At 65.0% G+C, this 56806-nt stretch carries 56 protein-coding genes (2 of these 56 cut by a window edge); 20 read left to right on the top strand and 36 right to left on the bottom strand.

All coding sequences use genetic code 11. The annotated features are described in order from the left end of the window. The 3 genes from J2R78_RS31925 to J2R78_RS31915 all read right to left on the bottom strand — a co-directional run. Nucleotides 1–89, bottom strand: partial view of a hypothetical protein gene (locus tag J2R78_RS31925; RefSeq protein WP_168856723.1) — the beginning only. 313 nt of this gene lie to the left of the window's left edge; 89 of the gene's 402 nt are visible here — the first part of the coding sequence; its start codon is at nt 87–89; its stop codon lies off the left edge, out of view. 87 nt (nt 90–176) lie between these two features. Beyond that, nucleotides 177–2354: a xanthine dehydrogenase family protein molybdopterin-binding subunit gene (locus J2R78_RS31920; RefSeq protein ID WP_253608063.1), complete on the bottom strand. Its 2178-nt coding sequence runs from the start codon at nt 2352–2354 to the stop codon at nt 177–179. A gap of 3 nt (nt 2355–2357) precedes the next feature. Continuing rightward, nucleotides 2358–2819 (bottom strand): (2Fe-2S)-binding protein, encoded by a 462-nt coding sequence (locus J2R78_RS31915; RefSeq protein ID WP_057019645.1) that lies wholly within the window; start codon nt 2817–2819, stop codon nt 2358–2360. A 181-nt stretch (nt 2820–3000) separates the two neighbouring features. On the opposite strand from J2R78_RS31915, the gene J2R78_RS31910 reads away from it, so the two are divergent. Both J2R78_RS31910 and J2R78_RS31905 read left to right on the top strand, forming a co-directional pair. Next, the gene (locus J2R78_RS31910; protein ID WP_253608062.1) at nt 3001–3882 is read left to right on the top strand and encodes a LysR substrate-binding domain-containing protein; all 882 of its coding nucleotides are present in this window, start codon (nt 3001–3003) and stop codon (nt 3880–3882) included. A 371-nt stretch (nt 3883–4253) separates the two neighbouring features. Next, entirely contained in the window at nt 4254–4760 is a 507-nt protein-coding gene (locus J2R78_RS31905; RefSeq protein ID WP_225160228.1) for a hypothetical protein, read from the top strand. A gap of 78 nt (nt 4761–4838) precedes the next feature. On the opposite strand, the gene J2R78_RS31900 is transcribed toward J2R78_RS31905, so the two are convergent. The 8 genes from J2R78_RS31900 to J2R78_RS31865 all read right to left on the bottom strand — a co-directional run bounded on the left by J2R78_RS31900 (nt 4839) and on the right by J2R78_RS31865 (nt 11639). Then, complete coding sequence (locus J2R78_RS31900; protein WP_057019648.1) at nt 4839–5276, bottom strand: DUF5658 family protein; 438 nt, start codon at nt 5274–5276, stop codon at nt 4839–4841. Between the two features lie 150 nt (nt 5277–5426). Next, the gene (locus J2R78_RS31895) at nt 5427–5591 is read right to left on the bottom strand and encodes a hypothetical protein (RefSeq protein WP_168856726.1); all 165 of its coding nucleotides are present in this window, start codon (nt 5589–5591) and stop codon (nt 5427–5429) included. 452 nt (nt 5592–6043) lie between these two features. Further along, nucleotides 6044–6952, bottom strand: a complete 909-nt coding sequence (locus J2R78_RS31890) for a heme o synthase (RefSeq protein ID WP_253608061.1) — start codon at nt 6950–6952, stop codon at nt 6044–6046. A 140-nt stretch (nt 6953–7092) separates the two neighbouring features. Then, nucleotides 7093–7500, bottom strand: coding sequence for a cytochrome C oxidase subunit IV family protein (locus J2R78_RS31885; protein WP_050384760.1), 408 nt, complete (start codon nt 7498–7500; stop codon nt 7093–7095). An 8-nt stretch (nt 7501–7508) separates the two neighbouring features. After that, nucleotides 7509–8231 carry a heme-copper oxidase subunit III family protein gene (locus J2R78_RS31880; RefSeq protein WP_057019651.1) on the bottom strand — a complete coding sequence of 241 codons (723 nt, stop codon included), beginning with the start codon at nt 8229–8231 and terminating at the stop codon, nt 7509–7511. Nucleotides 8232–8245: 14 nt separating this feature from the next. Then, entirely contained in the window at nt 8246–8950 is a 705-nt protein-coding gene (locus tag J2R78_RS31875) for a cytochrome c oxidase subunit 3 (RefSeq protein ID WP_225160231.1), read from the bottom strand. Then, complete coding sequence (gene ctaD, locus J2R78_RS31870) at nt 8947–10722, bottom strand: cytochrome c oxidase subunit I (RefSeq protein WP_229159874.1); 1776 nt, start codon at nt 10720–10722, stop codon at nt 8947–8949. Before ctaD ends, J2R78_RS31875 begins: the two co-directional genes overlap by 4 nt. 83 nt (nt 10723–10805) lie before the next feature. Next, nucleotides 10806–11639, bottom strand: coding sequence for a cytochrome c oxidase subunit II (locus J2R78_RS31865; protein ID WP_076831602.1), 834 nt, complete (start codon nt 11637–11639; stop codon nt 10806–10808). A gap of 546 nt (nt 11640–12185) precedes the next feature. On the opposite strand from J2R78_RS31865, the gene J2R78_RS31860 reads away from it, so the two are divergent. After that, nucleotides 12186–13082 (top strand): DUF2189 domain-containing protein, encoded by an 897-nt coding sequence (locus J2R78_RS31860; RefSeq protein WP_026192934.1) that lies wholly within the window; start codon nt 12186–12188, stop codon nt 13080–13082. Nucleotides 13083–13101: 19 nt separating this feature from the next. Here the strand turns inward: J2R78_RS31860 and J2R78_RS31855 are convergent, their stop codons facing one another. Together J2R78_RS31855 and J2R78_RS31850 are read right to left on the bottom strand one after the other, a co-directional pair. Next, the gene (locus tag J2R78_RS31855; protein WP_253608060.1) at nt 13102–13488 is read right to left on the bottom strand and encodes a hypothetical protein; all 387 of its coding nucleotides are present in this window, start codon (nt 13486–13488) and stop codon (nt 13102–13104) included. Between the two features lie 12 nt (nt 13489–13500). Then, the gene (locus J2R78_RS31850; protein WP_253608059.1) at nt 13501–15102 is read right to left on the bottom strand and encodes a S10 family peptidase; all 1602 of its coding nucleotides are present in this window, start codon (nt 15100–15102) and stop codon (nt 13501–13503) included. 163 nt (nt 15103–15265) lie between these two features. On the opposite strand from J2R78_RS31850, the gene J2R78_RS31845 reads away from it, so the two are divergent. The 3 genes from J2R78_RS31845 to J2R78_RS31835 all read left to right on the top strand — a co-directional run bounded on the left by J2R78_RS31845 (nt 15266) and on the right by J2R78_RS31835 (nt 17284). Further along, nucleotides 15266–16045 carry an NAD kinase gene (locus J2R78_RS31845; RefSeq protein ID WP_253608058.1) on the top strand — a complete coding sequence of 260 codons (780 nt, stop codon included), beginning with the start codon at nt 15266–15268 and terminating at the stop codon, nt 16043–16045. Nucleotides 16046–16150: 105 nt separating this feature from the next. Then, nucleotides 16151–16696 (top strand): response regulator, encoded by a 546-nt coding sequence (locus tag J2R78_RS31840; protein ID WP_028336173.1) that lies wholly within the window; start codon nt 16151–16153, stop codon nt 16694–16696. 9 nt (nt 16697–16705) lie between these two features. Continuing rightward, nucleotides 16706–17284 (top strand): Hpt domain-containing protein, encoded by a 579-nt coding sequence (locus J2R78_RS31835; protein ID WP_253608057.1) that lies wholly within the window; start codon nt 16706–16708, stop codon nt 17282–17284. Between the two features lie 69 nt (nt 17285–17353). On the opposite strand, the gene J2R78_RS31830 is transcribed toward J2R78_RS31835, so the two are convergent. From J2R78_RS31830 to folE, 10 genes are all read right to left on the bottom strand, one after another. Beyond that, the gene (locus J2R78_RS31830) at nt 17354–18535 is read right to left on the bottom strand and encodes a DUF2336 domain-containing protein (RefSeq protein ID WP_253608056.1); all 1182 of its coding nucleotides are present in this window, start codon (nt 18533–18535) and stop codon (nt 17354–17356) included. Between the two features lie 163 nt (nt 18536–18698). Beyond that, on the bottom strand, nt 18699–19703 hold the full coding sequence (locus tag J2R78_RS31825; RefSeq protein ID WP_253608055.1) for a transglycosylase SLT domain-containing protein: 1005 nt from the start codon (nt 19701–19703) through the stop codon (nt 18699–18701). Nucleotides 19704–19795: 92 nt separating this feature from the next. Next, nucleotides 19796–20587, bottom strand: coding sequence for a c-type cytochrome (locus J2R78_RS31820; RefSeq protein ID WP_253608054.1), 792 nt, complete (start codon nt 20585–20587; stop codon nt 19796–19798). Then, on the bottom strand, nt 20584–22209 hold the full coding sequence (locus J2R78_RS31815; RefSeq protein ID WP_253608053.1) for a b(o/a)3-type cytochrome-c oxidase subunit 1: 1626 nt from the start codon (nt 22207–22209) through the stop codon (nt 20584–20586). The genes J2R78_RS31820 and J2R78_RS31815 overlap by 4 nt, the downstream gene beginning before the upstream one ends. After that, entirely contained in the window at nt 22199–22762 is a 564-nt protein-coding gene (locus tag J2R78_RS31810; protein ID WP_057019660.1) for a cytochrome c oxidase subunit II, read from the bottom strand. Before J2R78_RS31810 ends, J2R78_RS31815 begins: the two co-directional genes overlap by 11 nt. After that, nucleotides 22762–22941: a hypothetical protein gene (locus J2R78_RS31805; protein ID WP_016843914.1), complete on the bottom strand. Its 180-nt coding sequence runs from the start codon at nt 22939–22941 to the stop codon at nt 22762–22764. The genes J2R78_RS31810 and J2R78_RS31805 overlap by 1 nt, the downstream gene beginning before the upstream one ends. A gap of 115 nt (nt 22942–23056) precedes the next feature. After that, nucleotides 23057–24307: a c-type cytochrome gene (locus J2R78_RS31800; RefSeq protein ID WP_375167078.1), complete on the bottom strand. Its 1251-nt coding sequence runs from the start codon at nt 24305–24307 to the stop codon at nt 23057–23059. Between the two features lie 13 nt (nt 24308–24320). Further along, nucleotides 24321–24932, bottom strand: coding sequence for a c-type cytochrome (locus J2R78_RS31795; protein WP_253608052.1), 612 nt, complete (start codon nt 24930–24932; stop codon nt 24321–24323). A 202-nt stretch (nt 24933–25134) separates the two neighbouring features. Then, nucleotides 25135–25563, bottom strand: a complete 429-nt coding sequence (gene hisI / locus J2R78_RS31790; protein WP_057019662.1) for a phosphoribosyl-AMP cyclohydrolase — start codon at nt 25561–25563, stop codon at nt 25135–25137. A 28-nt stretch (nt 25564–25591) separates the two neighbouring features. Further along, entirely contained in the window at nt 25592–26272 is a 681-nt protein-coding gene (gene folE / locus J2R78_RS31785) for a GTP cyclohydrolase I FolE (RefSeq protein ID WP_016843918.1), read from the bottom strand. 240 nt (nt 26273–26512) lie between these two features. Here folE and J2R78_RS31780 point away from each other — a divergent pair, with 240 nt between their 5' ends. Continuing rightward, on the top strand, nt 26513–26959 hold the full coding sequence (locus tag J2R78_RS31780) for an iron-sulfur cluster assembly scaffold protein (protein ID WP_057019663.1): 447 nt from the start codon (nt 26513–26515) through the stop codon (nt 26957–26959). Nucleotides 26960–27085: 126 nt separating this feature from the next. On the opposite strand, the gene J2R78_RS31775 is transcribed toward J2R78_RS31780, so the two are convergent. Beyond that, nucleotides 27086–28009, bottom strand: coding sequence for a hypothetical protein (locus tag J2R78_RS31775; protein WP_253608051.1), 924 nt, complete (start codon nt 28007–28009; stop codon nt 27086–27088). A 282-nt stretch (nt 28010–28291) separates the two neighbouring features. Here J2R78_RS31775 and yidD point away from each other — a divergent pair, with 282 nt between their 5' ends. Continuing rightward, nucleotides 28292–28603, top strand: coding sequence for a membrane protein insertion efficiency factor YidD (gene yidD / locus J2R78_RS31770; protein WP_076831624.1), 312 nt, complete (start codon nt 28292–28294; stop codon nt 28601–28603). 146 nt (nt 28604–28749) lie between these two features. Continuing rightward, on the top strand, nt 28750–28917 hold the full coding sequence (locus tag J2R78_RS31765; protein WP_016843922.1) for a hypothetical protein: 168 nt from the start codon (nt 28750–28752) through the stop codon (nt 28915–28917). Between the two features lie 81 nt (nt 28918–28998). On the opposite strand, the gene J2R78_RS31760 is transcribed toward J2R78_RS31765, so the two are convergent. Next, the gene (locus J2R78_RS31760; RefSeq protein WP_253609985.1) at nt 28999–30135 is read right to left on the bottom strand and encodes an MFS transporter; all 1137 of its coding nucleotides are present in this window, start codon (nt 30133–30135) and stop codon (nt 28999–29001) included. A gap of 106 nt (nt 30136–30241) precedes the next feature. Then, complete coding sequence (locus J2R78_RS31755) at nt 30242–31528, bottom strand: ATP-dependent Clp protease proteolytic subunit (RefSeq protein ID WP_253608050.1); 1287 nt, start codon at nt 31526–31528, stop codon at nt 30242–30244. 227 nt (nt 31529–31755) lie between these two features. On the opposite strand from J2R78_RS31755, the gene thrS reads away from it, so the two are divergent. Further along, nucleotides 31756–33804, top strand: a complete 2049-nt coding sequence (gene thrS / locus J2R78_RS31750) for a threonine--tRNA ligase (RefSeq protein ID WP_253608048.1) — start codon at nt 31756–31758, stop codon at nt 33802–33804. An 84-nt stretch (nt 33805–33888) separates the two neighbouring features. Next, nucleotides 33889–34452, top strand: a complete 564-nt coding sequence (locus J2R78_RS31745; RefSeq protein ID WP_076831733.1) for a nitroreductase — start codon at nt 33889–33891, stop codon at nt 34450–34452. Between the two features lie 109 nt (nt 34453–34561). Here the strand turns inward: J2R78_RS31745 and J2R78_RS31740 are convergent, their stop codons facing one another. Beyond that, a complete protein-coding gene (locus J2R78_RS31740) occupies nt 34562–37045 on the bottom strand; it encodes a bifunctional diguanylate cyclase/phosphodiesterase (protein WP_253608047.1) in 2484 nt (827 codons plus the stop codon). Between the two features lie 178 nt (nt 37046–37223). Beyond that, nucleotides 37224–38300 carry a hypothetical protein gene (locus J2R78_RS31735; RefSeq protein WP_253608046.1) on the bottom strand — a complete coding sequence of 359 codons (1077 nt, stop codon included), beginning with the start codon at nt 38298–38300 and terminating at the stop codon, nt 37224–37226. Between the two features lie 268 nt (nt 38301–38568). Here J2R78_RS31735 and J2R78_RS31730 point away from each other — a divergent pair, with 268 nt between their 5' ends. Next, nucleotides 38569–39615, top strand: a complete 1047-nt coding sequence (locus tag J2R78_RS31730) for a patatin-like phospholipase family protein (RefSeq protein WP_057019669.1) — start codon at nt 38569–38571, stop codon at nt 39613–39615. Nucleotides 39616–39618: 3 nt separating this feature from the next. On the opposite strand, the gene J2R78_RS31725 is transcribed toward J2R78_RS31730, so the two are convergent. Then, nucleotides 39619–40047: a CBS domain-containing protein gene (locus J2R78_RS31725; protein ID WP_057019670.1), complete on the bottom strand. Its 429-nt coding sequence runs from the start codon at nt 40045–40047 to the stop codon at nt 39619–39621. A 191-nt stretch (nt 40048–40238) separates the two neighbouring features. Continuing rightward, nucleotides 40239–41036 (bottom strand): rhomboid family intramembrane serine protease, encoded by a 798-nt coding sequence (locus tag J2R78_RS31720; RefSeq protein ID WP_057019671.1) that lies wholly within the window; start codon nt 41034–41036, stop codon nt 40239–40241. A gap of 486 nt (nt 41037–41522) precedes the next feature. Between J2R78_RS31720 and J2R78_RS31715 the strand changes: the two genes are divergently transcribed. Further along, on the top strand, nt 41523–42077 hold the full coding sequence (locus tag J2R78_RS31715) for a PAS domain-containing protein (RefSeq protein WP_057019672.1): 555 nt from the start codon (nt 41523–41525) through the stop codon (nt 42075–42077). Nucleotides 42078–42206: 129 nt separating this feature from the next. Next, nucleotides 42207–43940, top strand: a complete 1734-nt coding sequence (locus J2R78_RS31710; RefSeq protein ID WP_253608045.1) for an adenylate/guanylate cyclase domain-containing protein — start codon at nt 42207–42209, stop codon at nt 43938–43940. Between the two features lie 28 nt (nt 43941–43968). Here the strand turns inward: J2R78_RS31710 and J2R78_RS31705 are convergent, their stop codons facing one another. Further along, entirely contained in the window at nt 43969–44355 is a 387-nt protein-coding gene (locus J2R78_RS31705; protein WP_253608044.1) for an ester cyclase, read from the bottom strand. A 257-nt stretch (nt 44356–44612) separates the two neighbouring features. Between J2R78_RS31705 and J2R78_RS31700 the strand changes: the two genes are divergently transcribed. The 4 genes from J2R78_RS31700 to J2R78_RS31685 all read left to right on the top strand — a co-directional run bounded on the left by J2R78_RS31700 (nt 44613) and on the right by J2R78_RS31685 (nt 49605). Continuing rightward, nucleotides 44613–45209, top strand: coding sequence for a tetratricopeptide repeat protein (locus J2R78_RS31700; RefSeq protein ID WP_375166734.1), 597 nt, complete (start codon nt 44613–44615; stop codon nt 45207–45209). A gap of 201 nt (nt 45210–45410) precedes the next feature. Continuing rightward, nucleotides 45411–46562 carry a DJ-1/PfpI family protein gene (locus J2R78_RS31695; protein WP_253608043.1) on the top strand — a complete coding sequence of 384 codons (1152 nt, stop codon included), beginning with the start codon at nt 45411–45413 and terminating at the stop codon, nt 46560–46562. Between the two features lie 106 nt (nt 46563–46668). Beyond that, entirely contained in the window at nt 46669–49026 is a 2358-nt protein-coding gene (locus J2R78_RS31690; RefSeq protein ID WP_253608042.1) for an Orn/Lys/Arg decarboxylase N-terminal domain-containing protein, read from the top strand. Nucleotides 49027–49044: 18 nt separating this feature from the next. Further along, on the top strand, nt 49045–49605 hold the full coding sequence (locus J2R78_RS31685; protein WP_141341544.1) for a GNAT family N-acetyltransferase: 561 nt from the start codon (nt 49045–49047) through the stop codon (nt 49603–49605). A 323-nt stretch (nt 49606–49928) separates the two neighbouring features. Here J2R78_RS31685 and J2R78_RS31680 read toward each other — a convergent pair whose 3' ends face one another. Beyond that, on the bottom strand, nt 49929–50150 hold the full coding sequence (locus J2R78_RS31680; RefSeq protein ID WP_026192947.1) for a dodecin: 222 nt from the start codon (nt 50148–50150) through the stop codon (nt 49929–49931). A gap of 245 nt (nt 50151–50395) precedes the next feature. On the opposite strand from J2R78_RS31680, the gene J2R78_RS31675 reads away from it, so the two are divergent. After that, a complete protein-coding gene (locus J2R78_RS31675) occupies nt 50396–50977 on the top strand; it encodes an HdeD family acid-resistance protein (protein WP_057017581.1) in 582 nt (193 codons plus the stop codon). Nucleotides 50978–51144: 167 nt separating this feature from the next. Here the strand turns inward: J2R78_RS31675 and J2R78_RS31670 are convergent, their stop codons facing one another. Together J2R78_RS31670 and J2R78_RS31665 are read right to left on the bottom strand one after the other, a co-directional pair. Continuing rightward, a complete protein-coding gene (locus J2R78_RS31670) occupies nt 51145–51531 on the bottom strand; it encodes a hypothetical protein (RefSeq protein WP_253608041.1) in 387 nt (128 codons plus the stop codon). Between the two features lie 259 nt (nt 51532–51790). After that, nucleotides 51791–52531, bottom strand: coding sequence for a hypothetical protein (locus tag J2R78_RS31665; RefSeq protein WP_253608040.1), 741 nt, complete (start codon nt 52529–52531; stop codon nt 51791–51793). A gap of 158 nt (nt 52532–52689) precedes the next feature. Here J2R78_RS31665 and J2R78_RS31660 point away from each other — a divergent pair, with 158 nt between their 5' ends. Beyond that, on the top strand, nt 52690–53634 hold the full coding sequence (locus J2R78_RS31660) for an ornithine cyclodeaminase family protein (RefSeq protein ID WP_253608039.1): 945 nt from the start codon (nt 52690–52692) through the stop codon (nt 53632–53634). 77 nt (nt 53635–53711) lie between these two features. Here J2R78_RS31660 and coaA read toward each other — a convergent pair whose 3' ends face one another. Next, nucleotides 53712–54644, bottom strand: a complete 933-nt coding sequence (coaA, locus tag J2R78_RS31655; RefSeq protein ID WP_253608038.1) for a type I pantothenate kinase — start codon at nt 54642–54644, stop codon at nt 53712–53714. 159 nt (nt 54645–54803) lie between these two features. Beyond that, nucleotides 54804–56806, bottom strand: the 3' portion of a protein-coding gene (locus J2R78_RS31650) for a xanthine dehydrogenase family protein molybdopterin-binding subunit (protein ID WP_253608037.1). The gene runs 256 nt beyond the window's last position; only the last 2003 of its 2259 coding nucleotides appear in the window; its start codon lies off the right edge, out of view — the gene reads right to left on this strand; its stop codon occupies nt 54804–54806.

The following is a 56806-nucleotide window of genomic DNA, read 5'->3' as shown; positions in this document are numbered from 1 at the left end:
CGGGCAAATGCCGGCGCCACGGGCGCGAGCAACAGCCCGGCTGCGACGAGCAGCAGAATCCAGAGATTGGCGAGCCGCCTCAGATGCATGCCCGCTTCTCGCACGGATCAGTGCACGGCGCAAATCCGTCCGGCTTCACGATCGCGCCAGCACCCGGGGGAGGCTCTCACTCGCCCCTAGGTCTGCTTCAATACCGCCGGATCGACCGGCATCTTGCGCAGCCGCTTGCCGGTCGCCGCGAAGATCGCGTTGCTGATCGCCGGCACGATGCCCGAGGTTCCGGTCTCGCCCATGCCGCCCGGCGGCTCAGTGCTCGGCACGATATGGACCTCGATCGCCGGCGCCTGATCGATGCGCAGCATCTGGTAGCTGTCGAAATTGCTCTGCTCGACGCGGCCGTCCTTGAGCGTGATCTCGCCGTAGAGCGCCGCCGTGACGCCGAAATTGATGCCACTCTGGAGCTGCGCCTGCACCGTGTCGGGATTGACCACGGTGCCGCAATCCATCGCACAGACGACGCGGTGGACACGGACCGAGCCGTCCTTGGCGACCTCGACCTCGGCGACCTGCGCGAGGTAGCTGCCGAACACGAATTGCAGCGACACGCCGCGTCCGCGCCCGGCCGGCAGCTTGCCGCCCCAGCCTGCCTTGGCCGCCGCGAGCTCGAGCGCCGCCTTGGCGCGCGGCGATTTGCCGAGCAGCGCGCGGCGATAATCGACCGGATCCTGCTTCGCCGCCGCCGCCAGCTCGTCGATCACGCTTTCGGTGACGAACACGTTGTGCGAGGGCCCGACGCTGCGCCAGAACGCGGTCGGAATGCCCGGCGGTTCGACCCGGACATATTCGACATGGAAGTTCGGAATGTCGTAGACGAGATCGATCGCGCCCTCGGTCGTGTCGGGATCGAGCCCGTTGCGGAACGCCGGCGGCGCCCATCGCGCCAGCACCGACGAGCCGGCGAAGCGGTTGTTCCAGGCAACCGGCTTGCCAGATGCATCGAGGCCGACCGCAATCCGGTCGCACCAGTAGGGCCGGTACATGTCGTGCTGGATGTCCTCCTCGCGGGTCCACACCACCTTGACCGGCGTATCGACCTGCTTGGCGATCTGCACCGCGCGAATGACACCATCGACCTCGAGCCTGCGGCCGAAGCCGCCGCCGAGCAGATGATTGTGCACCACCACCTTCTCCGGCGGCATGTTCAGCACCTTTGCGGCTACCGCCTGGGCACGAGAGAGCGCCTGGCTGCCGACCCAGATCTCGCAACCGTCGGAACGCACATGCACGGTGCAGTTCATCGGCTCCATCGTCGCATGGGCGAGGAATGGCAGTTGATAGGTCGCCTCGACTTTCGTCGCTGCGCCCGCCATCGCCTTGTCGGCGTCGCCGATATTTTGCGCGACCGTGCCCGGCTTGGTGGTGGCGGCTTCGAGCTCGCGCGCGATATCCGATGTGGCGAGCTTGGCGTGAGGGCCCTCGTCCCACTCGATCGTGAGCGCCGCCAGACCTTTCTTCGCCGCCCCCATGTGGTCGGCCACCACCGCGACTGCGTCGTCGAGCGTCACGATCTGACGCACGCCCTTGACGGCTTTTGCCGCCGCATCGTCGACGCGCTTCACCCGCCCGCCGAACACCGGCGACTGCGCCAGCGTCGCGACCTTCACCCCGGGCGGCCTTGCGTCGATGCCGTAGACCGCCGTGCCGTTGATCTTGGAGGGCGTATCGAGCCGCTTGGCCGGCGTGCCGATCAGCTTGAACTCGGCCGGGCTCTTCAGCGTGACATTCTCCGGCACCGGCATCTGCGCCGCGTCAGTCGCGAGTTCACCGTAACCCAGCTTGCGTCCAGAGGCCGCGTGATGCACCTCGCCGTTCTCGGCGCGGCATGTCCCAGGCTCGACGTTCCAGCGCTTCGCCGCGGCCGCGACCAGCATCGCTTTCGCGGTGGCGCCGGCTTTGCGCATCGGCTGCCAGGCGCCGCGCATTGCGTTCGAATTGCCGGTGGCCTGCACGCCGAGCAGCGGGTTGGCGTAGAGCTTGTCGCTCGGCGGCGCGTGTTCGAGCCGGACCTGCGTCAGGCCGATCTCGAGCTCCTCGGCGATCAGCATCGGGATCGAGGTGTAGGTGCCCTGCCCCATCTCGACATAGGGCATGGTCAGCACGACCTTGCCGTCGCCGCCAATCCGGACGAAGGCGTTCGGCGCGAAGCCGTCGGAAGCCGCCGCCTCGCTCTCGCGGCCCGCGAACGGCAGGCTCACGCTGAGCAGCAGACCGCCGCCCGCGATCGCGCCGGCGCGGAGGAAATTGCGCCGCGACAGGTCGGCAGCGCGCTCAGACAGATTGTCGATCAGCGTCATGGCTCAACCTCCCGACTGCGCGGCTTGCTTGATGGCTTCGCGAATGCGCACATAGGTGCCGCAGCGGCAGATATTGCCCGACATCGCTTCATCGATATCGGCATCGGTCGGCTTCGGCTTGCCCGCGAGCAGCGCGGAGGCCGACATGATCTGCCCCGACTGGCAGTAACCGCATTGCGGCACCTCATGCGCGAGCCAGGCGTCCTGGATCTTCTTGCCCGCCGGCGTCATGCCGACCGCCTCGATGGTCGTGATCCTGGAGTCGCCGATGCTGTCGATGGTCGTGATGCAGGAGCGCACCGCCGTGTCGTCGAGATGCACCGTGCAGGCGCCGCACAGCGCCATGCCGCAGCCGAACTTGGTGCCGGTCATGCCGAGCACGTCGCGCAGCACCCAGAGCAGCGGCGTGTCGCCATCGGCATCGACCGAATGACTGGTCCCATTGATCGTGATCTGGAAGGGCATCGTGACACTCCTGTCTGGTTCAGGCTCCGGCGAGATTGCGTCCCTCCGGGCGAAATCGGCAGCATTTCGAAGCAATCGGACGCATCATCGCGCCGATTGCTCACTTATGGTAATAAATATAGTTCCAGCACCCCATAAGTAGCGCCTTGATGCGCAGTGAAATAACCATTGGTTTATAATCATGGATCGACTGACCAGCATGTCCGTGTTTGCCCGCGTCGCCGATCTCGGCTCCTTCACCGCGGCGGCCAAGGAGTTGCGGATGTCGCCGACCATGATCGGCAAGCATATCCGCTTTCTCGAGGACCGGCTCGGCTCGCAATTGATCAACCGGTCGACCCGGCGGCAGGGCCTCACCGAGCTCGGCCGCAGCTATCTCGATCACTGCAAGCAATTGCTTGAACAGGCCGAGGCCGGCGATGCGCTGGTCGAGGAGGCCCTGAGCGCGCCGCGCGGCAAGCTCCGCATCGCGACCTCGGTCGCCTTCGGGTCGTACAGCCTGGCGCCTGCACTGGTCCGCTTCATGAAGAAATATCCGGAAGTCTCGGTCGACCTCATCCTCAGCGACAGGATGGTCGATCTGCTCGAGGAAGGGCTGGATGCGGCGATCCGGGTCGGCACGCTGACCGACTCCACCATGATGTCGCGCTCGCTGTCGCCCTATACCGGCGTGGTTTGCGCAGCGCCGAGCTATCTCGCCGAACGCGGCACGCCGACCCATCCGGCAGATCTCGCCCGCCATGAATGCCTACGCTACCCCGGCTGGTCGGACGGGCAACGATGGACCTTCTCCGGGCCGGAGGGCGAAGTGCATGTCGATGTCGCGAGCCGCCTCTTCATCAACAGCGCGTTCGGCATCCGTTACGCGGCGCTGGCGGGCGCCGGCATCGTGCTGATGCGCGACGAGCTGCTGGCCGAGGATATCGCCGCGGGACGGCTGCAGGTCCTGCTGCCGGACTACGCGACGCAGAGCCGCGCGCGCCAGATCTTGTGGCCGAAGCATCGCAAGATGACGCCGAAGCTGCGCGCGCTGATCGACTTCATCGTGGAGACATACGGCTGAGACAGATCGCCGCGGCCAAACCGCTCAACGCGACTGGCCAAGGTTGTAACGTCGCGACGGAGCGCGTAGGATGAGAACGTGCAATGAGGCCGTCGCGCCGATGCCGGGCGGCTTCCGTTCAAGTGAGGCGCGACATGCTGCCTGCCGAGGTTTGGACGCGCCTTCCCATCTCGAGAATTGAAGATCTGAGCGACGCCGTTCGCGGCGCGGGCCTTGACGCGACCCAGATGTCCAGCGGTCATCTCTCGGGCAGTCTCGTCTTTTCGAGCTCGGACGGCATCGAGTGCAGCAGCGGATTGATCGACGGAGGACAGTGCCGCGCCCACCGGATCGATCGGTGGACGTAACCGAATTCAACAGGAGATACATCGATGCTTGACTTGATGCGTACAACGAGGCTTGCAGCGTCCATCCTCACCGCCTCGATCATTGCGGCGATGCCGGTTGAATCGGCGTCTGCAACGCTGCTCGGCGCGATGCCGATCGGTAATCACGCCGCGCAATCATCCGACGTCGTTGCAGTCCGCGCGGCCGGTCGCCGTGGCGGCGCAGCGGTCGGTCCGCGCGGAGGTGCCGTCGTTCACCGTGGCGGCGCAGCCGTTGGGCCGCGCGGTGGCGCCTATCGCGGCCGCACCGCAGTCGTCGGGCCGCGCGGCAACGTCGCGGTTCGCGGCCGGACGGTGGTGGGAGGCGGCGGATGGGCGCGTCCGGGCCGGTATTACTGGCCAAGGGGCGGCGCAATCGCGGCCGGCGCAGCCATCGGGGTCGTGACGGCGGCAACGGCCGCGGCGTGGGCCGGTGCTGCGCCGGCGCCCGGCATGTGCTGGTACTATACCGATCCGTCTCGCACGCAAGGATTCTGGGACTACTGCCAGTAATCGCCGCAGCGGGCGAGCCGATGCGAAGCCAGTGATGTCTCGCGCCTGCCCTGGCGGAGGCACCACTGGTGTTCCTCGCTACTTCGTGCTTGCTATGATCAGAAGATTGTTGAGTACGGGCGTGGAGCAAAACGCCGCCACGATCGCGATATTGTAGGGGTTGTTGCTGCGCCAGAGCAGCCACATCATGAAATAGGTCAAACCGAGCTTCGGGATAAGCCACCAGGGGCCGAGCCATGTCTGAGCGACATGCATGAACGGGTTCAACTCGCCGAGGCCGAGATTCAGGATCGTGTTGGTGGTGTAGAGATCGGCGATGCCAAGAAGCAGGACGGACAGCACGAGGAGCGTCTTGGCGAGGTAACGTGGCCCCAGAATAATCTCGTAAGCAAATGCGGCGCCCCCCGGGACGTTTCGCTTGAACCACGACTGCGCGGCGTCATTGGTCGCGAAAATCTTCAGATGCTCCGGCTCGCCAACGGGCTTGCTTGTGTCGGTATAGACCCAGACTTTCATTCGATTGCTCAAATATCTCTTTTCAAATCACAAAAAAGTATCATCTGCCGAGATGGTCATCTCGGGAGACCAAGGTAGCTCTGCCGTCGCCGTGAGGATAATTCCGGAGAGTGGCGTTGCGTTGGCCTCGAGGTGCCGCTTCAGGGCGGTTCAATCGTTGCGGCGCTTCAGGTCCAAGCGTCCGATGCGTTCATCAATCAGTCGATTTAGTTTCTCGTCCCGCCGTGAATTCTTCCTAAACAGCCCGCCATGCAGCCGATAGGCAAGAAGGAGCAGGACAATGGCAGTGCCCCCGAGATAGTAGGACCAGTCCATTCTTGAACCGCGCCTGGTTGCTGCAATGGCCGAAGCTTAGGGCGAGCCTGTCCTACTTGTCCAACGCTATCCCGTGCGCCGCACCTGTCCGTGTCCGAATGGATTGGCCTGATTTATGCTTGGAAATGGCCGCATACGGAGGACGCGCGATGAGGCGGGACCTTTTGGTTATTTGCGGCGGAATGCTGGCCACGGGCGCCATCGCCTGGATCCTGTTGGGCAACCCGGCGAGCGGGCCACATATGCACGGGCTCCAGACGATGTCGGCAGATCAAGACTTGAGGCTCGTCTCCCAGCGAAGTCCATATATGCGGGACGAGCGCTAGGGCCGTCCCTGGCGGGTGCCTGCGAACTTCAATCACCGAGCTGCCCGGCGGCGCAAGCCCGCTCGGCAACAATATTCGATTTTTCCGAATACCGCCCAGCGCGGCTGTCGATTCGAATGCGTCCAGTCAGTGGGACTGAGCGTAGGGTGCAGCATTCATCAGCAGCCCCCCAAAAAGCAGGACCAGATAGAGCATCGAAAACACGAACAAGCGACGAGCAGGCCGCCTCTTCTTGTCGTCGCTCCGGCGCAACTGCCATGCGAGAAAAATCATGATCGCTCCCAGCGTCGCCGCGGCCGCGCCGTAGACGGCTCCCGCGAACCCCAGCGCACAAGGCAGCAGTGAGATCGGAACCAAAAGCACGCAATAGAGAAGGATCTGGCGCTTTGTTTCTGTCTTGCCAGCCACGACCGGCAACATCGGCACACCGGCACGGGCGTATTCTCCAGCAAGATTGAGCGACAGTGCCCAGAAGTGGGGTGGCGTCCAGAGGAAGATGATCAGAAACAGGATGAGCGGCTCGAGCCCAACATGTCCCGTGACCGCAGCCCAGCCAATCACCGGAGGGAGCGCGCCGGCGGCACCGCCAATAACGATATTCTGCGGCGTTCGGCGTTTGAGCCACATCGTGTAGACGACGACGTAGAAGAAGATTGTGAAAGCAAGCAGCGCAGCAGCGGCCATGTTCAGCAAGGTGCCGAGGGCGAGGACCGCGCACGTGCCGAGCATCAATCCGAAGACCAATGCTTCCGGGCGCGATATGCGGCCGCTGGGAATTGGACGGATGGCGGTGCGCGCCATCACCGCATCGATGTCGGCGTCGTACCACATATTGAGCGCAGCTGCGGCGCCAGCTCCCGCGGCTATGCAAAGAAGAGCGGCGAACCCGGTGAAGGGATCGATGCCGCCTGGTGCGACCATGAGACCGACCAGTGCGGTAAAGACGACCAGCGACATCACGCGCGGTTTCGTCAGTGCGACGTAGTCTCCGATGTTGGCATAGCTCCGGCGAAGAATTGAACGATTGATTTGCACGAGACTAATTCCTCGTCGGTTCGAAAAAACCATCGGCCAAAGGCCTGCATCGCAGGGTTCCGGACGATCTGGCGAGTCCTCCGCCTTCAGGACGCCTTGCCTTGTCCAGCATGACCCACGCGGTCATGGCCGTCCCATTCTTAGCTTGCTGACGCGAAGAACATCACCCGAAGCAGATGCGTATAGTCGGATTCGAACATCATGATCCCGACAAAAACCAGCACCAGCACCGGCGGCAACAGGATGGCGTAGGCCAACGCCAACCGCTCCCAGGCCATGTGCATGAATACAGCGACGATCAGGCCGGCCTTCAGCACCATGAACAGCAGGATCAGCGACCATCGCAGGTGGCCGTGGATACCAAAATAGTCGACGAGATAGGAGCAAGTGCTGAGCACGAACAACCATCCCCAGACCACGAGATAGAGCTTGATCGGGTGCTGCTGGCCCTCTGCATGCGCGGCGCCCGATGCCACCGCACCATGCACATAGCTGTGTAGCGCATGCTGTGCTGCCTGCCCTTCCACATGTACCGCTGCTTCTGTCATGCGCGACCTCACCAGAGATAAAAGAAGGCAAAGATGAACACCCAGACCAGATCGACGAAATGCCAGTACAGGCCCATGATTTCGACGATCTCGTAGTAGCCCTTGCGGCTCGTGAAAAAGCCGCGCCGCTCGACGTCGAAGTCTCCCCGCCAAACCTTTCGCGCGATGGCGATCAGGAAGATCACACCGATGGTCACGTGGGTGCCGTGGAAGCCGGTGATCATGAAGAAGGAAGCGCCAAATTGCGGTGCGCCCCACGGGTTGCCCCAGGGCCGCACGCCCTCCATGATCAGCTTGGTCCATTCGAAGGCCTGCATTCCGACGAACGTCGCGCCGAATGCCGCGGTGGCCAGCATCAAGGCGGCCGTTTTGACGCGATCCCGGCGGTAACCGAAGTTGACGGCCATCGCCATCGTCCCGCTGCTGCTGATCAGGATGAAGGTCATGATCGCGATCAGGATGAGCGGGATGTGCTGGCCGCCGATATTGAGCGCGAATACTTCGCTGGGGTTGGGCCACGGCACGGTCGTCGACATTCGCGCCGTCATGTACGACAGCAGGAAGCAGCTGAAGATGAAGGTGTCGCTCAGAAGGAAGATCCACATCATGGCCTTCCCCCAGGACACGTTCTTGAACGCGCGCTGGTCCGAGGCCCAGTCGGCGGCGATGCCGCGCAATCCGGGTATCGTTCCGGGCAGCGCCTTGGGGGTTGCGAGTGTGGTTTCTGTCATCGCTTCCTGCCTCGCTAGGTGAGCAACTGGCGACAGATGTCGACGAAATTGTCGGTCCAGCCCGTCAGCAGACCGAGCAGGACCAGCCACACTAGCAACAGGAAATGCCAGTAGATGGTACAAAGCTCGACGCTCAGGCGCATCTGCGTCATCGGCGCGCCGCGCCACAGTTTTACGGTCGCCCTGCCGAGCGCCACCAGGCCGCCGGTCACGTGCAGCCCGTGGAGCGCGGTGATCAGATAGAAGAAGGAATTGGCCGGATTCGACGCCATGACATAGCCGGCGATGTTGAGCTGCTGCCACACCACGAGCTGCCCGATCAGGAACATCACGGCCGATGCACCGCCGGCCAACAGACCCGCGATCAGGCCCTCACGGTCGTCGCGGCGCGCGGCCATCAGCGCCCATTGCAGCGCCACGCTGCTGATGACGAGGACGCCGGTGTTGAACCACACCAGCCTCGGCAGCGGCAGCTCGCGCCAGTCCACCATGGTGGTGCGCATCGAGTAGGCGCTGATCAGGAGCGCGAACAGCGAGCCGACCACCGCGAGAAAGACACCGAGGCCGATTTTCGCCGCCGGCACCGAAGAGCCGAGATCGCCGCGAAGATCCACGGCAATGCCCTGCTCCAGCCACGGCTTGGCGGCCAGCCGTTGCTGCGAGAGCCACCATCCCGCGATCGCTGCAATCGTAGCAATGAACAGGACGATGGCACTCACGGATGGGCCCCCTGGGCCAGCACCTTGGCCGGCGGTTCATTCTGCGGGATGAAGTCTCTCGCGGAACCGGGCACGCTGTAATCATAGGCCCAGCGATAGACGACGGGGAGCTCCTTGCCCCAGTTGCCGTGCCCCGGCGGGGTCTCCGGCGTCTGCCATTCCAGCGAGGTGGCACCCCAGGGATTGCCGCCCGCCTCTCTCCCCTTGAACAGGCTCCAGACCAGATTGAACAGGAAGACGAGCTGGGCGAAGCCGACAATCAGCGCCGCCACGCTCATGAACGCATTGAGGTCATGGGCGGAGGCCGGGACGAACGAGGTCTCGCCGATGTCGTGATAGCGGCGCGGCATCCCGAGCAGGCCGAGATAGTGCATCGGGAAGAACACCGCATAGGCCCCGATGAACGTCACCCAGAAGTGGAAGCGTCCGAGCGCGTCATTGAGCATCCGCCCGGTGACCTTTGGATACCAATGATAGATCCCGCCGAACACGGCCATGATCGGCGCAATCCCCATCACCATGTGGAAGTGCGCGACGACGAACATCGTATCCGACAGTGGAACGTCGACGACAACGTTGCCGAGGAACAGCCCCGTCAGGCCGCCATTGACGAAGGTGACGATGAAGCCGAGCGCAAACAGCATCGGCACCGTGAGATGGATGTCGCCGCGCCAAAGCGTCAGCACCCAGTTGTAGACCTTGATCGCGGTCGGGATCGCGATGATGAGCGTCGTGGTGGCGAAGAAGAACCCGAAATACGGGTGCATGCCGCTGACATACATGTGGTGCGCCCACACGACGAAGCTCAGCGCCCCGATCGCCACGATCGCCCAGACCATCATGCGATAGCCGAAGATGTTCTTGCGCGCGTGCGTACTGATCAGATCCGAGATGATGCCGAACGCCGGCAGCGCGACGATGTAGACCTCGGGATGGCCGAAGAACCAGAACAAATGCTGGAACAGGATCGGGCTGCCGCCGCCATACTTGGTCAGCTGGCCCATCTCGACCAGTGTCGGCATGAAGAAGCTGGTTCCAAGGAGGCGGTCCAGCAGCAGCATCACCGAGGCCACGAACAGCGCCGGGAACGCCAGCAGCGCCATCACGGTCGCGGTGAAGATGCCCCACACCGTCAAGGGCATGCGCATCAAGGTCATGCCGCGTGTGCGGGCCTGCAATACTGTTACCACGTAATTGAGCCCGCCCATCGTGAAGCCGATGATGAACAGGATCAGCGAGGCCAGCATGAGAACGATGCCCCAGTCCTGCCCGGGGGTACCGGAGAGAATCGCCTGGGGTGGATAAAGCGTCCAACCGGCGCCGGTCGGCCCGCCCGGCACGAAGAACGTCGCGGCCAGCACCAGCACCGCGAGCAGGTAGACCCAATAGCTCAGCATGTTCACGTAGGGGAAGACCATGTCCCGCGCGCCGACCATCAGCGGGATGAGGTAGTTGCCGAAGCCGCCGAGGAACAACGCCGTGAGCAGGTAGATCACCATGATCATGCCGTGCATGGTGATGAACTGAAGGTACTGGTTGGCATCGATGAAGGAGAATGTGCCGGGAAATCCCAGTTGCAGCCGCATCATCCACGACAGCACCAGCGCAACCATTCCGATCGACATCGCCGTGATCGAGTACTGGACGGCGATCACCTTGGCGTCTTGCGAAAAGACGTACCTCGTCCACCAGCTGTGCGGATGATAGAGCTCGACCTCACCTACTTCGGCGGGCGGGATGCCTGCGACCTCATCAAACGGGATATCGACCATCGGAATACCCTCCTTGGTCTTCCGCTCAGCGACGAGTTCACTTCATATCCGGCCGAACATCCGGCCGATCCTCGTCGGCATGTTCATTCGCTGCCAGTCTTGTACGCGGCCTTCGCGACGTTGCGCTGGCCGGACAAGGCGGCGAACGTGTGCTGCTTGTCCAGCCACGCGTGATATTCCTTCTCTTCTTCCACGACGACCTTGCTGCGCATCTGTGCGTGCGCGGCACCGCAAAGCTCCGCGCAGAGGACGTCGAAGGTTCCGGTCCGGGTCGGCGTGAGCCAGTAGTAGGTCACCGAGCCAGGGATCATATCCATCTTCGCCCGGAATTCGGGCACGTAGAAATCATGCAGGACGTCGATCGAGCGGAGCAGCACCTTCACCGGCTTCCCGACCGGCAGATGCAGATCCTCGTTTTGCACGACGATGTCGTCCTGCCCGTTCGGATCATTGGGATTCAACCCGAGTGGATTGTCGGAGCTGATCAGGCGCGCATCTGACGTGCCGAGCCGGCCGTCCTTTCCCGGAAGCCGATAACTCCACATCCACTGTTGTCCAACGACCTCAACGTCGGTCGCGTCGGCGGGAACGGTGACGAACTGGTGCCAGACGATGAGGCCCGGCGCCAGCATGGCGACGACGCCGATCGCGGTGCCGATGCTGAGCCACCATTCGAGCTTCTTGTTCTCGGGATTGTAGTGGGCGCGCCGTCCCTCGGTGTGGTGAAAGCGCAGGACGCAATAGGCCATGAACACGATCACCGCGCAGAACACCGCTCCGGTGATCCAGAATGTCAGGTTGATCGTGTGGTCGATATAGCTCCAGTTCGAGGCAATCGGGGTCCACCACCAGGGGCTGTAGAGGTGGAACAGCACCGAGGCGACGGCAACCAGGAGCAGTAAAATCGCTACAGCCATCCCTCATTCCTCCTTGCCATTGAAGGCTGCGGAGACGAACGAAAGGGCGGAGCTCACGTCAGAGGGATGGTCTCACGTTCACCATCACCGTGGCTTTTGCCTCGCCCATTCTGCCGGTCGCGATGCTGGGACATGACAAAAACTCAACGTCACGGCCGCAACCTCATCGGAGCTGGGGGCGTCAAGCATCAACATGGTACCCATCGAGCCAGACGTCAATAGAGGAGTAATGCCCACCGCTGTCCGGCGCGTGTTGGCGGGAATGCATTGGATGCCGCGAACACTGATCGGCCCTCCCCAATCGCATGGTGCATCGCAAGACCTCGTTTGTGCATCTGCACAATTCTCCCGACCGCATTCGCCACCTTGCTTCTGCCGCGCATCGGACTAGTTTTACTTGACCGGTTGCGACAGGCGTCGTCCGGCAAGCTCCTTCTGGTTGAATCTGATTTGCCGGACTCAGTCGCGATTTTCGCGCATGAGGCGGATGTGCGTGTGTTGATGGCGCTCCGTTCCCCTGCGGCCACAAGCAAGGAGACCGGAACCATGACCACGGTGTTCGCACGACCCAAGCTGCAATTGTTTGGCGTCTCTACCGCCTTCGTCGTTCGCAAGATCAGCCTTTCCGACCTGGGCGACGCGTTGCGCCTCGGCTGGGAAGACTTCAAGGCCATCCCGACCCACGCAATCGTCCTGTGCGTGATGTATCCCGTGCTCGGACTTGTCCTGTTCAGACTTGTGCTTGGCTATTCGGTGCTGCCGCTGCTGTTTCCGCTCGCCGCCGGCTTCGCCCTGATCGGTCCTTTCGCCGGCCTCGGCCTCTACGAACTGAGCCGACGGCGCGAACGCGGAGAGGAGCCAGGAGCCTGGGATGCGATGCAGGTGCTGCGCGCGCCGTCGTTCGGCGCCATGTTCGAACTTGGCGTTCTTCTGTTCGTTCTGTTCGGGGTCTGGATCGCCACCGCGGACGCGATCTACATCATGACGTTCGGTTATGCGCCGGCTGCGAGCATCCCTGATTTCGCAAAGCGTGTGTTGACGACGCCCGAAGGCTGGTCGCTCATCATCGTCGGATGCGGCGTCGGCTTCCTTTTCGCCTTGGTTGCCCTATGCGTCAGCGTCGTCTCCTTTCCACTGATGCTCGACCGTCATGCGACCGCGATCGATGCGATCCGCACCTCGATACGGGCCGTGATGATGAATCCAATTGAGATGGCCGCGTGGGGATTGATCGTTGCGGTATTGCTGGCCGTGGGCTCACTGCCATTCTTCGTCGGTCTCTGCGTCGTTCTGCCGGTGCTTGGTCATGCGACCTGGCATCTTTACAGGAAGGTGGTCGAGCCTGACCGGAATCCTCCGCAAGAAGAGCCCCGCCCGCCGATCGGTCACCGCTACGCGGCCGATTTCCCGGCCTCCCTCTTCCCGTGGAGCCGTGAGCGCTAAGCGTTTTCGCGCGAAGCGGCTACCGGTTCGCGTGAAGAAAACGCGTCAAAACAAGAACCGGCGCGAGCTTGATCGCTCCCGCGGCAAGCGGACGTAATTTATTGTCGCGCCGCGCCGCGGCCTGGCCGGCGACGAACCCCGACATTCCGCGAACCATTGCGCGATGATGGAACGACGAGGTCCGCTCCCAACTTCCGCTGCGGACTTTCGCCGGGACGACGAAGGTGGATGTCGGCCGTGTCACACTATCGATGTCGTCCTGGCGAAAGCCAGGACCCATTACCCCAAGCGGAATTTGTTGCGCGACGCCGGGGCCGCGATCCCGTTCACAATCGAATTTGGTGGTTATAGGTCCTGGCTTTCGCCAGGACGACGACCGTATTTGCAGCGACGGCGCAATCCACACCGCCACATCCCCTTACCTCATCAGCGCCTCGACCTCCTTGCGGAACGCCTGGCGCGAGCCGTCGCGGGAGTAGAACATGTGGCCGCCGGGATAGACCGCGAGCCTGGTGCGGCTCGGGCCCGCGAAGGCCGGCAACTGATCGAGGATGATCTTCGAGGCGAAGTACGGCGTGGCGAGATCGAACAGGCCGTGGCCGACCAGGAGTTTCAGGTTGGGGTCGAGCGCCAGCGCCTGGCGAAGCTGCGTCACCGACTCCGCCGGACTGATGCCGTGACCGAACTCCCAGGCCTTGTTCACGCTTTCGCTGAGCAGATGATAGGAGCCGTCCGGCCGCCAGTTCAGCTTGCGCGTGGTGAGGTCGACGGCGGCGCTGGTCAAAGGCGCCATCAGCGGATCGCCGGACGGATCGTTGAAGCGGAAATAGCTGGAATCCGGATAGGGATCGAAGCCCTCGATGGAGGCGTCGTAGCGGCCGGTCACCTTGCCGCTCTTGCGATCGAACTCGCGGCGGAATTCACCGATGTCGAAGCGGCCGGCCAGCCTGCGGCTCACCACCTGATCGATCCCGGTCAGGCTTGCGACCTTGTCGGCGAGCCGCGTGGTGGCCTCGGTGTCGGCCTGCCCCTTGACGAGGTCGAGCAGGAAATCGCCGCGCGCGTAGCTCTCGACGTCGGCGAGATCCTCGCGCGTCACCGGGCCCTTTGCCTGTCGCGCCACCGCCGCCATGGTCGGCAGGCTTGCGACATATTGCAGGAGGCTGGAGCCGGTATATTCGCGGAAATCGAGCACCGGCGAGATCAGCACCAGGCCGCGGACGCCGACGCCCTGCTGCATCTGCAAATTGCGCACCACCTTGGGCCCGCGAATGCCGCCATAGCTTTCGCCGACGAGATATTTCGGCGAGGTCAGCCGGTCGTACTTCTCCAGCCAGCGGCGGATCACCAGCGCGACCGAATTGGCGTCGCCGTCAACGGTGAAGAAGCGCTTGCGCGCCTCCTCCGAGGTGGTGACGAAGCGGCTGTAGCCGGTGCCGACCGGGTCGATGAAGACGAGATCGGTGAAATCGAGCCAGGTGTCGGCATTGGCCTGCAGCTCGGGCGCGGCCGAGGACACCGCGCCGTCGAACGGCAGCCGCCATGGCCCGACATTGCCCAATTGCAGCCAAGCCGACGCGGAGCCCGGACCGCCGTTGAACAGGAAGGTCACCGGCCGGTTCGCCTTCTCGGCGCCGTCGAGTTGGTAGGATGTATAAGCGATGTCGGCGAGCGGCTCGCCCTTGTCGTCGAACACGCGGATCGAGCCCGCGGTCGCGCTGAAGTTCAGCGTGCGGGTAGGCAGCGCGACCGATTGCTTGGTCGTGGAGTCCGGCGGCAGGCGGTGCTGCTCGGCGGTCGAGCCGCTGGCCGCAGCGTTGGCGCCGGAGCCGGCCTCGCTGCCGCGCCCTGCCCGCCCCTTCTGGCCGCTCGGGTTCTGACCACCTGGGTTCTGGCCGCTTGGGGCCTGCGCGCTCGGCGACGGCGATGGCTGCGGGACGTCATCGTCGGCTCGCGCCGCGGTCGCAAGGCAGGCCACCAGCAACGCCGCGGCGAGCCGTGTCGCAAGACTGTTAGCCATATCGTTCACTCCCTGCGCCCCGATTTACGCAATCGAGCAGCAAACTGCGCTAGTTTGGCGGCGCCGGCGTGGCATGCGGTCCGTTCCCGGACCATCTCGACAAGGCCGCCCGGGATGTATAGACGAGCGCGGCGTGTTCCGTGCCAAACGAGTTCGTGAGCGAATGGCCAGCTCCAAGCGGTATGACAAGATCGCCTTCGTCGCCAGCGCGAGCGTGGAAGCGCAGTCGGCGCTCGAGCAGCTGACGGAAATGTACGGCAACCATCTACCCGCGGATGCCGACGTCGTGGTCGCGCTCGGCGGCGACGGTTTGATGCTGCAGACGCTGCACGCCAACATGCGCAGCGGCAAGCCGATCTACGGCATGCACCGCGGCACGGTCGGCTTCCTGATGAACGAATATTCGACGCATGATCTGCGCGCCCGGCTTGCCGCCGCGCGGGAGTCGCTGATCAATCCGCTGTTGATGCGCGCGACCGACATCCACGGCGCCGTGCATCTGCATCACGCCATCAACGAGGTCGCGCTGTTCCGGCAGACCTACCAGGTCGCCAAGCTGCGCATCCTGATCGACGAGCACGAGCGGATGCCCGAGCTGATGGCCGACGGCATCCTGGTGGCGACGCCGGCCGGATCGACCGCCTACAACCTCTCCGCCCAGGGGCCGATCCTGCCGATCAACGCGGCGCTGTTGGCGCTGACCCCGATCAGCGCGTTCCGGCCGCGGCGCTGGCGCGGCGCGCTGCTGCCGAATTCCGCCTTCGTGGTGATCGAGGTGATCGAGGGCGAGAAGCGCCCGGTCGCCGCGGTCGCCGATCATGACGAGGTCCGCGACGTCCGCCGGGTCGAGGTGTTGTCCGACAAGACGATCGCGATGCGGATGCTGTTCGACCCCGGCCACTCGCTGGAAGAACGCATCCTGCGCGAGCAGTTCGGCTACTGACGGCGTCTGCCTCCTTGCCCGGCAACCAATCATTAACCCCGGGCGGGATATGGTTAACGTCGGGTAATACCGCATTGGCCCGGTATGCCCTATCAGGGCCGGACCATGTATCGCATCGATTTCAACAAGCTGCGATTTTTGATTTGCGACGACAATCCGCACATGCGCCGCATCCTGCGGACGCTGCTGCATTCGTTCGGCGCGCGCGAGGTGTATGAGGCCGAGGACGGCGCCACCGCGCTCGAGATGTATACGCACTACGTGCCCGACATCGTCATCACCGACTGGTCGATGCCGATCTTCGACGGGCTCGAGCTTGCGCAGATGATCCGGCAGCCGGAATCCAAGGGCAACCCCTACGCGCCGATCATCATGCTGACCGGGCATTCCGAGAAGCGCCGTGTCACCGTGGCGCGCGATGCCGGCGTCACCGAATTCTTGGCCAAGCCGATCTCGGCCAAGGGCCTCTACCAGCGCATCATGAACGTGGTCGCCAACCCGCGCCCGTTCATCAAGACCAAGACCTATTTCGGTCCTGACCGCCGCCGGAACACCACCAACACCTATATCGGCCCCGAACGCCGCGGCAGCGGCGAGGTCGAGGTGCTGCAACAACCGTCGCTGCTCGAAAAGGCGCGCTCGGCCATCTAGGACATCGCCATGGCGAAAGACAAACCCGGGACGATCGAGGTCAAGAGTTTCAGCACGCACCACGTCATCACGCAGCCCAATCCGCTGCGCAAGATGCTGCTGCGCGTCCCCGAGAGCGATCTCGACGATCCTGTCGGCCGCGCCGAAAAGGCGCTCGCCGGGCTGTCGGGCGAGTTCAAGGAGTGGATGACGATCGAGGCCGACCGCCTCTCCGCCGCACACGCCACCGTGCTGCGCGAGGGCTTCAGCGACAAGACGCGCGAGGAGCTGTTCCGCGCCGCGCATGACATCAAGGGTGATGCCGCGACATTCGGCTATCCGTCGGCGGCCGCAGCCGCGGAGAGCCTGTGCCGCATCATCGAGCACGCGCCGGATCTCGGCGCCGTGCCGCCGCAGCTGATTGCGCACCACATCAACGCCGTGCAGGCGATCGTGCGCAACCGCACCAAGCTCGACACCGCGGTCGTCGCCGGCGTGCTGAGCAAGCAGCTCCGCGGCATCGCCGACGAATTCCTGACCCACGCCAACCGCGACCGTCCCGAGCACCTCGAGGCGATCCTCGCGCCGAGCATCGTGCCCGGCGAATAGCCGCGCGGCCGGCTGCTCGCGTTGCGACAGCCCACTCAAGCATCCATCGATGGGAAGGAAACGCGGCCCTCAGGCCGCGATGAGATCGTCGTCGTAGGGCAGCACCGCGATCGCGTCTTCCGCGGCGAGCTCCTCGCAGAACATCCGTGCGTCCTCGCGGGCCGATTCCGTCGCGAAGCGGCGCAGCAGGACCAGGAGCGGCTCGGCCGCCGAATGATCGGTCTCGCAATGCGTCAGCACCCGCTCCACCATGCTGCGATGCAGCCGCGCCGCGCCGTCACCGCTGTCGACATAGCCGACCTCGTGGCTGGCCTCGAGCGCGACGCGGAACGCGGCGTAGGTGGATTCCGGCAGGCCGGCGCGGCGCAGCAGCGCCTGCAGGCCGTTGCCGCCGCGGTCGTTCAACAGCGCGGTGACGCGGCCATAGGGCAGTCCGGACAGTTCGGCGAGCGCCGCCCCGAACAGATCGAGATTGCCCGACAGCAGCGCGCGCAGGATCAGCCCGGCGGTCAATTGCCCGCTGGCGCGCAGATGCGTGATCAGGTTCTGCATGTCGTCGCCGAAGGCGCGCGCGGCGATGTTCACCGTGGAGCGTTCCCTGGCCTCGCCGGCGATCCGGTCGGCCCGATCGGCGCCGAGCCAGTTTCGCGCGACGACGAACTGCGCCAGCGTGTCGGAGAGCTTTGCGACCAGCGCCAGCCGCGTCGCCGACGGCAGGTCTTCCAACTGCAGCATCGATTCCCTGATGGCGGCGAGATGGCCGTGGCGCTCGACGATGCGATCCCAGGAGAACGGCGCGAGGCCGGCGCAAGGATTTTCGATCAGCTCGAGCGCGGCCGCCGCCGAGCCGACCTCGGCAATCGCGGCGGCGACGGAGGCCGGCAGATTGGTGCGGCGCGCGATCGCGCACTGCATCTCGTCGGAGCCGGTGGCGACGATGTCGACGAGGTCGGCATCGATCAAGAGCGGTGAATGCTCCAGCACCGGCAGCGCGATCGCCGGCTGGTCGGCCGACAGCGCCTGCACGATTGCGGCAGGCGCGTCCACGCTGCGCGCGAACACCTCGGCCATCGCCTGCCGTACCAGCGGCGACGGGTCGTCGAGCAGCATCAGCAGCGCGCCTTCGGCTGCGATGCGGTCGTCCTCGGTGAGATCCGAGATGAGCCAGGCCCGGGCCAACGCCCGTGTTGCCTCTGCTCGCTCACCTGCTGGAGCGGTCCTAATCCAACTAATAAACTGCCGAACGATCATGGTCCTTCCGGCTTACGCAACGAAACGGCATCGACATACGACGCCACTGCAAGGAAAAATAAACCATGACGCTTAACAAAGGGTTCACCATAAACGTTTGGGATTATTGACGTTTCGTTAAAGCCGCAACGGCGCGCGGCTTCGCGCGCGCAGCAAGACAGCGCTAGCCGTTGCTGTAGGTGCCGCTCGGATCGCTGAACAGGTCGAGCCGTCCGGGCGCGCGGACCTTCGGCGTCGCCGATGACGTCAGCGAGGCGGAATTGCCCCACAGCTCCTGCACCGCCGGCGAGATCGGCTCCGAGCGGTCGCCGGCCTGGTAGAGCGAGCGGAAGGTCGGCGCCGGCTGTGCCGATGCCACAGCCGAGGTCGCAGCGACGGGCGCGGCCGACCGGGAGTCCGGGAAGGTCGAGAGATAGGATGCGGTATCCATGGTCAGCGCTGTCGTCGGCGCGGCGCTTGCGATCGCGTAAGGCGACATGGTGTCGCCACCCGCCGCCGCGAAGGCGGTGCGCGTGTCCTTGGAGTTCGCGGCCGCCGCGTAGCGCGTGGTCAGCACCGAATAGACCTGGCTGACGCTGCGTGCGCTGCCCGACTTGTCGTAGAAGATCGACTGGTTGGCGGCCGCCGCCTTCGGGAACATCGTGGCCGCATTGGCGCTCGGGCTGTCCTCGGCGCTCGAGATCAGCTTGCCGGCGCCGCCGACGCCCATGAAGTGGGCCATGTAGAGTTCGGCATCGGCCGGACGGCGGCCGAGCTTGCCGGTAAGCTTGAAGCTGTTGGACTGCGTCAGCACCGCCGCCATCGAGGACGCCGCGTCCGGATCGTCGCGCAGCTTCATGACCGCGGCGCGCGCCGAGGGATCGCTGACCGAATAGCTGCCGTCGGAATTCCTGCTGATGGCGTCGGCATACTGGCCATAACCGAGCTGGCTTCCAGCCTCCTTGACGGTGCCGAGCCAGGTCTGGTCGATGAATTGATAAAGTCCATGCGCCGACGAGGTCGTGGCGCCGGCCCGCGGGTTGAAATTGGATTCCATCTTCGCGGTCGTGAGCAGATATTCGAAGCTCGTGCCGGTGGTCGCGGCCGCCTGCTTGATCGAGCTTGCGACCTTCAGGCGCGAGGAATCGACACCTGCCGAAGCCGTCGCATTGAAGAGGTCGACCGCCATCTGTCCGGGTGCCTTGCCGGGCGCCGGCAATCGGCACCCATGTCCCGTCAAGGTGCCGTAATTATAGTTAATGGCGCGTTAATAGCGCCGGTTCAGGGCTGGGCCTCGTAGTAATGCGCGACCTGGTCGATCTCCTCGGCCGTCATCTGGCGCGCGATGTTGCGCATCTGCTGACTGATATCGTTGCGGCGGGCCCCGGATGCAAAGGCCTCGAGCTGCGCCTTGATGTAGACCGCCGACTGGCCGCCGAGCCAGGGGCTTCCCGCCTTGTTGTCGACATCGCCGTGGCAGGAGCCGCAAGGCGCGATGTTGCGCATCGGGGCGCCCGTCACCACGATCGCCGGCGCGGGACGCCCGGTATCCAGATTGTTCGAAGGCACCCGCGGCAGATAGGCGTAATAGGCCGCGACATCCTTCATGTCCTGATCGCTCATCGCCGCCGCGAACGGGCTCATCACCACGCTGACCCGCGCGCCGGTCTTGAAGTCGTTCAGCTCCTTGTAGGTCACCGCAGCAAATTGCCCGGCGAGGTTCGGTGAATGGGCGTCGCTGACGCCCTGCGGTCCGTGGCAGATCGCGCAGCGCTGCGCCAGCGTTGCGCCCCGCCCGATCGAGACCTGATCTGCCTTGGTCAGCATCTCCGATGTCATGACGACTTTGGACGTCTTGAAATCCGGCTTGATGCCGACCTCCTGCACGGCGGCACGCGGAACGCCGGCAGCGCTGCAGATCGCATCCCAGACGCCGGCAAGCTTCAAATTGGGTTGCGCGAGCGGCAACCAGATCAGGCCTGCGACGGCCGACAACACAGCGATGGCAACCGTGATGCCGACGCTGGCGCCGAACCACGGATTGCGAAGCGAGAACAGCGGCTGGTCGCTCATCGGCCGGCTCCGACATAGACCGCGGGCACGCTGGTCTCGTTCAGCGCCATCAGCTGCGCGATCGGGAAACCATAATTCACCACGGTGAGACCGACCATCAACGCGAGCCACAGGCCGAATGAGTTGAGCGCGACCGGAATCCGCGCGGGCATGTGCAGCGGCACCGCGAAGCGGTACGCACCCGCCTCGCCTCGCGCGCCGAACTGCCCGCGGATCAGCACCAGCAGGAACAGCAGGCCCGATATCAGAAGAATGAACCCGCCGATTGCCGACATCGTAACCGACAAGGCCTGCGGCGAGATCGCCGGGTTGGCATAGTCGTAATACGCCATGCGGCGCGGCATGCCGAGAATACCGACATAGTGCCACGGGAAGGTGGTCACGATCATGCCGATGAACCACAGCCAGAGCTGCGTGCGCATCAGGCCAAAACTGTCCAGCGCACGGTCGGTCAGATGCGGCCACAGATCATAGGCGATGGCAAAATACATAATCACGATGGCGCCACCGAAGATCAGGTGGAAATGGCCGGTGATCCACTGCGTGTTGTGCACGGTGGCGTCGAGCTGATAGCTCATGTTGATCAGACCGCCGGCGCCGCCGAAGCCGAGCATGACCAGCGACAGCGCCGTCGCCAGCATGATCGGATTGGACCATGGCAGCGCGCCGATCCAGCCGAAGGCGCCGCGGCCACCGCGCAGGCGGCTGGCAATCTCCGCCGAGGCGCAGATCGTGAACACCGTGAGCAGCGTCGGCAGCGCGACGAGGCCGGTGAACACGGAGTGCATGAACTTGAATCCGGCGCCGACCTGCGGATCGGCAAACAGGTGATGCACGCCGATCGGCATCGCCACCACGACGAACAGGATGAACGAGATCCGCGCCATCGGGTCGCTGAAGAGCCGGCCGCCGATCGCCCGCGGGAAGATCGTATAATAGGCGATGTAGGTCGGGATCAGCCAGAAATAAACGATGGCGTGCAGCGTCCAGGAGAAGAAGACGCGGGCCAGCCCCGCATCGATCGTCGACTTCAGCCCAAGCGCCACGGGCAGGATCTGGAACAGGATCTCGAGCGCCGCGCCGACCGCGGTCCAGCCCCAGAGCAGTGAGCCCGCAACATTGGCATACATCGCAAGCGGCACCGGCTTGCCCGGGTTCTCGCGCTTCCAGATCACGAAATTGGTCACCATCAGCGCGACCCAGATCCATGAGCCGACCACGACCATGACGACGCCGATGTAATAGAAGGGATTGCCTACCATCGGCGGATAGAAGGTGTAGAGCACCGAGGCGAGCCCGAGCGACACCGGGATCATCGCGACAACGGTGCCGACGGCGACCAGGAAGAAGCCCACCCAGGCCCAGCGCCGTCCAACCAGCTCTTTCTCGAGCGAGGCTTCGGTGATCGCGTAACCGAATCCCATCGCGATCAGTGTCGGGAATACGTATCCCATCGCCGAGCCATGGGCGGTGACCGAGCGATAATAGAATTCCGGATTGAAATGCCAGGCGTTCAACGGGCTGCGCACGAACATCTGCCAGGCGCCGAGCACCAGCGCGACGCCGAACACGATGAAGGCAAGCCAGAAATGCGCCGCGATCAGTCGCTTGTTAATCAACACAGGTCAGCCTCCGCTTCGCTGCCGCCATGTCACGGAACGCAGCCTTGTCGACCACCTTGACCTTGCCCCACATGCCCTGGTGGCCGATGCCGCAGAATTCCTGGCACGGCATCACGTGATCGCCCGGCGCCTTGAAGCGCACCGGCAGGTCGGTGACGTAGCCCGGCACCAGCATCGTGTTGATGTTGGTGCCCTCGATCAGGAAACCGTGGACGACATCGGCGCTGGTGGCGCGGAAGGTGATCGGCGTCTCCGCGGGCACCACGATGCATTGCGGTGTGAAGGAATATTGCTGGCCAATCGCGCGCACGGTGACCGATCCGTCGGCCAGCATTTCGCTGCCGAGATTGCTCTCGACGAATTCGCCCGACAGATGCAGCGTCTTGGGATCGGCGGTTTCGACCCGGCCCTGCGGCATCGTCGCCTGATGGATGCCGATATAGGTCGCCATGCCGACCAGGACGCCGACAATGACGATCGACAGCGTCGCCCAGCGCCGCTCGATCCGTGCGGCAACGGCCTCGCCGAGGCTGTGGTCAGTCTCGCTCGCCATCAGGGAACGCTCCGCGGCAGGAAGACCAGCAGATAGAACGCAAACCACAACCCGACCACGACGGCCGTCGCAATGCCCGCGACCGCGACCGCGCCACCTGGACCGGCGCGTACGATGGTCTCGACATCATCGTCTTCCGAGCCCGATGCCGGCGGTTGCGGCGAAGACGAGTTGATCATGATCGCGCTCCCCTTAACGCGCGACGAGACGAGGTTGACTAGTCATCGCGCTTTAGCTCCTTTGTTTGAGCATGATCGTTTCGGAAAACCGCTTCGCACTTTTCCGGATCATGCTTTAGTTCAGCGTTGCTGCCCGCAGTTCGTTGGCCTGCCGCGCCGACACCGGCTCGCCGCGATTGCCCCAGGCCGTTCGAATGTAGGTCACGACAGCCGCGACCTCGTCATCCGACAGTTTCTGCGCGAACGGCGGCATGCCGTGGGGCATCGGATTGCCCGACGTGCCCGGCGGATACCCGCCATTGAGCACCATCCGGATCGGGTTCACTGCGGAGACCATCTGGATCGACTGATTGCCGGCAAGCGGCGGATAATCCGGCGGCATGCCCTGCCCGATCGCGCCATGACAGCTTGCGCAGTCGCGGTCATAGATCGACTTGCCGAAGGACAGCAGCAGACTGCTCTCGGCCGACGGCAGCGAAGTCGACGCCTTCTCCGGAGGACCGCCCTGCGCAAGGCCCTTCAGGTAGACCGCCATCGCGCGCGCATCATCATCATTGAGATATTGCAGGCTGTTGTAGACGACCTCGGCCATCGGTCCGTACACGGCGCCCTTGGCGGACACGCCCTTGCGCAGATAGTCGACGATCTCCTCGATCGTCCAGTCGCCGAGCCCCGTCTCCTTGTTGGAGGTCAGCGACGGCGCGTACCAGTTCTGCATCGGGATCAGGCCGCCCTCGAAGGCCTGCGACTGCTTGCTGCCGCCGAGCGCATTGATCGGGGTGTGACACATCCCGCAATGACCCAGCCCCTCGACCAGATAGTTACCTCTATTCCACTCCGCCGACTTCGTCGGATCAGGCTTGAACTCGCCTTCCCTGAAGAACAGCGTGCGCCAGCCGAGGATCAGCGAGCGGTTGTTGAACGGGAATGTCAGGTCGTGCGGCTTGTTGAGCTGCCTGACCGGCGGCACCGTGCGCAAATAGGCGTAGATCGCGTCGCTGTCCTCGCGCGTCACCTTGGTATAGGAGGCGAACGGCATCGCCGGATAGACCAGGCCGCCATCGGGAAAGCGGCCATTGTGCATCATCTGGTAGAACTGATCGGAGGTCCACGTGCCGATCCCGGTCTGCGGGTCGGGCGTGATGTTCGACGTGTAGAGCGTGCCGAATGGCGTCTTCATCGGGAGGCCGCCGGCGAAGGTCTTGCCTTCGCGCGCGGTGTGGCAGGCGATGCAATCGCCGGCGCGTGCGAGATACTCGCCCTTGGCGAGGACGGCCGGATCGGCCGCCTTCTGCTGCGCCGATGCTCCAATCGGCGACAGTGCCAGCATCAGTCCGACAAGCAGTCCTGTTAAGGTTCGCGACATCGGCACGATCCCTTCAATGCGGTTCGCTGCCGCATTCGAGCGGCATCGGAAGGCTGCCTCGCGGCGCGAAGGATGGATCCGCCGGCGCCGGACGCGAGGACAGATAGGCGGCCACCGCCTTCACGTCGTCCTCCGTCAGCAGGCTCGCGACGATCTGCATGCAATCGGGAGCGAACGCGGTCCGCGTGCCGTAGCGCCAGCCGCCGAGCTGGCCGCTGATATAGGCGGCGCGCAGGCCAAGCAGGCCGGGAATGCCGGGCTCCATGCCGCCCAATGTGGGACCATGGCAGGCTGAACAGGGCGGAATGCCGTGCTGCGGATCGCCGTTCTTCACGATCGTCTCGCCGCGCGCCAGGATCTCCTTGCTGTCGACCGGCGGGACCAGCGGCGGAAATGCCGGCCTGAGCGAGGCGAAATATTCGGCGATCTTCTTCAGGTAATCGTCGGTCTGAAACTCCAGCAGGTAGTTCATCGGCGGATATTTCCGCCGTCCATCCCGGAATGCGATGAGCTGGTTGTAGAGATAGCCCGCCGGCTTGCCGGCCAGCCGCGGGAAATAGGCGTCGCTGGTGCCCTCGCCTTCGGCGCCGTGACAAGGCGCACAGGCAAGGACGCGCGCGGCCATGGTATCGGGCGCACGCTCGGTCGTTTGCGATTGCGCCTCGCCGATCGGCCACACAGCCCAGGCAAAAAACCCAACAAGCGGTATCAGGCGATGCGCCACAGTTCACCCCCAGTGACGACCATGCGCAACGGCTTGCGCATGGCGTAACAGGGGCCACGAAGTACACGACTTCGCCGCGCTGTACTTGATTCAGATCAATGATCTATTTGCGATAGACCTGCGCCGGATCGAACAGCTTCTCGGCGTCGACAAAGGACAGGCTGACATGCCCGCCCTCGTCCTTCACCGCGCGATAGAAGCAGGAGCGCCGTCCGGTGTGGCAGGCGGCGCCGATCTGCTCGACCTTGATCCACACCGCGTCCTGATCGCAATCCATCCGGATCTCGACCACGCGCTGGGTCTGGCCCGAGCTCTCGCCCTTGCGCCACAGCGCATTGCGCGAGCGGCTGAAGTACCAGCCTTCGCCGGTCGCGATCGTCTTGCGCAGGGCCTCGTCATTCATGTGCGCGACCATCAGCACATCGCCGGTCGCGGCATCGGTCGCGACGCAGGTCACAAGGCCTGCCGCGTCGAATTTGGGCTGGAAGGCCAGCCCCTCCTCGCGGTCGTGATCGTGGGTCGCTGCGGACACGGAAAACCTCGCTCAGGAAAATGCGAGGTTACCGGTTCGGTCCTCGCACCAGGGACAGGAAACGCTGCTGCTCCGCCGGATTGTCGCGGAACATGCCGGTGAAGCGGCTGGTGAAGGTCGATGCACCATGCTTGGCAACGCCGCGCACCGACATGCAGGTATGCTCCGCCTCGATCAGCACTGCAACGCCGCGGGGCTTCAGCACCTCGTCGATCGCAGCCGCGACCTGCGCGGTGAGATGCTCCTGGGTCTGCAGACGGCGGGCGAAGATATCGGTCAGCCGCGCCAGCTTGGAGAGGCCGACGACGCGCTCCACCGGCGTATAGGCAATATGCGCCTTGCCGTAGAACGGCATCATGTGATGCTCGCACTGCGAGGTGAACTCTATGTCGCGGACGAGGACGAAATCGTCGTAGCCGGCGGTCTCGCCGAAGGTGCGGTTCAGCACCTCGGCCGGGCACTGGTGGTAGCCCTGATAGAGCTCGTCATAGGCCTCGACGACCCGGCGCGGCGTGTCGAGCAGGCCCTCGCGGCCGGTGTTCTCGCCGATATAGGCGAGCAGCGTCTTCACGGCGTCCTCCGCCTCCGCCCGCGACGGGCGCGGCTGGTCGGCACGGACGGCCGCCGTCATGAATTCTGAGGGGTCGAGCTCGCCGGGCTTCGCGTCGGCCGGCTTGTTGGGGCGAATCGATTTGATCAAGGCGTCCATGTCTTCTCCGTTCGACCGGCCCTCGGATTTGACCTTGGTCCGGATGTGTCACCGGGCAGACGGGGCGGATGGTTCGACCGCCGGGCGCCTGAGTCCCATAATTGTAGCACCGCCGCGGCGGAGGTGGGCCGCGGTGGCCGCATGGCCGGGCTATGTTTCCGGCGTTGCCGTCCATATATAGGACGGTGCAACCCAGCCGCCAAGAGCGCCCGGCACCGCCGGAACCAGGCATCTGTCCCCATGCTGAACGACATTTACAACAAGCGGATCATCGAGTTGGCCGGCAATATTCCGCGCCTCGGACGGCTGGCCGACCCGGACGCCAGCGCCACCGCCCACTCCAAATTGTGCGGTTCGACCGTCAAGGTCGACCTCAAGATGGACGGTCCCGTGGTGACGGATTTCGCCCATGACGTGAAGGCCTGTGCGCTCGGCCAGGCCTCCTCCTCGATCATGGCGAGCCGGGTGGTGGGCTCGACCGCGGACGAGCTGCGCGAATTGCGCGAGACGGTCCGCAAGATGCTGAAGGAAAACGGCCAGCCCCCGCAGGGCGGCAAATGGGCCGATATCGCGCTGCTCGAGCCGGTGCGCGACTACAAGGCCCGCCATGCCTCGACCCTGCTGACCTTCGATGCCGTGGTCGATGCGATCGGTCAGATCGAGGCCAAGGCGAAGCAGCCGGCGTAAAATTGCATGTCAGGTCATTCCGGGGCGATGCGCAGCATCGAACCCGGAATCTCGAGGTTCCCCGATGCGCAATTGCGCATCTGTGGTCCGCTTACGCGTCCCGGAACGACGCGACAATGTGCGTTCTTACTGCGCGGGCTGGACCGGCGCCGGCGCCGCGCTGCCGCCGGTCGGCACCACGACCTCGGCGGTCTTGGTCGCTCTCGCCTGCGACGCCTCGCCCTCCATCGCGCTGCTCAAGAAGCGATCGTTGTTCTTCGGCTTCGCCTCGGCGACGGGAATTGCGTTGTCCTTGCTGTTGTCCTGCCGCGGCAGCACGTCGGCAACCGCATCGGTGGTGATGAGATTGGTCAGCCGCAATTCGGCCGCCGACAATTCGTGCAGGTCTTCCCACGGCGGCACGCTGAGCGAGAGCGCCAGCAGATCACCTGCGCCGCCCATGTCGAAGGTGTACTTGGCAAGACGGCCGATATCCCGCTCGACGATCATCAGGTCCTGCGCGGTGTAGCTCGCGGCCTTGGCGTCGTCGGCGCGATCGCCCATCCAGATCTGATGCACGCGGACATGGGCGGCCGGCGGAACGTAGCGCGTCTTGCCCGACAACAGCAGGAACACGCACATCGACTCGCAATAGGCATCCGGCAGAACGCTCGCGCGGCCACCCTGCGCGGCCTGATTGACGACGCTGGTACCGACCGTGGTCAGCACGCCGAGACCGCGGAAGCGGCGGCCGAGCGCGATCGCGTCGTTGACCGAGCCGCCGCTGGAATCGAGCACGATGGTGGCGCCGTTGAGCTGGCGGCCGCGCGCGAACTCGTCGAATTCCCTCGGACTATCGGCCGTGATGATGCCGACCGCGGACACCCAGCCGCGGCAATTCGGCTGGCAGGCGATCCAGCTGAACTTCATCGGCAGCTTGCGCTCTTCGAGGGTCGAATTGGCCTGCGCAGAACCGCCCGCCATGGCGGCGGTGCCGGAAGCTGCGAAGCAAAGAGCAACGGCGCCGGTAAGCGCCCAACTGCGCAACGAGAGCGACTTGACGAGCCTCAATTTGGTTCCTTCCCCCAAGCCCTTGGTGATGCGAGCGGTGGCAATGGCCCCATGGCAGTGCGCCACGATTCTGTCAGCGGCGCGTTATGGGAACGGTAGCGTTGCTGACCCGGACCGTCCATAGAGCCCTTGCTGCAGCGCCATCGGTGCTGTGCAATAATAACGAACTGTGGCGTAAATATCTGCAACAAAACAGTTCCTTGGCTTGGAACCCCCGCAAGACTACGTACATACTTGCGTATGCCGCCGACAAACCATTCAACGACACACCATCCACGATGCATGGACTGTGCCAGCACCATGCGCCGCTTGCCGCGCAACCTCGGCCGCGCCCTGATCTGGATCTACCGGCACACGCTGTCGCCGCTGGTCGGCTACAACTGCCGGCATCTGCCGACCTGCTCGGTCTATGGCGACGAGGCGATCGAACGCTTCGGCCTGTGGGGCGGCGGCTGGATGACGCTGGCGCGGCTGCTGCGCTGCCAGCCCTGGGGAACATCCGGGATCGATAATGTCCCGCTGACGAAGCCGCCCGGGGCACGCTGGTACCTGCCCTGGCGCTATGGCCGCTGGCGCGGCGTCAACGAAGGCTGACGCGGCGCCAACAACGGTTGACGCGGCGTCAACGACAATTGATCGGTTGCTGCGGCACGTCCAAGCGCAGCGCGCATTGCTGCCCGGCGGAACTGTGGCGATAGTTGGCGCATTGTTTCATTGCCCCCTTTGGGGAGGAAACAACAATGCGCTGGAAAATCAGCCACAACGGTCATGATCCCCGGCAGATCGACTTGCTGGCCGTGCTTGCCTTGCTCGTCGTGATCGTCGCCGCCTACGGCTACTTCACCCACAATCCGAACAAGCCGAGCACGACGGCGTTCATCGTGCCCAGCCAAAGCGTGAGGTGGTGACGCGCAGTCGAGCTCCCTGATGTTCCGCACGCGGATCGTTGTTGGGATGCTCTCGCGAACACAAACGTGAAAGCCAACCGTTCACTCGGCTGCGGCGGTGGCGGCCGTCCGTCGCGGCCGCGTGACGACCACGACCGCGAGCGCCGCCGCGACGAAGGCTGTAGCCACGTAGCCTGCGCTGTGCAGCCATTCGCGGGCGAACAGCAAGCCGCCGATCGCGGAGCCGATGGCCTGGCCGATATACAGCACCGAGGTATTGAGCGAGACCGACGCCGAAGCGAGCGCCGGCGCCGCACCGACCAGGCGTACCTGCTGCATCGAATTGGTCGATGCAAAGCCGAGGCCCCACACCGCGACGGAGGCGGCCATCAGGGCGTAGGCGCCGGCGCTCAGCGCCCAGCCGGCGACGCCTGCGAGCAGCAGCACGGTGAACAGGACCGAGGTTTTCCAGGCGCCCCACGAGTCCACCACGCGCGTTGCGATCACGATGCCGACGAACCCGAAGATGCCGTAGAGCGCGAACACGATCCCGACGGCGTCCGCATTGGCGCCGGTCAGTTTGGCGAGCAGCGGTCCCATGAAGGTGAACACCACGAACTGGCCGGACATCTGCAGCGTCGTGATCGACAGCAGCAGAATGACCATCGGATTGCGGCCGAGATCGACCCAGGTTCTGAGGTCAACCGGCGCGCTGTGCAGTCCGCCTGGCAGCCGCCACCACAGCAGCAGGGAGCTGACGAGCCCGGTCAGCGCGATCGCGCCATAGGTCGCGCGAAAGCCGTAGCGGCTTGCGATGAAGGTGATCAGCGGCAGCCCGATCGCGGCAGCAAGCGACCAGCCGAGGAAGATGTAGGCAATCGTGCTGCCGCGCTTCTCCACCGGCACGATCAGTGCCGCGGTGCCCGCCGCCTGCGGCGTGTAGAGCACGCCGACCGCGAGCATCACCAGCCGAATGATCAGGAGGCTGTCGTAGTTCGGCACAAAGGCGGATGCCGCATTGGTCAGCGTCAGCACCAGCAGCGTCGCCGTCAGCAAGGCCCGCCGCTCGATCCGGCTGGTCAGCCACGCCGTCGCCGGCGAGCCCACGCACAGCACGATCGCGCCGAAGGTGATCAGGAGACCCGCGGTGTGGATCGTGACGCCGAGTCCGTCGGACAACTCCGCCAGCATGCCGGCCGGCGCCAGCACCGAGCAGCCGGTGACGATGTTGCCGAGCATCAATGCGGTGGGAGCGAAGCGTTTCACGCCGCGTTGTTAGCAGACGCCGAGATCGATGCAACTGCATCTAAATGCATGGCACCTGATCGAACGGCGCCTCTTGCGCTCATGGCGACGGCGATGCCGCCGGCACGGCGCTGACGCTCGGCGACGCGGCGGCCGGCAACGGGCTCGCAGGCTTCGGGCCGGCGGTCGCCGCCGGGCATGATGCCAGAAGCTGCGTCCACCCCTGCTCCAGCCCGGTGGTGCCGATATCGAATGTCGCAAGGCCGGACTTGACGTCAGACTTGGCGTCGAGCTTGGCGTCGGTTGCCGGCGCGCTTTCGCCGATCTGCAGATGCGGGGCCGCGAGCATCGCCTTGACGATGTCCGAGGTCACCGCCTCGCTCCAGACCTCGTATTTGCCGAACCGCGCCGACCGGCCGAATGCAACGGTCCTGGTCGCGCCGGCCATCATCAGCACCGTGCTCTTGCCGGCTGCCCCCTCCTCGAACTCGCGCACGAACATCAGCCGCCCGCGATCCTTGCTCTCGCAGAACAGCCGCCACTCCATCATGCGGAACGCACTGCCGTCGGCCCTTTTCTGCTGCACGATCTTGCGAACATAGGGCCGTGTTTCCTTCTCCACCGCCCACAGGGTTTCCGGCAGCGGCCGCGTATCGATGCCGAATCGATAAAGCTCCGGCCGCGTCAGCACGTGCAGGTCCTCGAACTTCACGGACTTGATGAGGTCGCTGAGCTCATGGCTGATGCCCATCGCCGCGAGGAATACATTGCGGTCGCGATCGGCGCTCACCATCTCGCGCCGCCTGAAGTCCGCGACGACCTGCGCAGGCGGATGTCCGTGCACGACGAACATCAGCTTGGAGTTATGCACCGCGAGCACCGAATCGGGCGCCACTTCGCGGCTGGTCGCGCCCAGGAACAGATAGGCGCAGGCCGACACGCACATCGCGTTGCGCGTGGTGAGCTCGGCCTCGACCTCCCCCTTGGCAGCCTTGATCTTCAGGCAGGCGGCGTCGATCTGCGTGCCGGTGGAACAGGCCGGCACGATGGTACGGCCGACCCGGGCGATTGCCTTGTGCGCGCGCAGGAACCGCGCGATCCCATAGGACTGCTCGACGTTTCCGCCCGGCGAATGAAGGTAGATCGGAAGCTGCCTGTCCTTGTTGGCAAACAGGAAGGTGCGAATCCGCTGCGCGGCTTCCCGATCGATCTCGCCTTCGATCGCGATCCAGCGATCGCAGCCGGCGCCGCAGGCGTTCGCCGGCCCATGGGCGAGATAGATGGTCAGCTTCTTCGCAAATCCGGCCTTCTGGACCGGTGTCTCTTCCGCCCGCAACACGCCCGGGATCAGAAGCAACGCCACGAAAAACAGGAGACGGGAAAACATGAACCTTGCGGATCGCGCGATGGCGGAAAATGGAGGCCGGACGTTAGACGATGATCGGCAGCGTCGCAACGATCCGTGGCGTCGCCTGCAGCCGAGCCTTGTTCAAATCCGCGCGGCCGGAGGCCCATTTTCTTGATATTGCCGGATTGCAGGCGTCAAATCCCCTGCTATACCGCTGCTTTCCGCTTACCTGCGCTCGTTCGCAGGAGTGAGCTACAGGAGACACCATGGCCGATACGCCACCCAAATCCGAATCCGGATTCCAGTACAGCCTCTCTAACCTCAAACCCGCAGAACCCGTGAACAAGATCGTCCTCACCTTCCCTGACGGAGCGAGGCGCGATTTCCCGAAAGGGACCACCGGTCTCGACATCGCCAAAGGCATTTCGCCCTCGCTCGCCAAGCGCACCGTCGCGATGGCGCTCGACGGCACGCTTGCCGACCTCAATGATCCGATCGAGGCCGACGCCAAAATCGAGCTGATCGGCCGCGAAGATCCGCGCGCGCTGGAACTGATCCGGCACGATGCCGCGCATGTGCTGGCGGAGGCCGTGCAGTCGCTGTGGCCGGGCACCCAGGTCACGATCGGCCCGGTGATCGAGAACGGCTTCTACTACGACTTCTTCCGCAACGAGCCGTTCACCCCGGAAGATTTTGCCGCGATCGAGAAGCGGATGCGCGAGATCGTCGCGCGCGACAAGCCGTTCACCAAGGAAGTCTGGGATCGCGAGAAGACCAAGCAGGTGTTCCGCGACAAGGGCGAGGCCTTCAAGGTCGAGCTGGTCGACGCCATTCCCGGCAACGAGCCGATCAAGATCTACTTCCAGGGCGACTGGTTCGATCTCTGCCGCGGCCCGCACATGACCTCGACCGGCAAGATCGGCAACGCGTTCAAGCTGATGAAGGTGGCGGGCGCGTATTGGCGCGGCGATTCCAACAATCCGATGTTGACCCGCATCTACGGCACGGCATTCGCCAGGCAGGAAGACCTCGACGCCTATCTCAAGCAGATCGAGGAAGCCGAGAAGCGCGACCACCGCAAGCTCGGCCGCGAGCTCGACCTGTTCCACTTCCAGGAGGAAGGCCCGGGCGTGGTGTTCTGGCACCCCAAGGGCTGGACCATCTTCCAGCAGTTGATCGCCTATATGCGGCGCCGGCTGCTCGGCGACTACGACGAGGTCAACGCTCCGCAGATCCTCGACAAGGCGCTGTGGGAAACCTCGGGCCATTGGGACTGGTACCGCGAGAACATGTTCGCGGCGCAGTCCGCCGGCGACGAGGCCGAGGACAAGCGTTGGTTCGCGCTGAAGCCGATGAACTGTCCGGGCCATGTGCAGATCTTCAAGCACGGGCTGAAGAGCTACCGCGACCTGCCGTTGCGGCTCGCCGAGTTCGGCGTCGTGCATCGCTACGAGCCGTCGGGCGCGATGCACGGCCTGATGCGGGTGCGCGGCTTCACCCAGGACGACGCCCATGTGTTCTGCACCGAGCAGCAGCTCGCCGACGAGTGCCTCAAGATCAACGACCTGATCCTGTCGACCTACGCCGATTTCGGCTTCGACGGCGAGCTCACCGTCAAGCTCTCGACGCGGCCGGAGAAGCGCGTCGGCACCGACGAGATGTGGGATCACGCCGAGCGCGTGATGGCGACGGTCCTGTCGGAGATCAAGGCCAAGGGCAGCAACCGCATCCGGACCGAGATCAATCCGGGCGAAGGCGCGTTCTACGGACCGAAGTTCGAGTATGTGCTGCGCGACGCCATCGGCCGCGACTGGCAGTGCGGCACGACCCAGGTCGACTTCAACCTGCCGGAGCGGTTCGGCGCGTTCTACATCGATCATGACGGCTCGAAGAAGGCACCTGTCATGGTGCACCGCGCGATCTGCGGTTCGATGGAGCGCTTCATCGGCATCCTGATCGAGCACTATGCCGGCAACTTCCCGCTCTGGCTGGCGCCGACCCAGCTCGTGGTCACGACCATCACCTCCGAAGGCGACGAGTACGCCAAGGTGGTGGCGGCGACCGCGCGCCGCGCCGGGCTGCGGGTCGAGATCGACCTGCGCAACGAGAAGATCAACTACAAGGTCCGCGAGCACTCGCTGGCCAAGATCCCGGCCCTGCTCGTCGTCGGCAAGAAGGAAGCCGAGACCCACTCGGTCTCGGTCCGCCGTCTCGGCAGCGAGCGGCAGACGGTGATGCCGACCGATGAGGCGATCGCCGCGCTGGTCGATGAGGCGACGCCGCCCGACGTGAAGCGGGCGCGATCCGTCGCCTGATCTTCACAATCGGTCTAAACTGGCTTTCATTGGCTCGGTCGTGCCCCCATCTTGGGGGCACGACTCCCCTTGAAGGACATCTCCGTGCCCGATGCCATTGAACTCCTGAAGACGCGCCGCTCGATGAAACCGCGCGAGATGACCGGCCCGGGCCCGTCCGCGGCCGAGCTCGAGACCATTTTGACGATCGGCGCACGCGTACCCGACCACGGCAAGCTCGCGCCCTGGCGCTTCATCGTGTTCGAGGGCGATGCCCGCGCGCGGGCCGGCGACGTGATCGCAAAGGTCTTCGCCCGGAAGAATCCCGGGGCGCCGGCCTCCGACATCGAGGTCGAGAAGAAACGCCTGACCGACGCGCCGCTGGTGATCGGCGTGGTCTCCTTCACCAAGCCGCACCCGAAGGTGCCGCCGTGGGAGCAGGAATTGTCGGCGGGCGCCAGCGCGATGAACATCGTTACCGCGGCGACCGCGCTCGGCTACGGCGCCTGCTGGCTGACCGGCTGGTTTGTCTTCGACCGCGACGTGCTCGACGGCCTCGGCCTGAAGCCGGACGAGAAGCTCGCCGGGCTCATTCACATCGGCACCCCGACCAGGCCGAGCGAGGACCGCCCGCGCCCGGCCCTGTCGGATATCGTGACGCGGTTCTAGGGTATAGCCTTGTAGCCCGCATGAGCGGAGCGATATGCGGGACACTCGTCCCGGGTGTCGCTTCGCTCACCCGGGCTACAAAAGCCCTCGCCATTGTCGGGCATGACGACTACGCCGCCTTCGACGCACGCTCCGCAAAGCCGCTCAGCAAGGCCGCGATCTCGCCGGCCGGTCTCGCCGCGCTGAACAGAAATCCCTGCACCTCGTTGCAACCTTCGGCGCGCAACCAGTCGAGCTGGTCTGTCGTCTCGACCCCTTCCGCGGTCGTGGTGATCCTGAGGCTGCGGCCAAGGCCCGAGATCGCGCGCACGATCGCGAGGCAATCGGAGCGCCGCGCCAGATCCTTCACGAAGGAGCGGTCGATCTTGATCTTGTCGAACGGGAAGCTGCGCAGATAGCTCAGGCTGGAATAGCCGGTGCCGAAATCGTCCATCGAGATGCTGACGCCCAGCTCGCGCAGCTGATGCAGGATCGCGAGGTTGGCCTCGGTCTCCGCCAGAAACACCGACTCGGTGATCTCGAGCTCGAGCCGCCGCGCCGACAGGCCGGAATGCGCCAGCGCCGAGATCACGGCCTGGACCAGATTGCGGCTGCGGAACTGCACCGGCGACAGATTGACGGCGACCTTGACGTCGGCGGGCCACTTGATCGCCTCCGAGCAGGCTTCGCGCAGCACCCATTCGCCGAGCGCGACGATCAGGCCGATGTCTTCGGCAACCGGGATGAACTCCGCAGGCGAGACCATGCCCTTCTGCGGGTGCCGCCAGCGCAGCAGCGACTCGAAGCCAGAGATGCGGTCGGCCGCGATGTCGACCAGCGGCTGGTAGTGCAGCTCGAACTCGCCGTTGCTGAAGGCCGCGCGCAGATCGCGCTCCATGTCGCGGCGCTTCTGCGCCTGCTGATCCATCTCCGGTTCGAAGAAATGATGCACGCCGCCCCCCTCGGACTTGGCGCGGTACAGCGCCATGTCGGCATTGCGCATCAATTCTTCCGACGTCGTGCCGTCGCCCGGTGACAGCGCGATGCCGACGCTGGCGCCGACCACGACCTCGAGCCCGTCGATGTTGTAGGGCGCGCTCAGCGCTTCGATCAGCCGTTCGGCGAAAGCGCTCGCCTCGTTCGGCGAAACGTCGGCCGCAAGCACGATCGCGAATTCGTCGCCGCCGAGGCGGGCCGCCACATTGTCGTCGCGGACCACCTCGCGCAGCCGCTCCGCCACCAGCTTGAGCAGCCGGTCGCCCATCGGATGCCCGAAGGAGTCGTTGACGTTCTTGAACAGGTCGAGGTCGATGCACATCACCGCGACGCGCTTGTTGCCGCTGCGGCCGCGCTCCAGCGCCTCGCGCAGGCGCTCCTGGTAGAAATCGCGGTTCGGCAGATTGGTGAGCCCGTCATGGTGCGCCATATGTGCGATCCGCGCTTCGGCGGCGCGGCGCTCGGTGATGTCGACCACCGCGACCAGATAGCCGTCGCGGCCCTCGAACGCCACCTTGCGTCCGAAGGTCAGCACATGGATCTCGCTGCCATCGGCCCTGATGTGCCGCCAGTCGCGGCTCGATTGATAGACGTCGCCGATCTCGCGCAAGGCGGCGCTGTGCACGCTCCACTCATCCACCGGCCAGATCTGGCGCAGCGTCATGCCGAGAAACTTTTCCCGGCTGTATCCATAGTGCTGAACGGCGGCGTCGTTGACGCTGAGGAATTCCATCGTGCCGGCGTCGAACACCCACATCGGCATCGGGTTGTTCTCGAACAGCAGGCGGAACGACAGCTCGCGCTGCTTCAGCGCGGTGACGTCGGAGACGGTCAGCGACAGCATGTCGCCGAACGCCGTGACGCCGAGCCGCAGGCAGCGATCACCGCTGTCGATCTCGAACTGCCCGCCCGGGCCGCCGCCGACAAATCCACGCAGACGGCTCATCACCGATGACGCCGCAAGCGGGTTGCCGCCGGCGCTGAGCCGGCGCCACAGCAATTCGGTCGCAGGCTGCATCAGCAGCCTTGCGGCGCCCTGGTTGAGATGCACGATCTGGAAGTCGGCCGGCTCGCCGCGCGCATCGCGGATCGCGGCGAGCGACAGCACGCCCTCGTCGGTGGCCGAGAAAATCGTATCGAGCAGATTGTACTGCGCATTGCGCTCGTTGACGTAGACGCCGACCAGGATACCGCCCCAGCGCGACCGCGTCGGCAGCGCCAGCACGTCGAAGGTCCGCACCAGCCCGTCGCGGACGCAATGCGCCGACGCCAGATAGGGCCGGCAGTTCTCGCGCGCGTTTGCGGCGGCTTCGGTCAACGCGGTGGCGCAATCCGGCGGCAGGGCGCTGAGCGGAATGTCCCAGCGCTCGTCGTTCAGCCATGTCTGGACATAGCGGCCGGCGTGCGAGACGCTGAGCATGCCATCTACGCTCCGCAGCAGCACGATATGATCCGCGAGCCGGCCGAGACTGCCGAGCATCACGTCTTCATAGTGCGGCAGCTTTTCGCCGGGACGGACCGCGGCCTGCCACTTGCGTTGCAGAACCGGTACGTCGGCGAACATCTCGGAATTGAATTTGGCCGATGCTTTAGCTGATTTCTTGTTGGCCATGACCATGGCGCGCCCCACGCAAACACTAGTCCCCGCGGCATCCAAGTCATGCCGCGGCTTAACGTCATGTAAAAATAGGCAGGCCCGGCATCGCCGCGAGCGATTATGACGGCTCAAATTCGCGCGATGGTTAGTTCACATTAGAGACTATGACAGCTGCATGAAATGCAGGGCCGGCCGGACGTCAGCGCGCCACCACCTCGACTTCGCCATCGACACCGTTGACGACATTGAAGGGACGCTCGAACACCTTGCCTTCGTTCTTGGCGATCGCGCGATACTCGCCCTCGGAGAGCACGACGCGCGGGAACGCGCCGATCGATTCCTTGATCACGTCGCCGCCCGGCGTGATCACCGACCAGGCGGTGTTGGCGAGCGCCTCGCCGCCCCGCTCGCTGACCAGCTTGAGCGTGATGACGGCGGCGCGATGGGTGACGGTGACGTCGGTCAGCTTGCCCGCCGCGACGCGAATGTCGGAGCGCACCACCGAGTTGGCGTCGCCATAGTTGGAGACGATGTAGTAGGTGCCCTCGGGCAGCAGCGCGACGTCGCCGGCTGCAACGTTCGGCACCATTGGTCCACGGTCCGAACCGTCGAACTGGCTGCCCTTGTAGATCGCGAACGAGATCTGGTTGGCGGGGATCTTGCTGCTGCCGACCCGACCCTCGATCCGCAGGCCCCCGGCCGGGAGCACGAAGGACTCGCGGTCGGTCTCCGACTTCAGACTGACGGCGCGCACCGCGCTGACGAGGCCGAGCGCGACATGGACGACATAGTTGCCGGGCGGCAGCACCACGTTGGGCGTCGCCCCGCGCTCTTCGCGGACCAGCTTGTAGGTGCCGTTGTCGTCAGGCTTGTCGGCGAACACCCGCCACACCAGCCCGGCATTGATGACCGGCAGGTCCTTGCCGTACCGCGCCGTCAGCGACAGCACCGCCTGCCCCGCGGCCGGCGAGCCGGCCGGCGGCACAGCTACCACCGGCGGCACGGTCGCAATCGAGGGCTGGACGATGGTCGGCTGGTTCAGCGGACCGGGCAGAACGGGCCCTGAACCGCCGCCCGATGGCGGCGCCAGGTTGAGTGCCGGACCGGACGGCACCTCCGGGACAGAGGCGGGCGGAATCGGCGGCGGCCGGTCGCTGAAGAACTGTGCAGATACGGAACCGGGGATCAGAGCCAGCAAAAATGCCGCAAGCGTCAGCAGCGGAAGGAGCCGCATGCCCCGCCCGCATCCGCCGATGCCGTTGCCCCTCGAAGTCATCTCCATGCTTTTCAACGAAAACGCGGCAAATTCAAGCCTTCGTCCAAGGGGCGTCCAAGGCTTTGTCACAGTCCGGGCGGGCGGCGTCCGCCATTTGGAACCGCGCGATCAAGCCGATGTTAGCTCTACCGTCGCGGTCCAGTCACATTCCCTGCCTACCGCGGACTACCCGGGGCATGAATCATGCCTGTGGGAATAACCATGAAGACGGACGACGCTGGCGCAGCCATGCTGCGCAGCCTAGTCTCGCGCTGGCAGGAGATTTGTCGTGTTGGATAGCTGGATGGGCCGAGGCCACAAGAGCTCCGACGGCCCCGACAAGGTAGGCCTGGGAACGGTTCGCCGGCCGGTCATCGGGCTTGCGCTCGGCGGCGGCGCCGCGCGTGGCTTTGCCCATATCGGCATCATCAAGACCCTGCTGGCCCACGGCATCGTCCCCAATGTGGTGGTCGGCACCTCGATCGGCTCCGTGGTCGGTGGCGCCTATGCGGCCGGCCATATCGAGACGCTGGAGCAATGGGCGCGCGGCCTGCAGCCGCGCAGCGTGCTCGGCTACCTCGATATCCGCCTCAACGGCTCCGGCCTGATCCGCGGAGCCAAGCTGGCCGCCGAGATCGAGGCGGCGCTTGGCCAGGTCATGATCGAGGACCTCACGGTCAAGTTCGCCAGCGTCGCCACCGAAGTGCGCACCGGGCACGAGATCTGGCTGACCCAGGGCCGCGTGGTCGACGCCATGCGCGCCTCCTACGCCCTGCCCGGCATCTTCGCGCCGGTCCTGATCGGCGACCGCTGGCTGGTCGACGGCGCGCTGGTCAATCCGGTGCCGGTCTCGGCCGCGCGCGCGCTCGGCGCCGAAATCGTCATTGCGGCGAACCTCTCCAGCGACGTGTTCGCGCACTCGACCACGATCTACAATCACGGCCCGTCCGCCGCGCCCGAAGTGACGGTTGCGGTGACCGCCGAGGCCGAGCTCGAGCCGGAGCCGCCGAAGCGCCGGTTTGGCCGCTTCTTCTCCGCCGAACGTACCGTGAAGCGGGAGTTTTTCGGCAGCGCCAGCCGGCCCGGCATCTCGAGCGTCATGGTCGACGCCTTCAACATCATGCAGGACCGCATCACCCGCGCACGCCTTGCCGGCGATCCGCCTGACATGCTGATCTCGCCGCGGGTCGGTCAGATCGGCTGGTTCGACTTCCACCGCGCCGACGACCTGATCGCGCACGGGATACGCGCCGCCGAACGCTCCATCAGCGCAATCGAGGAGGCAATCGACATCCTGGCGCCGCCGTCGAGCGGCGCGGGCAGCACCGGGAAGTAGCGCTCAGGCGGTCTTGATGTAGTCGCGCAGCGCCTCCTGCTCGCGCTCATATTCCTCGACGCGCCGCTTGACGATGTCGCCGATCGAGATCAGCCCGACCACCTTGCCGTCCTCGACGACAGGAAGATGGCGGAATTTTCCCGTGGTCATCATCTCCATGATGCCGCTGACCGTATCGGACTCGCGGCAGCTCACGACCTTCTTGGTCATGACCGCGCTGACCGGTTCGTCCAGCGCGCCCGCGCCGCGCTCAGAGAGCACGCGCACGATGTCGCGCTCCGACAGGATGCCCTCCATGCGGCTCTGCTCCATCACCAGCACCGCGCCGATCCTACGCTCGCCGAGCAGCTTGACCGCGGCCGAGAGCTTCGCGCCGGGCGCGACGCTCATGACCTGATGGCCTTTTGCATCGAGAATGGAACGTACCGTCATTGTCGGCCTCCCTGAATCCGCTCGTGCCCCGCTTGAGCGGAGCCGAGCCTGTTCGCCAGAGTCTTCAATCAACAGTTCCGCGCCGATTTCGGTTCCGAGGCGCGGTGAGTAGCAGGGCTCGATTTGTCGGCCCGCTTTGTTTCTGCGTCACAAAGATGATGGAGGAATTCGATCCAGGCCGCAAGCGGCGATCAGACGCGCCCCGACTGATCCACCGACGACGCATCTGCAGCATCGTCCCGCGTGCGCGGCACCGGATCGAACAACGAGAACAGCAGCAGTCCGGCGAGGAAGCCGCCGATATGCGCCTGCCAGGCGACGCTCGCGCCCTCGCCGCCGAGCGAAAGCGAGGTGGCGCCGAACAAGATGTTGACGCCGAACCATATCGCCAGGAAGGCGAGCACCCGTCCGTTGCGCAGCGCCCGCCACAGCGACAGCGCAGGCACCTTGGCCGCCGCCTCGGCATCGCCACGGCTGAACGACAGGAAGCTGCCCTTCACAAAGGCAAAGCGGATCGCCGCCGCCATCGTGCCCGACACCGAAGCCGACGCTCCGATCATCGGCGCGATCGCGTGCTCATGGGTCAACAGATGCGCAAGCGCGCCGGCGGCCGCCGTTACCGCCATGAAGACAAAGAAACGCAGCGCGCCGAACCGCCGCGCCAGCGCGCTGCCGAACGGCAGCAGCCACAGCACGTTGAAGCCGATATGGGTGAGGTTGGCGTGCAGCAGCGAATAGGTGACGAAGGTCCAGACCTTGGCGCCTTCGCCGCCCGGAAAGGTGATGTCGAGCAGCGTTGAATCGTAGCGCTTCGGGATGAAGCCGAAGACGTCGATGGTCCAGTTCTCCAGCTCCGGCGGCAGCAGCACCCGCAGATGGATCACCGCGATCAGGAGGATGTAGGCGGTGAGCGCCGGCGGCAAGGTCAGGATCGGCTCGCGCGGCGCCTCCGGCGGCGGCGCGAGCGGGGATTCGGGATGGGAGTCCAAGGGGTCGGCGACCTCGATGCGGCGGTGGATCAGAGATAGGCGGCTTTCGCACCCCTGTGCAAGTGCACAATCCCAAAATCGGACACCGGGTGTCGCGCAGTGCGGAATCGGGACAAAAGAAAAGGGAGGGCGCTGAGAACGCCCTCCCTGATCGGCTGGTCTTCTCGTGCCCCGGAGGGATCGGGAGAAAATCCCCACCCCTCCCCGCACGGTGACCAAACTGTTTGACGCCACCTGTGTACCAACGGCGCCGGCGCTTGGGGCAGCCGGCGCGAACGGGAACGCGCGGACCCTACCCACTGGTTCCGCGGGGGCCAAGGACATAGTTAAATTTACGTTAACAACACAAAGCTGCCGATAAGCCGCCCAAAGCGCGGCCACGGCATGGACGCTGCACAGCCTTCCCTGCACAACAGAGAAGGGAAGGCGCCTGAGCAAAACCGGGACAGATGTGTCCCGCCGAGACAGGTGCCGGGCAAGGTTTAGATGAAACACAGCTCGAGCCGCGAGTTCTTCGCATATTGGAATGCGAAGCGCGGCACCGCACGTGCACCTGACCGGAGTGAGTTCGAGCCGTCCGCGGTACGCGAACTGCTGTCCGACATCTTCGTGCTGTCCTATGACGGCGAGACCCGCTTTCCGTTCCGCGTGGCCGGCACCCGCACCTCCGCCCTGCTCGGCTGCGACCTCAAGAACCGGAGCTTTTCCGCCCTGTTCACCGGCGCGAGCCGCGGCGAGATCGAAGACATCATCACCTGCGTCGTCGAAGAGACCCTGCCGGCCATCGCCGGCATCACCGCCACGACCGAGAGCGGCGCCAAGGCGCATCTCGAACTGCTGCTGCTGCCCTTCACGAGCCGCGTTCATATGCCGGCGAGCCTCACCGGCCTGCTCGCCCCGTTCGAGGACGACGTCGGCCGGCTGCACGACCTGGTGCTGACCTCGTGGCGTTACCTGCATCCCCAGGAGCGGTTCGTGCCGCGGACCCTGCGCAAGCTGGCCATCGCGCGCGGCCTGATGGTCTACGAAGGCCTCCGCTAGCTGCCGGCGCCCGCCTTGGGACGGGATGGCAGGCGCCGGTCGCTTGCACCCCGCCCCGCGGAACTCTATTAGCTGTCTGGCCGTCACGGCGGGGTGGACCCGCTCATTGCAGCTGCGGCCGGGCTGGGCATGTTTCGGAATTCGATCAGGCAAAAGATCGTCGGCATTGCCGCGGGACTCATCATCCTCGCGGTGATCACGTCGCTGCTGTCGATGGTGATGGCGGGCCAGGTCGGCCATCTCCTCGACGAGCTCACCAACCGCTACATCCCCGCCTATGGCCACCTCGCCCGCGTCAACATCCGCGCGCTGGAGCGGTCGCTCGCCATGCGCCGGATGATGATGGCGAAGATGCAGGCGCCGGGCGAAGATTCCGGCTACGAAAGCGCGCGCAAGGCCTTCGACGAGATCGAGCCCCTGATCAAGCGCGAGGCCGACGCCGCACGCGTGCTGATCGATGCGATCATCGCCGATCCCTCGACGCCATCCGACAACGCCGCGCTCGGACGCCTCGATGACCGCATCGACAATGCCGTCAACGACCTCTTGATGCGCCTGAACGCAGAGAACAAGACGCTGCTCGAGCAAATCGACGCCAAGGACTTTGCGGCGGCGAAAGCGACCACGCTGCGCGCCGACGCCCTGCGCGACGACTTCAACACCAGGATCGAGAGCATCCGCGCCGACATGCTGGCGCAGGTCGCTTCGGCCGCCGCGAAGGTGATGAGTGCCCAGCAGCGGGCGATCATCATCTCCGGCGTCGTGACCGCGATTGCCGCGATCCTCGGCTTCGTGTTCGCGATGCTGGTCGGCAGCGGCATCACGCGTCCGGTGATGCGCCTGCTCGAAAGCACCCGCGAGGTCGAGGCGGGCCGCCTCGACGGCGCTATCACCATCACGACCCAGGACGAGATCGGCCAGCTGTCGGCCGCCTTCAACCGCATGATCGAGACGCTGCGCCACAACCAGCGCATCCGCGAGACGTTTGGCCGCTACATCAATCCGCGGATCGCCGAGGGCCTGCTCGAACAGCCGGCGATCGCCGCGACCGAAGGACAGCGCCGCGTCATGACGGTGATGTTCTGCGACATGAAGGGCTTCACCAGCCTGAGCGAGGGCGTGACGCCGAGCGGCCTCGTCAAGATCATGAACCTCTATCTGTCGACGATGTCGGCGCCGGTCCATGCGCACCGCGGCATCATCGACAAATATATCGGCGACGCCATCATGGCCTATTGGGGCGCGCCCTTCGTCGAGGAGGCCGAGCAGACCCATCTGGCCGCGCTTGCCGCCATCGACATGATCGGCCAGGTCAACCAGCTGCGCAAGGATCTGCCGGAACTGCTCGGCGTCCGCGTGATCCCGGCCGATTGCGACATCCGGATCGGGATCGCCACCGGCGAGGCCCTGGTCGGCAGCATCGGCTCCGAGTTCATGATGAGCTACACCGTGCTCGGCGACACGGTGAACCTCGCCTCGCGGCTGGAAGGCGCCAACAAGTTCTACGGCAGCCGCAGCCTGATCTCGGAGGCCACCGCCGCGGCCTGCGCCGCAACCATCGAGCTCCGCGAGATCGACCGCCTCGTCGTGATGGGGCAGACCCAGCCGGTCGCGGCGTTCGAGATCCTCGGCAAGAAGGACGAACTGACGCCGGCGCAGATCGAGTTACGGCAGCGTTACGCGGACGGTCTCGCCGCTTATCGCGAGCGCCGCTGGGATGACGCCGAGCAAGCCTTCGCCGCCGCGCTGGCTGCGGCGCCCGGCGACGGCCCGTCGATCGCCATGAAGGCGCGCGTCGCAGCGTTCAGGCAAGATCCGCCGGCGGCCGACTGGGACGGCGCCTGGCATCTGGAGCGGAAGTAGCCGCGTCACGCTCATCCCGGCTCTGCCGCTACAGCTGGGCCTCGATCGCAGCCTTGTCGATCACCGACCAGACCTGCACGATCTTCCCGTCGCGGAATTCGTAGAACACGTTCTCGGCGAAGGAGACGCGCTTGCCGTTGACGCCGAGACCGAGAAACGTGCCGTTCGGCGAACAGTCGAATGCCAGCCGGCTCGCGACATGGGACGCATCCGACACCAGCAGAACGATGTTGAAGCGAAGGTCCGGGATGTCGCGAAAATCCCCTTCCAGCATCGCGCGATAGCCGGATAACCCGAACCGCCGGCCGTTGTGGCACACATCCTCGTCAACGAACTGACCGAGTTGCGGCCAGTCCTGGCGATTCAAACAGGCAATGTAGTTCCGGTAGATCTCGGCGAGGTCCGTTTTCATCATCGATCGTCCTCCTTGCCGCGGGTCCAGATGGCCATTGAGCATCTGAGTGCGATTCTAACACCGATGTTAGTTTCGACTCCGATGTCCGATGGCGCGAACGAAACACTCGGCCGGCGTGCACGTGAAAGCGCGACGTCCCGAAGAGACAGTGCGATTGCCGCTTCGGCAAACAATTTCTCAAAACGCGCGGAATGTCTCCCGCGATCGGGAGTTAGTGCTTCAGGTCAATAACTGTCCTTGTCAAATCGGAGGCGTACATGATCAAGTCACCGATGATGCTTGCGGCATTCCTGACAGCGCCGATCATTCTGTTCCCACCGCAGACCGCCGTCGCGGCTGGCGGAGGTGGCGGCGGTGGTGGTGGTGGCGACCCATACGGGTCGAGCTACGGCACTCCCGCGCCGTCCTATCCCCAGCAAAAGGACAGAAAGACCACGCACAAGATCAAGAAGCCCGTCAAGCAGTCCGGCTTCGAAGACCCGGCGTTCCGCGACGGCTATCGCGCAGCCTATGCGACAATCTACGAACGCAACGACTACACCGCCGCGATCGATCAGTTGCACGCACTCGGCCGCGATGATCAGCCGAACGTCGCGAACCTGATCGGCTACTCCTATCGCAAGCTCGGCGACTACAAGCAATCGCAGGTCTGGTACGAACGTGCGCTCAAGGCCGATCCGAACCACGTCCTGACGTGGAATTACTACGGCCTGTGGCAGATCGAACAGGGAAACCGCGACCAGGCGCAGTATCATCTGCAGCGGATCGCCGAGATCTGTGGCACCGAATGCGAAGAGTATCGGACGCTGGCGGCGGCACTGGAAAAGCCGCCGGGTACGAACCTCGTCTACTGAGCGCGTCGCGTAGCCCGCATGAGCGGAGCGACATGCGGGGAAGGACCGGCCCCGGATGTCGCTGTCGCTCGTCCGGGCTATGCCTGTGAGCCGCATTGTTCGCGTGTCCGTTTTTGCGGGAATTTCGCCGTTTTGGTCGACGTGGCCGGCGAGTAGCTTGCGTGCCGGGCGACGCACGCGGATACGTTGAGATCGATCATCATGACCTGGCGGCTTCTCGCGTGGAGCGGCATCGCCGTTGCCGCGCTGGTTCCAATCATCGGCGGCATCTGGCTCTTCACCCTGCCCGCCGCATCCGCGTTCCGGGTTCCGCCTCCGATCGCCAAGGCCGAGCAGGATGCAACGCTCGCGGCGCTGAAGCCGCCGAAGCGGTCGCGCCCCCAGATCGCGATGCTCGGCATCAACGACATGACCGAGACCACCGACTATCTGATGCCCTACGGCATCCTCAAGCGCGCCGATGTTGCCGATGTCGTCACGCTGGCGACGGGACCCGGTCCGGTCGCGCTATTCCCGGTGCTGAAGGTCGAGCCTGATGCGACCATCGCCGCATTCGACGCCGCACATCCGGACGGCGCCGACTACGTCATCGTGCCGGCGATGAGCCGCGACGACGATCCGGCGGTCATGCAATGGATCCGGCAGCAGGCGGAGAAAGGCGCTGTGATCGTCGCCGTCTGCGCCGGCGCCAAGGTGCTCGCCTCGACCGGCCTGCTCGACGGCAGGCGCGCCACCACGCACTGGTTCTACCTGAAGAACTGGCGCAGCAAACATCCCGCCATCCAATACGTCGCCGACCGCCGCATCGTGGTCGATCGCGGCGTCGCGACGACGACCGGGATTTCGGCCTCGATGCCGATGTCGCTGACCCTGATCGAGGCGATCGCCGGCCGTACCAGGGCTGAGGCCGTCGCGCGCGAGATCGGCCTGCCCGGCTGGGACGCGCGGCATGACAGCAACGCCTTCAAGTTCACGCGTCCCTTCGCGCTGACCGCCATCCGGAACACGCTGGCGTTCTGGAACCGGGAACAGCTCGGCCTCGCGCTGGCTCCCGGCGTCGACGAGGTCTCGCTGGCGCTGGTCGCCGACAGCTGGTCGCGCACCTACCGCTCGCATGCCGTGACGTTCGCCGCGACCGGCGACGCGGTGACGACCCGCAACGGCCTGCGTATTTATCCGCAAGTCGTGGCGCCGGATTGGTCCGCAGATCGTCTGCTGCCCGCGGTCGGCACCGCGCCGCCCGCGCAGGCGCTCGACCGGGCGCTTGCCGGGATCGAAACACGCTATGGCCGTGATACGGCGGACTTCGTCGCCATGCAGCTCGAATACCCACGGGCTGACGCCGTGCAGTGAGGGATTGCGTCCCCAACAACGTATTCGATCCTCCATCCGCTCCATTGTCATCTGCCCGTCATGAATTGTGCCGACACGTCAGCGCCGGACCAGTTCGGGGACACGCATGGACTATTTCAAACGCTTCAACTTCCTGTTCGCTGCGCCGGTGTTCGAGGCCGACGACCTCGAGGGCATCCGCTTCAACCAGATCATCGCCGAGATCGAGCGCTCCGGCTTCGAGGTGGTTCGCGCCCGCAAGCTGGAAGATGCCGAGATCGCGGTGCAGACCGATGCCGCGATCGGCTGCATGGTGGTCGATTGGGGCAAGAAGGGCCTTGAGGGCAAGACTGCGGCGCTGATCAACCTGATGCGCCGGCGCGGCCTCGACTTCCCGATCATCCTGTTGATCCGGCGCAAGCGGTTCGAGGACCTGCCGGTCGAGGTGCTCGACTTCATCGACGGCTACGTGTTCCTGTCCGAGGAAACCCCGCCCTTCATCGCCAAGAACCTGATCTCCAGGCTGAAGCAATATGCCGAGAATTTGAAGACGCCATTCTTCGGCGCGCTGGTCGACTATGCCGAGGAAGGTAACCAGCTCTGGACCTGCCCGGGCCATAATGGCGGCGTGTTCTACAGCCGCAGCCCAATCGGACGGGTGTTCGTCGAACACCTTGGCGAAGCCGTGTTCCGCGACGACCTCGACAATTCCGTGCTCGACCTCGGCGACCTCCTCACCCATGAGGGGCCGGCGCTGCGGGCGCAGAAGGAGGCGGCGCGGATCTTCGGCGCCGAGAAAACCTATTTCGTGCTCAACGGCACCTCGACCTCCAACAAGGTCGCGCTCGGCTCGCTGGTCACCGACGGCGACCTCGTGCTGTTCGACCGCAACAATCACAAGGCCGCGCATCACGGCGCGCTGCTGATCGGCGGCGGCATCCCGGTCTACGTGCCGACGGTGCGCAACGCCTGGGGCCTGATCGGGCCGATGCGCTGGGACCTGCTCGACGAGGGCACGCTGCGCGACCACATCCGCAAGCACCCGCTGGTCAAGGACGAGAACGCCTGGAAGAAGGAGCGTCCGTTCCGCGTCGCCGTGGTCGAGCAGTGCACCTATGACGGCACCATCCACTCGGCCGAGATGATCCTCAAGCGGATCGGCCATCTCTGCGACTACATCCTGTTCGACGAGGCCTGGGCCGGCTTCATGAAATTCCACCCGATCTATGCCGGCCGCTTCGCGATGGGGCTGTCCGATCTCGGCCCCGAGGCCCCCGGCATCATTGCGACCCAATCGACCCACAAGCAGCTCGCGAGCTTCTCGCAGGCCTCGCAGATCCACATCCGCGACCGCCACATCAAGGGCCAGAAGCGCCGGGTCGAGCACCGCCGCTTCAACGAGAGCTTCATGCAGCACGCCTCGACCTCGCCATTCTATCCGATCTTCGCCTCGCTCGATGTCGGCGCGCAGATGATGAAGGGCCGCTCCGGCGAAGTCTTGTGGGACGACACGATCCGGCTCGGCATCGAGCTGCGCAAGAAAATCCGCGCCGTGAAGCGCGAGTTCGAGGAGAAGGAGACGCGCCCCGAGCGGCGCTGGTTCTTCGAGCCGTTCGTGCCGGATCGCGTCATGATCCCCGACGTCGCGCGCGAGAACGGCGTGCACAATGTCGCCTGGGAGACGATCTCGACCGACCAGCTCGCGACCAACCCGTCCTACTGGCAGCTCAATCCCGGCGAGACCTGGCACGGCTTCCCCGAGCTGACGGCCGGCTTTGCCATGACCGATCCGAACAAGCTCACATTGCTGACGCCGGGCTTCGATCACGCCACCGGCGCCTATGCCGATCACGGCATCCCCGCACCGGTGGTGGCGCAATATTTGCGGGAGAACCGCATCGTCGCCGAAAAGAACGACCTCAATTCCCTGCTGTTCCTGCTGACGCCCGGCGTCGAGGCCAGCAAGGCCGGCACGCTGGTCTCCGGGCTCGTCGCCTTCAAGAAGCTGCACGACGACAACGCGCTGCTCGAGGACGTCATCCCGGAATTCTACCGCCGCCGTCCGGGCCGCTATGCCGGGGTGCGGCTGCGCGACCTCTGCGGCGACATGCACCGCTTCTTTCGCGATGCCGGCGTCAGCGCGCTGCAGGCCAGACAGTTCATGCCCGAGCACCTGCCCGAGATCGCGATGTCGCCGCGCGAGGCCTCGCGCTATCTGGTGCGCAACGATGTCGACTATCTGCCGATCGACCAGATCTTCGGCCGTATCGCCGCGACGCCGTTCGTGGTCTACCCGCCCGGCATCGCCACCATCGTGCCCGGCGAGCGGCTGTCGGAACGCAGCAAGCCGATGATCGATTATCTGAAGGTGTTCGAAGCGAGCTTCAATGCGTTCCCCGGCTTCGAGGTCGAGGTCCAGGGCATCTACAAGGAGATCGACGACTCCGGCCGCGTCCGCTTCTACACCTATGTCGTGTCCGAATAGGCGAACGGACGCAACACAATGGAGAATGATCACAAGATCACCGTCCGCCCGTCCCGCGACAGCGACGTCGACGCCATGCTGTCGATCTACCGCCACCACATCCGCCGCGGCGTCGAGGAAAGCGTCGACGACAGCGGCACGCCGGAGCCCGACGATCTGCGCGACCGCCGCAAGAATCTGCGCAACACCCGCCTGCCCCACCTCGTCGCGATCTGCGACAGCGAGGTGGTCGGCTATGCCTATGTCGTGCTGTTTCGCAAGCGTCCGGCCTACCGCTACACGGTGAAGCATTCGATCTATGTGCATCACCGCTTCACCGGCCAGCGCGTTGGCGGCCGGCTGCTGCAGGAGTTAATCGACACCTGCGCCGCCGCCGGCTTCCGCCAGATGATCGGCTACATCGACAGCGACAACGCCGCCTCGCTCGCGCTGCACGACCGCTTCGGCTTCGCCCGCGTCGGGCATTTGCCCGGTGTCGCCTATCGCTATGGCCGCTGGTCCGACACCATGATGGTGCAGCGCTCGCTCGCCGCCGGCGCCACCGCCCCGCCGCCCCCCGCGCCGCTGTCGCGACGGTGATGGGCACGACACTTTCCATTCGTCGTCCCGGCGAAGGCCGGGACCCATAACCACAGGATTGGATTGGCAAGGAAGGCTGTGGCCCCAGCGTCGCGCAATAATCACCTTCGGTGGTTATGGGTCCCGGCCTTCGCCGGGACGACAGCGAATGTGTTGCGCGGCCGGTGAGTCATACACCGGCATTCTCGCGGCCTCTGCAGCGCGAGTTTTGCATTTCGTTTCGCCGCTCTGATGACAGAGGGCGCAGGGAAAGCCGGATGCCGATCGCACCCATGGGTCCCGAGTAATCCTGCAGGCTGCAAGGCGCAAGCGACCTGAACGCCCTACTCCAGCGTAAAGCCGACCCGCAGCGCCACCTGATAGTGCCGGATCTTGCCGTCCTCGATATGGCCCCGCGTCTGCACCACCTCGAACCACTTCATTTCCCGGATCGTCTTTGACGCGCGGCTCACGGCGTTCTCGATCGCCGCCTCGATGCTCTTGTCCGATGATCCGACCAGTTCCAGGATTTTGTAGACGTGATCCTTGTCGTGCGTGGCGGGCATGTCGACCTCCTCTGTGGATGCGCGATCCGGACCGCTTGCGCTGCGGTTCGGACAGTCCATCGTCCGATGCGGGCCGGCCATCGTCAAAACCGACGAATGCTGCGCGGCAACACGCCGGACGAATTGAATCAACGTGTCGCGGCGCCTTTGGTGCCAGCATGCATTTCGTGCCAGCTGCGCACCCGCCCTTGTCCGTGCCTTGACCTATGGTAGCATGGTTTCATCAAGTATTCGGGAGCGATACGATGTCCACTGCGTCCAGCTCACCCGCCACACCTCCTCACAGCCTCGGATCCGGGCTTTCCAACCTCCGCGCCAAGTGGGGCTGGATCGTCGCCCTCGGGGTGATCTACCTGATCGCCGGCGTGCTCGCCTTCGGTAGCGTCTTCTTCGCCACCGTCGTCAGCGTGCTGTTCGTCGGCGCCATGATGATCGTCGCCGGCGTCGCCGAGATCATCAACGCGTTCCAGTTCAAGACCTGGGGCAAATTCCTGTTCTGGCTGCTGCTCGGCGCGCTCTATGTCGTGGCGGGCTTCATCACCTTCGAGAACCCGCTGCTCGCCGCGGCGACGCTGACGCTGTTCCTCGGCATCGCGCTGGTGGTGTCGGGCATCGTCCGCATCTTCCTCGCCTTCGGCATGAACTCGGAAGCGCCCTGGGGAATGGTCGCGATCTCCGGCCTGATCACGCTGGTGCTCGGCGCCATGATCCTGGCGCGCTGGCCGGTCTCGAGCCTCTACGTGCTCGGCATCTTCCTCAGCGTCGACCTGATCTGCGCCGGCGTGAGCTGGATCAGCATGGGCATGGCGCTGAAGCGCAGGGCGTGAGGCGCGATCGTCGCCTCAGGCACGATCGACGGGTGGGTTAGCCAACGGGTCCGCTCGCAGGGCGGCCCGATGGCAAGCTCCGCGTGACGCGCCGCACGTTTCATGCGCGGAGAGATGGCGGGTTACGCTTGCGCTAACCCGCCATACCCTCAATCCACCTGCAAGCCTCAGGGCTGCGCGAGGTGCCAGGCGCCGTTGAGAAAACCGTCGCCGGTGATGTCGCCGGCCTTCTGGTCCTTGGCGAAGGTATAGAGCGGCTTGCCCTTGTAGGCCCACTGCTTGGAGCCGTCGTCACGCGAGATGATGGTGTAGCCGCCTTCGGCCTTGTCGCTGGCGTCCGCCTCCAAGACCGGCCAGTTCGTCGCGCACGGGCCGTTGCAGGCCGACTTGCCTTCGGAATCCTTGTCGAAGGTGTAGAGCGTCATGCCCTTGGCGTCGGTGAGGACGGAGCCCTTCGCGGTGGTTCCGGTCTTGGTCGGCGGCGCGGCAAAGGCCGCCGAGGCGAACGCAAGCGACACGGCGGTGGCGAGCGCGAGCGAGATCGATGTCTTCATGATGTCTCCTGTTCGAATGCAAATGGCTTGCATGCGTAAGGACGCCGAAGGGCGCGCACTATTCCGCTGACGGCGCGCGAAGAATTTTCGGGACGGCGATCAATGCGAGGGGAATAAAGCCGCAGGCGCGTGCCGATACCGTCCCGTAGCCCGCATGAGCGGAGCGACATGCGGGAGCCGCCCCGGATATCGCGGAGCCTGTCATCGGGCGCGCGTTCGCGCGACCCGTTGGCTCATCCGGGCTACAACACCGAATATGCTACCGCCTGATTTCCTCGACCGCGCGCACCAGCGGGCGGTCGGAGAGCTGGATCGGGCCGGAGAACGGCGTGCTCATTTCGAGGATCAGGTAAATCGCGGCCGAGATCAGCGCCGCGGCGGCGACGGTGGTCGAGATCACCACTGCGTTGCGCGGCGCGCGAAAGCCGAGGGTTGCGAACATCAGCGTCAGCCACCCGACCAGGATGCAGATCAGCGGCGACGGAAACGAGCCGTCGGACTGCTCGACAAAGGTCCAGCGCTGCTGCACCGCCTGCCGATAGACCGAGCGCGCGTCGTTCCACAGCGCGACCTTCTGCTCGTCGTCGAACCGCAGCTCGCGCAGGCTGGTGCCGACCTCGTCGAGCAGGCGCTCGGACACCGCGCTTGCCCTGGAGATCGGAACATCCTTGAGCACCTGCTCGACATAGGCGAGCAGCCGCTTGCGCGGCTCGTCGGCGCTCGGACCGAGCGGCCGCAGGCCGCGATCGAGCAGGATGAGGTCGGTGGCGAAGACATGCAAATTGCGGTCGACCGCCACATAGGTGTTGGCGGCACTATTCATCATCAGGCCGAGCAGCAGCGACGGCATGGTGACGAACAGCGTCGCGACCAGGCGTACCGAGGTGTTGGTCTCGTCGCTGCGGTGATGATCGGCGAGCCGGGCATGGATCGCCATGGTCGCAAGCGCGGCGCCGCCGAGCAGGGTGAAGATCAGGACGGCGACGATGAATGCAACCACGGCTTGCGAAAACCTGCGAGAGAATCAGGTCCGCAGGATAGCAAGGGACGCCCAATGGTGCATGTCCGGTTGACTAGCCGCCCCCACGCGCTATCCAGTCCGGACAGTTTGGGGGACGCCCGGCGAGAGCGCGAGGGGCACTCCAGAGGAGATACCACGTGCATATCGTCGACGACAGCGAGGTCAACCGCGTCCTGAGCTTTCCGATCCTGATCGAGGCGATCGAGGCCGCGCACCGACGGCCGAAGATCGCGGTGCACGACGGCTATCTCGGCGACGACAAGGGCCAGCAGCTGGTGACGCGCAGCGCGGTCGATGCCGGCCGCTTCATGATGACCAAGCTCTACACCAGCTTTCCCGGCAACCTCGCCCACGGCAAGCTGCCGGCGGTTCAGGCGGTCTGCGTGCTGTTCGACGGCAATGACGGGCGTCCGCTCGCGGTGATGGACGCCGCCGAGATCACCCATTGGAAGACCGCCGCGGACTCCGCCCTCGGCGCAAAACACCTGGCGCGGCCGGATGCCGAGACGCTGCTGGTGGTCGGCGCCGGCGAGATGGCGCGCTGGCTGGTGCGCGGCCACCGCACCGTGCGGCCGCGGCTGAAGCGGGTGCGGGTCTGGAACCGGACAGTTGAACGCGCCCAGGAGCTCGCCGCGCTGCTGGAAGGCGACGGCATCGCGGCCGAGGCCGTCTCCGATCTCGACGCCGCGACACGCGAGGCCGACATCATCACCACCTGCACCCGCTCGCGCGAGCCGCTGGTCAAGGGCGCCAACCTTAAGCCCGGCACCCATCTCGATCTGGTCGGCGGCTTCACCCCGGAGACCCGCGAGTCCGACGACGAGGCGGCGCGGCGTTCGCGCATCTTCGTCGACCGCCGCGAATCCGCCTTCGATGGCGTCGGCGACATCCTGCAACCGATCGCGAGCGGTGCGATCACCGAGAGCGACGTGCTCGGCGATCACTACGATCTCGCCGGCGGCAAGGTCGCCGGGCGGCTGTCGGATAGCGACATCACCTTCTTCAAGAACGCCGGCGGCGGGCATCTGGATCTGATGACCTGCGAGACGGTGCTTGCGCAGCTGGGGAAGGAGCTGCGGTAAGCGGAACTGTTCTGTAGCCCGCATGAGCCAACGGGTCGCACGAATGCGCGCGCCCCGTTGGCTCATCCGGGCTACATCTACATCTCGCGCAGCCAGACCTCGCCGATCGAGTGATCGGCGCGCTTGCGCAGCACGACGTCGGCCCGCGTCCGCGTCGGCAAGATGTTCTCCCTGAGATTGGCGCGATGATGCTCGCGCCACAGCCGCTCCGCGACCTCGCGCGCGTCACCCGGCGGCAGGTCCCTGTAGTGGTGGAAATAGGAGGCGGGATTCCGGAACGCTGTCGGCTGCAACCTGAGGAAGCGTTCGACATACCAGGACTGGATGTCGGCCTCATCGGCATCGAGATAGATCGAGAAGTCGAAGAAATCCGACACCACCACCGGCGCCGTGCCGCGCGCCAGCAGCACGTTGAGGCCCTCGAAGACCAGGATGTCCGGCTGCCGGATGACCTGGCGTTCCGACGGCACGATATCGCCGATCAGATGCAAATAGACCGGCAGCTCGAGCTCGCGTTCGCCCGCCTTCGCCGCCGCGAGAAATCGCAGCATGCGCGGCAGGTCGTAGCTCTCGGGAAAGCCCTTGCGCCGCATCAGCCCGCGCTCTTCGAGAACACCGTTGGCATGCAGAAAGCCGTCGGTCGTCACCAACTCGACCCGCGGATGATCGGCCCAGCGGGCCAGCAGCGCGCACAGCACGCGGGCAAAGGTGCTCTTGCCGACGCCGACGCTGCCGGCCAATGCAACGATGTAGGGCGAACGGCGTGCCGGGCGGCCGAGAAACTCCGCCTTGACGTGCGCGAGGTTGCGCGCCGCCGCGAAATGCAGGTTCAACAAGCGCGTCAGCGGCAGATACACGTCGCTGACTTCGGCGGAATTGATCGGCTCGTTCAAGCCGCGCAACGCCGCGAGATCGGCGTCCGAGAGCGTCAGCGACGTGCTGGCGCGCAAGGCCGCCCAATCGCTGCGGCCGAAGATCATGTAGGCGGACAGCTCGTCGGGGTGGGTCATCTTAGCCGTTCACGGTGAGCCTGATGCGGCGAGTAGCCCGCATGAGCGAACCGACATGCGGGAAGCTCTCCCCCGGATATCGCTTCGCTCATCCGGGCTACACGGTAACCGCTGTAGAACCGCAGGGCGGCTTGCGAACCGCAACCCGCCCTACGTTCCCTACTCCGCGGCCTGCTGCGTCGGTGCGTCCAGCACCTCCGACACTTTCGGCGGAGACATCGGCAGACTGTAGAAGCGTTTGCCGAGCGCGTTGTGGACGGCGTTGGCGACCGCGGCCATCACAGGCACCAGCGGCACCTCGCCGACGCCCTTGACGCCCTGCGGATGCTTCGGGTTCGGCACCTCGACCAGCGCGCAGTCGAGCATCGGCAGGTCGGAGCAGACCGGCATGCGATAATCGAGGAAGCCGGGATTATCGACCTTGCCGTCCTTGTTGTAGATGTACTCCTCGTTCAGCGCCCAGCCGATGCCCTGCGCGACGCCGCCCTGCAGCTGGCCCTCGACATAGCTCGGATGCACGGCGCGGCCGACATCCTGCACGGCGGTGTAGCGAACGACGCGGACGATGCCGAGATCGACATCGACCTCGACGTCGCAGATATGGGTGCCGAAGCCGCCCTCGGCGCCTTGGGTGTTGAGCTGCACGCTGGCGCCGATCGGACCGCCCTGCGACGGCGCCTTCTCGGCGAGATCGGCGAGCGTCAGCGGCTCGAACTGGCCGGCATTCGGGCTCACCGGATGCGCGGCGCCGTTCTCCCACTTCACGGCTTCAGGGTCGATCTCCCAGAGCTTCGCCGCGCGCTCGCGCAAGGTCGCGATCACCTTGTCGGCCGCCTGCGTCACCACCATCGAGGAGGCGAACAGCACGCGGCTGCCGCCGGTCAGGTTGGAGAAGCCGACGGTCTGGGTGTCGCCGATGATGACGGAGACGCGCTTGTAGTCGATGCCGAGCAGCTCGGCGCAGATATTGGCGATGCCGGCGCGCGAACCGCCGATGTCGGGATGCCCTGTCGTGACGACGACGTTGCCGTCCTCGGTGATGTTGACCTGCGCGGAGGATTCACCGCCGGCGTTGAACCAGAAGCCGGAGGCGACGCCCCTGCCCTGCAGCTTGCCGAGCGGCGCGGCATAATGCGGATGGTTCCTGGCGGCTTCCAGCGTCTCGATATAGCCGATGCGCGGGAACACCGGGCCGTGCGCCGCTTTGGTGCCTTCCTTCGCCGCGTTCTTCAGCCGCAGCGCTAAGGGGTCCATCTTGAGCGCCTCGGCAAGCTCGTCGAGCACGCATTCCACCGCATAGGCGCCGATCGGCGCGCCGGGCGCGCGATAGGCCGCGACCTTGGAGCGGTTGGAGCAGACGTCGAACCCCTCCGACAGCACATGCGGGATGTCATAGGGCGCGAAGCTGCACCCGACCGCACCGCGGATCGGCGAGCCCGGGAAGGCGCCGGCCTGCAGATAGAAGCTGCCATGGGCGGCGACGATGGTGCCGTCCTTCTTGGCGCCGATCTTCACCGTGCTCTTCGAGCCCGAGGTCGGCCCCGTGGCGCGCATCACCTCCTCGCGCGTCATCACCATCTTGACCGGGCGACCGGATTTCTTGGCGAGCAAGGTCGCGAGCGGCTCGAGATAGACGATGGTCTTGCCGCCAAAGCCGCCGCCGATCTCGGCGGGGATGGCGCGGATGTCACTCTGCGGGATGCCGGTCAGCATCGAGGTCATCGCGCGCACCATGAACTGGCCCTGGCTCGACGACCAGATCGTGGTCTTGCCGTCGGCCGCGACCGAGATCAGGCAGGCATGCGGCTCGATATAGCCCTGGTGCACCGGGCGCGTGGTGAAGGAGCGCTCGATGACGACTTCGGCATCCTTGAAGCCCTGCGCGATGTCGCCCTTCTTGGATTCGAGGCGGCCCATGATGTTCGAGGGCTTGCCCTCGAATCTGTTGAACTCGTGCAGGATCGGCGCATCCGCCTTCAGCGCGTCGTCGATCTCGATCGCCCAGGGCAGCACCTCGTAGTCGACCTCGATCAGCTTGCAGGCTTCCGCCGCGATCGCCTCCGTGGTCGCGGCGACGGCGGCGACGGGATGGCCGGGGAACAGCGCCTTGTCGCGCGCCATCACGTTGCGGCACATCCAGCGCATGTCCTGGATGCCGAGCA

Source organism: Bradyrhizobium sp. USDA 4538, from assembly GCF_024171045.1.
Lineage (GTDB): Bacteria > Pseudomonadota > Alphaproteobacteria > Rhizobiales > Xanthobacteraceae > Bradyrhizobium > Bradyrhizobium australafricanum.
This window is presented reverse-complemented; position numbering and strand designations above follow the sequence as displayed.

Coding starts and splice junctions, on each gene's coding strand:
- yidD (WP_076831624.1), top strand. CDS start 28,292: ATGGACTGTGCCAGCACCATGCGCCGCTTGCCGCGCAACCTCGGCCGC.
- J2R78_RS31820 (WP_253608054.1), bottom strand. CDS start 20,587: ATGAGCGACCAGCCGCTGTTCTCGCTTCGCAATCCGTGGTTCGGCGCC.
- J2R78_RS31725 (WP_057019670.1), bottom strand. CDS start 40,047: ATGACGGTACGTTCCATTCTCGATGCAAAAGGCCATCAGGTCATGAGC.
- J2R78_RS31715 (WP_057019672.1), top strand. CDS start 41,523: ATGAAACACAGCTCGAGCCGCGAGTTCTTCGCATATTGGAATGCGAAG.
- J2R78_RS31685 (WP_141341544.1), top strand. CDS start 49,045: ATGGAGAATGATCACAAGATCACCGTCCGCCCGTCCCGCGACAGCGAC.
- thrS (WP_253608048.1), top strand. CDS start 31,756: ATGGCCGATACGCCACCCAAATCCGAATCCGGATTCCAGTACAGCCTC.
- J2R78_RS31885 (WP_050384760.1), bottom strand. CDS start 7,500: ATGACAGAAGCAGCGGTACATGTGGAAGGGCAGGCAGCACAGCATGCG.
- J2R78_RS31810 (WP_057019660.1), bottom strand. CDS start 22,762: ATGGCGAGCGAGACTGACCACAGCCTCGGCGAGGCCGTTGCCGCACGG.
- J2R78_RS31780 (WP_057019663.1), top strand. CDS start 26,513: ATGCTGAACGACATTTACAACAAGCGGATCATCGAGTTGGCCGGCAAT.
- J2R78_RS31760 (WP_253609985.1), bottom strand. CDS start 30,135: ATGCTCGGCAACATCGTCACCGGCTGCTCGGTGCTGGCGCCGGCCGGC.
- J2R78_RS31850 (WP_253608059.1), bottom strand. CDS start 15,102: ATGGCTAACAGTCTTGCGACACGGCTCGCCGCGGCGTTGCTGGTGGCC.
- J2R78_RS31840 (WP_028336173.1), top strand. CDS start 16,151: ATGTATCGCATCGATTTCAACAAGCTGCGATTTTTGATTTGCGACGAC.
- coaA (WP_253608038.1), bottom strand. CDS start 54,644: ATGACCCACCCCGACGAGCTGTCCGCCTACATGATCTTCGGCCGCAGC.
- J2R78_RS31920 (WP_253608063.1), bottom strand. CDS start 2,354: ATGACGCTGATCGACAATCTGTCTGAGCGCGCTGCCGACCTGTCGCGG.
- J2R78_RS31710 (WP_253608045.1), top strand. CDS start 42,207: ATGTTTCGGAATTCGATCAGGCAAAAGATCGTCGGCATTGCCGCGGGA.
- J2R78_RS31845 (WP_253608058.1), top strand. CDS start 15,266: ATGGCCAGCTCCAAGCGGTATGACAAGATCGCCTTCGTCGCCAGCGCG.
- J2R78_RS31700 (WP_375166734.1), top strand. CDS start 44,613: ATGATCAAGTCACCGATGATGCTTGCGGCATTCCTGACAGCGCCGATC.
- J2R78_RS31675 (WP_057017581.1), top strand. CDS start 50,396: ATGTCCACTGCGTCCAGCTCACCCGCCACACCTCCTCACAGCCTCGGA.
- J2R78_RS31915 (WP_057019645.1), bottom strand. CDS start 2,819: ATGCCCTTCCAGATCACGATCAATGGGACCAGTCATTCGGTCGATGCC.
- ctaD (WP_229159874.1), bottom strand. CDS start 10,722: ATGGTCGATATCCCGTTTGATGAGGTCGCAGGCATCCCGCCCGCCGAA.
- J2R78_RS31830 (WP_253608056.1), bottom strand. CDS start 18,535: ATGATCGTTCGGCAGTTTATTAGTTGGATTAGGACCGCTCCAGCAGGT.
- J2R78_RS31895 (WP_168856726.1), bottom strand. CDS start 5,591: ATGGACTGGTCCTACTATCTCGGGGGCACTGCCATTGTCCTGCTCCTT.
- J2R78_RS31905 (WP_225160228.1), top strand. CDS start 4,254: ATGCTTGACTTGATGCGTACAACGAGGCTTGCAGCGTCCATCCTCACC.
- J2R78_RS31680 (WP_026192947.1), bottom strand. CDS start 50,150: ATGCCCGCCACGCACGACAAGGATCACGTCTACAAAATCCTGGAACTG.
- J2R78_RS31735 (WP_253608046.1), bottom strand. CDS start 38,300: ATGACTTCGAGGGGCAACGGCATCGGCGGATGCGGGCGGGGCATGCGG.
- J2R78_RS31670 (WP_253608041.1), bottom strand. CDS start 51,531: ATGAAGACATCGATCTCGCTCGCGCTCGCCACCGCCGTGTCGCTTGCG.
- J2R78_RS31910 (WP_253608062.1), top strand. CDS start 3,001: ATGGATCGACTGACCAGCATGTCCGTGTTTGCCCGCGTCGCCGATCTC.
- J2R78_RS31900 (WP_057019648.1), bottom strand. CDS start 5,276: ATGAAAGTCTGGGTCTATACCGACACAAGCAAGCCCGTTGGCGAGCCG.
- J2R78_RS31835 (WP_253608057.1), top strand. CDS start 16,706: ATGGCGAAAGACAAACCCGGGACGATCGAGGTCAAGAGTTTCAGCACG.
- J2R78_RS31865 (WP_076831602.1), bottom strand. CDS start 11,639: ATGGCTGTAGCGATTTTACTGCTCCTGGTTGCCGTCGCCTCGGTGCTG.
- J2R78_RS31825 (WP_253608055.1), bottom strand. CDS start 19,703: ATGGCGGTCGACCTCTTCAATGCGACGGCTTCGGCAGGTGTCGATTCC.
- J2R78_RS31795 (WP_253608052.1), bottom strand. CDS start 24,932: ATGGCCGCGCGCGTCCTTGCCTGTGCGCCTTGTCACGGCGCCGAAGGC.
- J2R78_RS31705 (WP_253608044.1), bottom strand. CDS start 44,355: ATGATGAAAACGGACCTCGCCGAGATCTACCGGAACTACATTGCCTGT.
- J2R78_RS31690 (WP_253608042.1), top strand. CDS start 46,669: ATGGACTATTTCAAACGCTTCAACTTCCTGTTCGCTGCGCCGGTGTTC.
- J2R78_RS31765 (WP_016843922.1), top strand. CDS start 28,750: ATGCGCTGGAAAATCAGCCACAACGGTCATGATCCCCGGCAGATCGAC.
- J2R78_RS31755 (WP_253608050.1), bottom strand. CDS start 31,528: ATGTTTTCCCGTCTCCTGTTTTTCGTGGCGTTGCTTCTGATCCCGGGC.
- J2R78_RS31880 (WP_057019651.1), bottom strand. CDS start 8,231: ATGACAGAAACCACACTCGCAACCCCCAAGGCGCTGCCCGGAACGATA.
- J2R78_RS31860 (WP_026192934.1), top strand. CDS start 12,186: ATGACCACGGTGTTCGCACGACCCAAGCTGCAATTGTTTGGCGTCTCT.
- J2R78_RS31800 (WP_375167078.1), bottom strand. CDS start 24,307: ATGTCGCGAACCTTAACAGGACTGCTTGTCGGACTGATGCTGGCACTG.
- J2R78_RS31805 (WP_016843914.1), bottom strand. CDS start 22,941: ATGATCAACTCGTCTTCGCCGCAACCGCCGGCATCGGGCTCGGAAGAC.
- J2R78_RS31740 (WP_253608047.1), bottom strand. CDS start 37,045: ATGGTCATGGCCAACAAGAAATCAGCTAAAGCATCGGCCAAATTCAAT.
- J2R78_RS31695 (WP_253608043.1), top strand. CDS start 45,411: ATGACCTGGCGGCTTCTCGCGTGGAGCGGCATCGCCGTTGCCGCGCTG.
- folE (WP_016843918.1), bottom strand. CDS start 26,272: ATGGACGCCTTGATCAAATCGATTCGCCCCAACAAGCCGGCCGACGCG.